Source organism: Nonomuraea sp. CA-143628 (assembly GCF_050942315.1).
In the GTDB taxonomy this organism is placed as follows: Bacteria; Actinomycetota; Actinomycetes; order Streptosporangiales; family Streptosporangiaceae; genus Nonomuraea.
Map to the genome: position 1 here is coordinate 5848557 of NZ_CP192072.1, position 57671 is coordinate 5906227.

42 protein-coding genes (2 of these 42 cut by a window edge) are annotated in these 57671 nt (G+C 68.5%); 20 read left to right on the forward strand and 22 right to left on the reverse strand.

The genetic code is table 11. The features are described from left to right. The 4 genes from ACQP2T_RS26770 to ACQP2T_RS26785 all read right to left on the reverse strand — a co-directional run. Positions 1-1445, reverse strand: the 5' portion of a protein-coding gene (locus ACQP2T_RS26770) for a GMC oxidoreductase (RefSeq protein WP_433518790.1). It extends 208 nt beyond the left edge of the window; only the first 1445 of its 1653 coding nucleotides appear in the window; its start codon is at positions 1443-1445; its stop codon lies beyond the left edge, outside the window. Positions 1446-1488: 43 nt separating this feature from the next. After that, positions 1489-1905 carry a gluconate 2-dehydrogenase subunit 3 family protein gene (locus ACQP2T_RS26775; RefSeq protein WP_433518791.1) on the reverse strand — a complete coding sequence of 139 codons (417 nt, stop codon included), beginning with the start codon at positions 1903-1905 and terminating at the stop codon, positions 1489-1491. 5 nt (positions 1906-1910) lie between these two features. Further along, positions 1911-3002, reverse strand: a complete 1092-nt coding sequence (locus ACQP2T_RS26780; protein ID WP_433518792.1) for a Gfo/Idh/MocA family protein — start codon at positions 3000-3002, stop codon at positions 1911-1913. Between the two features lie 71 nt (positions 3003-3073). Beyond that, entirely contained in the window at positions 3074-4303 is a 1230-nt protein-coding gene (locus ACQP2T_RS26785) for a Gfo/Idh/MocA family protein (RefSeq protein ID WP_433518793.1), read from the reverse strand. Positions 4304-4390: 87 nt separating this feature from the next. On the opposite strand from ACQP2T_RS26785, the gene ACQP2T_RS26790 reads away from it, so the two are divergent. Then, a complete protein-coding gene (locus tag ACQP2T_RS26790) occupies positions 4391-5596 on the forward strand; it encodes an ROK family protein (protein ID WP_433518794.1) in 1206 nt (401 codons plus the stop codon). A gap of 12 nt (positions 5597-5608) precedes the next feature. Here ACQP2T_RS26790 and ACQP2T_RS26795 read toward each other — a convergent pair whose 3' ends face one another. Then, positions 5609-6172: a TetR/AcrR family transcriptional regulator gene (locus ACQP2T_RS26795; protein ID WP_433518795.1), complete on the reverse strand. Its 564-nt coding sequence runs from the start codon at positions 6170-6172 to the stop codon at positions 5609-5611. Between the two features lie 85 nt (positions 6173-6257). Between ACQP2T_RS26795 and ACQP2T_RS26800 the strand changes: the two genes are divergently transcribed. Next, positions 6258-6998, forward strand: coding sequence for an SDR family oxidoreductase (locus ACQP2T_RS26800; protein ID WP_433518796.1), 741 nt, complete (start codon positions 6258-6260; stop codon positions 6996-6998). 6 nt (positions 6999-7004) lie between these two features. On the opposite strand, the gene ACQP2T_RS26805 is transcribed toward ACQP2T_RS26800, so the two are convergent. Then, complete coding sequence (locus ACQP2T_RS26805; protein WP_433518797.1) at positions 7005-7802, reverse strand: aminotransferase class IV family protein; 798 nt, start codon at positions 7800-7802, stop codon at positions 7005-7007. A 91-nt stretch (positions 7803-7893) separates the two neighbouring features. Here ACQP2T_RS26805 and ACQP2T_RS26810 point away from each other — a divergent pair, with 91 nt between their 5' ends. From ACQP2T_RS26810 to ACQP2T_RS26830, 5 genes are all read left to right on the forward strand, one after another. Next, complete coding sequence (locus ACQP2T_RS26810; protein ID WP_433518798.1) at positions 7894-8238, forward strand: MerR family transcriptional regulator; 345 nt, start codon at positions 7894-7896, stop codon at positions 8236-8238. A gap of 177 nt (positions 8239-8415) precedes the next feature. After that, a complete protein-coding gene (locus ACQP2T_RS26815) occupies positions 8416-9567 on the forward strand; it encodes a hypothetical protein (protein WP_433518799.1) in 1152 nt (383 codons plus the stop codon). 144 nt (positions 9568-9711) lie between these two features. Further along, positions 9712-10365 (forward strand): class I SAM-dependent DNA methyltransferase, encoded by a 654-nt coding sequence (locus ACQP2T_RS26820; protein WP_433518800.1) that lies wholly within the window; start codon positions 9712-9714, stop codon positions 10363-10365. A 453-nt stretch (positions 10366-10818) separates the two neighbouring features. Further along, positions 10819-14829 carry a LamG-like jellyroll fold domain-containing protein gene (locus tag ACQP2T_RS26825; RefSeq protein ID WP_433518801.1) on the forward strand — a complete coding sequence of 1337 codons (4011 nt, stop codon included), beginning with the start codon at positions 10819-10821 and terminating at the stop codon, positions 14827-14829. Between the two features lie 21 nt (positions 14830-14850). Then, the gene (locus ACQP2T_RS26830) at positions 14851-20973 is read left to right on the forward strand and encodes an RHS repeat-associated core domain-containing protein (protein ID WP_433518802.1); all 6123 of its coding nucleotides are present in this window, start codon (positions 14851-14853) and stop codon (positions 20971-20973) included. A gap of 512 nt (positions 20974-21485) precedes the next feature. Here ACQP2T_RS26830 and ACQP2T_RS26835 read toward each other — a convergent pair. The 7 genes from ACQP2T_RS26835 to ACQP2T_RS26865 form a co-directional block, all read right to left on the reverse strand. Further along, entirely contained in the window at positions 21486-21863 is a 378-nt protein-coding gene (locus ACQP2T_RS26835) for an effector-associated constant component EACC1 (protein ID WP_433518803.1), read from the reverse strand. 18 nt (positions 21864-21881) lie between these two features. Then, positions 21882-25727 (reverse strand): WD40 repeat domain-containing protein, encoded by a 3846-nt coding sequence (locus ACQP2T_RS26840; protein WP_433518804.1) that lies wholly within the window; start codon positions 25725-25727, stop codon positions 21882-21884. Positions 25728-25851: 124 nt separating this feature from the next. Beyond that, a complete protein-coding gene (locus tag ACQP2T_RS26845; RefSeq protein ID WP_433513225.1) occupies positions 25852-27423 on the reverse strand; it encodes an ISL3 family transposase in 1572 nt (523 codons plus the stop codon). Positions 27424-27516: 93 nt separating this feature from the next. Then, positions 27517-28089 carry a hypothetical protein gene (locus ACQP2T_RS26850; RefSeq protein ID WP_433518805.1) on the reverse strand — a complete coding sequence of 191 codons (573 nt, stop codon included), beginning with the start codon at positions 28087-28089 and terminating at the stop codon, positions 27517-27519. 547 nt (positions 28090-28636) lie between these two features. After that, complete coding sequence (locus tag ACQP2T_RS26855) at positions 28637-29137, reverse strand: TniQ family protein (protein WP_433518806.1); 501 nt, start codon at positions 29135-29137, stop codon at positions 28637-28639. Positions 29138-29219: 82 nt separating this feature from the next. Further along, entirely contained in the window at positions 29220-29963 is a 744-nt protein-coding gene (locus ACQP2T_RS26860; RefSeq protein ID WP_433518807.1) for a hypothetical protein, read from the reverse strand. A gap of 133 nt (positions 29964-30096) precedes the next feature. Further along, positions 30097-30348: a hypothetical protein gene (locus tag ACQP2T_RS26865; RefSeq protein ID WP_433518808.1), complete on the reverse strand. Its 252-nt coding sequence runs from the start codon at positions 30346-30348 to the stop codon at positions 30097-30099. Between the two features lie 769 nt (positions 30349-31117). Between ACQP2T_RS26865 and ACQP2T_RS26870 the strand changes: the two genes are divergently transcribed. Beyond that, positions 31118-31939, forward strand: a complete 822-nt coding sequence (locus ACQP2T_RS26870) for a TetR family transcriptional regulator (protein ID WP_433518809.1) — start codon at positions 31118-31120, stop codon at positions 31937-31939. 10 nt (positions 31940-31949) lie between these two features. After that, on the forward strand, positions 31950-33221 hold the full coding sequence (locus tag ACQP2T_RS26875) for a cytochrome P450 (protein ID WP_433518810.1): 1272 nt from the start codon (positions 31950-31952) through the stop codon (positions 33219-33221). 52 nt (positions 33222-33273) lie between these two features. Here ACQP2T_RS26875 and ACQP2T_RS26880 read toward each other — a convergent pair whose 3' ends face one another. The 3 genes from ACQP2T_RS26880 to ACQP2T_RS26890 form a co-directional block, all read right to left on the reverse strand. Continuing rightward, positions 33274-34788: a tannase/feruloyl esterase family alpha/beta hydrolase gene (locus tag ACQP2T_RS26880; protein WP_433518811.1), complete on the reverse strand. Its 1515-nt coding sequence runs from the start codon at positions 34786-34788 to the stop codon at positions 33274-33276. A gap of 104 nt (positions 34789-34892) precedes the next feature. Then, positions 34893-36422: a CocE/NonD family hydrolase gene (locus ACQP2T_RS26885; RefSeq protein ID WP_433518812.1), complete on the reverse strand. Its 1530-nt coding sequence runs from the start codon at positions 36420-36422 to the stop codon at positions 34893-34895. Positions 36423-36440: 18 nt separating this feature from the next. Further along, the gene (locus ACQP2T_RS26890; protein ID WP_433518813.1) at positions 36441-37763 is read right to left on the reverse strand and encodes a CitMHS family transporter; all 1323 of its coding nucleotides are present in this window, start codon (positions 37761-37763) and stop codon (positions 36441-36443) included. Between the two features lie 103 nt (positions 37764-37866). Between ACQP2T_RS26890 and ACQP2T_RS26895 the strand changes: the two genes are divergently transcribed. The 3 genes from ACQP2T_RS26895 to ACQP2T_RS26905 all read left to right on the forward strand — a co-directional run bounded on the left by ACQP2T_RS26895 (position 37867) and on the right by ACQP2T_RS26905 (position 41021). After that, positions 37867-38784: a LysR substrate-binding domain-containing protein gene (locus tag ACQP2T_RS26895; protein ID WP_433518814.1), complete on the forward strand. Its 918-nt coding sequence runs from the start codon at positions 37867-37869 to the stop codon at positions 38782-38784. 97 nt (positions 38785-38881) lie between these two features. Continuing rightward, positions 38882-40117 (forward strand): CaiB/BaiF CoA transferase family protein, encoded by a 1236-nt coding sequence (locus ACQP2T_RS26900; RefSeq protein ID WP_433518815.1) that lies wholly within the window; start codon positions 38882-38884, stop codon positions 40115-40117. Continuing rightward, complete coding sequence (locus ACQP2T_RS26905) at positions 40107-41021, forward strand: HpcH/HpaI aldolase/citrate lyase family protein (protein ID WP_433518816.1); 915 nt, start codon at positions 40107-40109, stop codon at positions 41019-41021. The genes ACQP2T_RS26900 and ACQP2T_RS26905 overlap by 11 nt, the downstream gene beginning before the upstream one ends. On the opposite strand, the gene ACQP2T_RS26910 is transcribed toward ACQP2T_RS26905, so the two are convergent. Further along, entirely contained in the window at positions 41009-42064 is a 1056-nt protein-coding gene (locus ACQP2T_RS26910; RefSeq protein WP_433518817.1) for a LacI family DNA-binding transcriptional regulator, read from the reverse strand. The two genes, ACQP2T_RS26905 and ACQP2T_RS26910, sit on opposite strands and share 13 nt — an antisense overlap. A 222-nt stretch (positions 42065-42286) precedes the next feature. On the opposite strand from ACQP2T_RS26910, the gene ACQP2T_RS26915 reads away from it, so the two are divergent. The 4 genes from ACQP2T_RS26915 to ACQP2T_RS26930 are packed head-to-tail and all read left to right on the forward strand — an operon-like array spanning position 42287 to position 46960. After that, a complete protein-coding gene (locus ACQP2T_RS26915) occupies positions 42287-43561 on the forward strand; it encodes an ABC transporter substrate-binding protein (RefSeq protein ID WP_433518818.1) in 1275 nt (424 codons plus the stop codon). A 7-nt stretch (positions 43562-43568) separates the two neighbouring features. Further along, positions 43569-44522 carry a carbohydrate ABC transporter permease gene (locus ACQP2T_RS26920; RefSeq protein WP_433518819.1) on the forward strand — a complete coding sequence of 318 codons (954 nt, stop codon included), beginning with the start codon at positions 43569-43571 and terminating at the stop codon, positions 44520-44522. Continuing rightward, positions 44519-45364 carry a carbohydrate ABC transporter permease gene (locus ACQP2T_RS26925; RefSeq protein ID WP_364005886.1) on the forward strand — a complete coding sequence of 282 codons (846 nt, stop codon included), beginning with the start codon at positions 44519-44521 and terminating at the stop codon, positions 45362-45364. Before ACQP2T_RS26920 ends, ACQP2T_RS26925 begins: the two co-directional genes overlap by 4 nt. Positions 45365-45397: 33 nt before the next feature. Next, entirely contained in the window at positions 45398-46960 is a 1563-nt protein-coding gene (locus ACQP2T_RS26930; RefSeq protein ID WP_433519835.1) for a glycoside hydrolase family 43 protein, read from the forward strand. Here ACQP2T_RS26930 and ACQP2T_RS26935 read toward each other — a convergent pair. The 3 genes from ACQP2T_RS26935 to ACQP2T_RS26945 all read right to left on the reverse strand — a co-directional run bounded on the left by ACQP2T_RS26935 (position 46950) and on the right by ACQP2T_RS26945 (position 49885). Then, a complete protein-coding gene (locus ACQP2T_RS26935) occupies positions 46950-48074 on the reverse strand; it encodes a S8 family peptidase (protein WP_433518820.1) in 1125 nt (374 codons plus the stop codon). The genes ACQP2T_RS26930 and ACQP2T_RS26935 overlap by 11 nt on opposite strands. A gap of 225 nt (positions 48075-48299) precedes the next feature. Continuing rightward, entirely contained in the window at positions 48300-49079 is a 780-nt protein-coding gene (locus tag ACQP2T_RS26940) for a pectate lyase (protein WP_433518821.1), read from the reverse strand. 185 nt (positions 49080-49264) lie between these two features. Next, a complete protein-coding gene (locus ACQP2T_RS26945; RefSeq protein ID WP_433518822.1) occupies positions 49265-49885 on the reverse strand; it encodes a TetR/AcrR family transcriptional regulator in 621 nt (206 codons plus the stop codon). Between the two features lie 159 nt (positions 49886-50044). Here ACQP2T_RS26945 and ACQP2T_RS26950 point away from each other — a divergent pair, with 159 nt between their 5' ends. The 4 genes from ACQP2T_RS26950 to uidA all read left to right on the forward strand — a co-directional run bounded on the left by ACQP2T_RS26950 (position 50045) and on the right by uidA (position 55009). Beyond that, positions 50045-51331 (forward strand): sugar ABC transporter substrate-binding protein, encoded by a 1287-nt coding sequence (locus ACQP2T_RS26950; RefSeq protein WP_433518823.1) that lies wholly within the window; start codon positions 50045-50047, stop codon positions 51329-51331. A gap of 62 nt (positions 51332-51393) precedes the next feature. Next, on the forward strand, positions 51394-52272 hold the full coding sequence (locus tag ACQP2T_RS26955) for a carbohydrate ABC transporter permease (RefSeq protein ID WP_433518824.1): 879 nt from the start codon (positions 51394-51396) through the stop codon (positions 52270-52272). A gap of 1 nt (position 52273) precedes the next feature. Then, the gene (locus ACQP2T_RS26960; RefSeq protein WP_433518825.1) at positions 52274-53143 is read left to right on the forward strand and encodes a carbohydrate ABC transporter permease; all 870 of its coding nucleotides are present in this window, start codon (positions 52274-52276) and stop codon (positions 53141-53143) included. 75 nt (positions 53144-53218) lie between these two features. Continuing rightward, complete coding sequence (gene uidA, locus ACQP2T_RS26965) at positions 53219-55009, forward strand: beta-glucuronidase (RefSeq protein WP_433518826.1); 1791 nt, start codon at positions 53219-53221, stop codon at positions 55007-55009. On the opposite strand, the gene ACQP2T_RS26970 is transcribed toward uidA, so the two are convergent. Beyond that, complete coding sequence (locus tag ACQP2T_RS26970) at positions 55006-55395, reverse strand: hypothetical protein (protein ID WP_433518827.1); 390 nt, start codon at positions 55393-55395, stop codon at positions 55006-55008. The genes uidA and ACQP2T_RS26970 overlap by 4 nt on opposite strands. Positions 55396-55418: 23 nt before the next feature. Beyond that, a protein-coding gene (locus tag ACQP2T_RS26975) for a M48 family metalloprotease (protein ID WP_433518828.1) crosses the window boundary here: on the reverse strand, positions 55419-57671 show its 3' portion. 372 nt of this gene lie beyond the right edge of the window; only the last 2253 of its 2625 coding nucleotides appear in the window; the start codon falls outside the window, past its right edge — the gene reads right to left on this strand; it ends in the stop codon at positions 55419-55421.

Genomic DNA, 57671 nt, shown 5'->3' on the forward strand with positions numbered 1-57671 from the left:
AACGCCAGGGGAACCGGCCCGCTCCACGTCCGGCGCGCGCCCGAGGCGACGAGCCATTCGCGGGCCCGTTCGCTGAGGTGGGCGGCGGTCCGCAGGGTCTCGGGATGAGTCGTGCCGGACAGGCGGGCGACCGGGATGCCCCAGCGGTCGCGTACGTGGCGGTCGAGCCGGGTCCGCGCGTGCGGGCTGGGGATCTCCTGGACGGGTCCCCCCACGCGCATGACGCGCCGGTAGTTGTCACGCATGTACCGCTTATTGACGGGTCCCCAGCGGGGCAGGTCCGGCGGCAGGTTCCGCGCCCAGAAGGCGATGGGCAGCACCGTGAACTCGTCCGCGAGCATCGCCCCGCCGATGACGCCGTCGTTGTGATGCGCGAAGTCGAGGGTCGCGACCGAGACCCCCGGGCCGCGTCCGTCGTGCACGGGCTCGTCCATCTCGGCCAGCGCCCACACGTAGGCATGGCCCTGCAGATGCCGTCCCACCTGATCGTGGTTGTTGCCCAGCCCGTACGGCTCGCGCCGGGTCGGTGAGTTCTGCAGCAGCCGGGCGGTCTCGATCGCGCCGGCGGCGCAGACCACCACCTCGGCCTCGACGACGTGACGCGCTCCCGAGCGGTCCACCCAGCGGACGCCGGTGACGCGGCCGGCGGGATCGCAGAGAACGCGTTCGGCGACGGCCTCCGGTCGCAACCGGGCGTGGCCGGAGGCGAGGGCGCGGCGCAGGACGGTGTTGTGCGAGCCGTTCTTGGCGTCCACCGGGCAGGCGAAGCCGACGCAGTGCTGGCAGCGGGTGCAGGCGGCCCGCTCGGCGTACGGCACCGAGTTGATCAGCAGGGGGATCGGCAGCACGTCCCAGCCGAGGGCGGCCGCGCCGCGCCGCAGCGCCTTTGCCTGAAGGCCCTCGGGAAGCGGGGGCATCGGGTACGCCTTCGCGCGCGCCCAGTGACGGCTGCTCGCCACGTGGTCGCCACACACCCCGATCTCCCATTCGGCGCGCTCGTAATAGGGTGCCAGGTCGTCGTAGCCGATGGGCCAGTCGGCGAGGCTGCTGCCCGCTGGGACGCCGTACGTGCCGGCCATCGTGAAGTCGGTGGGCAGGAAGCGCCACGCCTGGGCCCCGTAGAGCCGGGTGCCGCCGCCGACCAGCGTGGCGTTGCCGTGGAAGCCCGGCTCGTGCGCTCGTACCAGACTCTCGCGGCCCGTCATGTCGACGGCGACGCGTGGGCTCCCCTCGAGGTCTGGTCCGGATCGGTGCGGATAGCGGGCGATCCGGTGATTGCGCAGGTGGTCGCGGCCGATCTGCTCGTAGGTGAGGTCGCGACCGCGCTCCAGGACGAGCACCCGCTTGCCCGCCTGAGCGAGGACCGCGGCGGCGACCCCGCCGCCGGCGCCCGACCCGATCACCACCGCGTCCACCCGCTCGCCCCGCCCGGCGTCTTCCCGCATCAGTCGCTCACCTCGAAGCCGATCAGCACCGCGACCGCAGACATCAGTCGCTCACCTCGAACCCGATCATCCGCCATGACACGGCGTCGCGGTTGCCGCCGTTGCCAGGATCGCCGTAGAAGCCCTCCATGACGTGCTCCACCACCGTGCTCACGAACGCCGGCGCGTCGAACGGCCACGGCGTGCGCGTCTCCCCGGCTTCGACGGCGCGCAACAGAGCCTCCCGCCGGTCGGGTTCGAGCAGGCCGAACCGCACGCCGTACGTCTGGTCGGCCTCGGCGTCGAGCGCGTCGAGGCCGGCGCCGTAATACGCGCGCAGACCCGCCAGGTCGCGCCCGAACTGCCCCTCGAGGTAGTCGAGGACACCGGCCTCGACGCCGCCCGGATGCTCATCGGCGGGGACGATCGTGTCGACGACCGCGCTCAGGGTCGCGACCTGTAAAGCGGTCAGGTCCGCCATCACGGTCAGCTCTCGAAGCGGCCCGCCGGACGTTCACACGTGCTCTCCAAGGTGACGACCTGCGCGGCCCCGTCGATCGCGGAGAGCGCCTCGAGCACGTGGAAGGCGAACGCGGCGTTGGCGCGGTGCGGGCCGCCCTCGATCGCGTCGGCCAGATCCCGTACGCCGAGCCCCCGGCGGGCCTGCTCCTTGGTGCCGACCGCGCCGAACAACTCCACGACCGGCGGCAGGACGGTCCAGTCCGCCTCGCCGTGCCGCCGCACCCGGACGTCGCCGTCGAAGTGGTTGGGGTTGGGCACCGAGAGCGTGCCTTCGGTGCCGTAGATCTCGATGGCGGGCAGATCGCTGTCCCAGACGTCGAAGCTCATCAGCGTCGTGCCGATGACCCCGGAATCGAAGACCAGGACGCCTGAGGCGTGGGTGGCCACCTCGACGTCGATGTGGTCGACGGCCCGGTCCGGCGCGGTCACCGTGCGTACCGGGGCGCCGATGCGGGCGGCCCCCGCCACGGACCTGATGGGGCCGAGCAGGTTCACCAGGATCGCGAGGTAGTACGGGCCCATGTCCAGCACCGGGCCGCCACCGGCCTGGAAGAGGAAGCGCGGGTCCGGATGCCAGGTCTCGGCCTTGCTGTGCCGGATGAACGCCGACGCGCCGATGGGCTCGCCGATCAGCCCGTCGTCGAGCGCCTTGCGCGCGGTCTGGCTGGCACTGCCGAGGAAGGTGTCCGGGGCCGAGCCCAGCACGCGCCCGCTGGCCGCGGCCGCCGCCAGCACCGTCTTCGCGTCGGCGACGGTCGTGGCGATCGGCTTCTCCACGTAGACGTGCTTGCCGGCGTCGAGCGCCCGCATGATGGTGCTCGCGTGGTGCGCCGGCGGGGTCAGGTTCACCACGATGTCGATCGAGTCGTCGCCGTAGAGCTCGTCGGCGTCCCCCCACCCCGGGATGCCGTGCTCGGCGGCGGCCCGCTTGGCCCGGTCGACGTCGATGTCGCCGACGCGGACGATCTCGAGCTCCGGGTAGCGGGCCATGCCGGTGACGTACCGGCCGAAGATGTTGCCGCTGCCGAGGATGCCGATGCGGTGGTGTGTCGCCATGTCGTTCTCTGTCCTTCTTTAGGTGGATAAGCCTTAGGTGGAGAAAAGGTGCCTGATCGTGAGGGCCTGCCTCACATGCGCGCTGGGGCCCGCTCGACCACGGTCCAGGCGAGGCTGTCGTTGGCACGCAGCACCGCGTCGATCAGGTGCGCCGAGCGGACACCGTCGGCGGCCGTCGGCAGTCCCTCCACCTGGTGGCCGGCCATGGCCGAGTAGGCGTCGTCGACGAACGCGCGGAAGCAGTCGCCGTACCCCTGGGAGTGTCCCGACGGAAGCGTGGCCAGGCGGCGCTGCTCGGCCGAGCCCCGGCCCGGGTCCCGTACGAGAATTCGGGCGCCGTCGGCGTCGCCGAGCCACACCGACTCGGGGTTCTCCTGGTCGAACACGGCGCTGCCGTCCGCGCCGTCGAGCTCGAACCAGAGGCGGTTCTTGCGTCCGGCGGAGACCTGCGACACCGTCAGCGAGCCCAGGACCCCGTCGGCCGTCCGAAGCAGGACCGCGGCGACGTCCTCGGTCGAGACCGGCCGCAGTTCGTCCGCTGCCACTCCGTTCGTCCCATTCTCCGGACCGTCCGGCCTGCTCGTCTCCCGGATCGTTCCACTGTCCGGACCATTTAGACTGCTCGGGTCGCTCGGACTGAAGGTGTCGCCGCTGCCCGCCGGGCGCTTCGGTATGGTGACGCCGAGCCGGGCCGTCACCTCGTGGAACCGTACCCCGGCCACCCACTCGACCAGGTCGCACCAGTGCGACCCGATGTCGGCGAAGGCGCGGGAGGGCCCGCCCCGCGCGGCGTCGACACGCCAGTTCGTGGCGCCGGTGTCGAGCATCCAGTCCTGCAGGTAGCTGCCGTGCAGGAGCTGCCAGGCGCCGAAGTCGCCGCTCATCCGGCGGGCCCGGATCTCGCGTACCAGCGGGTGGTAGCGGTAGACGTACGGGACGGCGAGCGTGCGGCCGGTCTCGGCGGATACCGCGGCGAGCCGCTCGGCGTCGGCGAGCGACGTCGCGATCGGCTTCTCGCAGATCACGTGCTTGCCGGCCCGCAACGCCGCCTCCGCCTGGTCGGCGTGCAGCGCGTTCGGCGTGCAGATGTGCACCACGTCGACCGCGTCGTCGGCGAGTACGGCCGCCAGGTCCGGGTAACGCGCCGGGACGTTCCACTCGTCGGCGAGCGCGGCCGAACGGCTCGGGGTGGAGCCGACGACGCCGCGCACGGTCGCGCCGACGCCGCGCACGGCCGCCGCGTGTACCGAACCGATGAAGCCGGCGCCGACGATCACGGCTTGGATATGCGGATGCGCCACGTTCAGACCTCCGGACGAGTGTATTGCCGTATAAGAGCATGATTGAGGCCATTGACAGCCACAAGATGCCGTCTTTAGTTTCGTCGCATGCAAAAAGACGACGAGCACGGGCCGACGCCTGTGGCCATCGCGCTGCGCAAGGTGCTCCGTATGATCGCCACCGGCGAGGCGACCAGCCGCGCGGCCATCGCCCGGCTCACCGGCCTGGCCCGATCGACGGTGAGCCAGCAGGTGGACAGGCTGATCGAGCTCGGCATCGTCGAGGAGACCGAGTCGAGCCAGTCCGTACGCGGACGTCCGCCCCGGGCGCTCACCATCAGCCCGCGCGCCGGCACCATCGCCGTGGCCGACGTGGACGTGTCCGCGACCCAACTGGCGATCGCCGACCTCAGCGGCACCGTCATCGCCCGCGACACCGTCGACATGTCCGTCGACGGCGGTCCCGAGAAGCTGCTGGCCGTGGTGGCCGAGCGGCTGCGCTCGATGCTCGACGAGCACGACCACGATCCGGCTCGGGTACGCCACGTCGTCGCCGGCCTGCCGGCACCGGTCGACTTCCAGCGCGGCTGCGCGGTACGCCCGCCGATCATGCCCGGATGGGACGCCTACCCCGTCGGGGACTATCTGCGCGGGCAGTTCGGCGCCGCGGTCACGGTCGACAACGACGTGAACCTGATGGCCCTGGGCGAGGCGACCCAGGAGATGGCCGACACGCCCCTGCTGTTCATCAAGGTCGCCTCAGGCATCGGCGCCGGCATCGTGACGGCCGACGGCACGGTCCATCGCGGCGCCGACGGCGCGGCCGGCGACATCGGGCACATCCGGGCACCCACGCGCCGCGACGTCGTCTGCAGATGCGGCAAGACCGGCTGCCTGGAGGCCGTGGCCAGCCATCGGGCGGTCCTCGCCGACCTCGGCATCACGCCGTCCTCGTTCGACGACCGGCTGCACGCCTCACGCGAACTGGCCCGCCTGGTGGCCGACAGCGACACCAGCGCACTGCACCGCATCCGCCAGGCGGCCACCGACATCGGCGAGGTGGTGGCGATGCTGATCCACACGCTGAATCCGCGCACGCTGGTGCTCGGCGGCCCGTTGAGCGAGCTGCAGGACGAGATCCTGTCGGGGGTACGCGCCGCGGTGTACGAACAGGCGTTGCCGCTGGCCACGCGCAAGCTCATCATCATGCCGAGCCAGCTCGGCGCCGACGCGGGGATCTTCGGTGCGATCGCGCTGGCCGGCCGGGAGGCCTTCAGCCAGGCGGGAGTGGGCCGCCTGCTCGCCGAGGCGTGACCGTTCGCGCGGTCATCGCTGACCACCGTCGCGACGCCGCACCCCGTCGAGAACGATGTGGAGCAGGTGCCGGGGTCGACTGTCCCACTCGGTCTCCTCAAGGCGGGTCAGATAGCCCATGAGGAGGATGACGTCACGCGCGTCGACGTCGGAACGGATGCTTCCGTCCGCCTTGCCGGCGTCGAGGAGGGTGGTCAGCGCGTCACCGATCGGGCCCAGGCTGTGCGCCGCGAGGCCCTGCCACACCGACGCCTCGACGGCGGCGAACACCCCGCGTTTGACCTGCGCGTAGTCGACGACCCGGTCGAACCAGCGCGCCAGCGCCGTGAGCGGCTCGTGCTCGCCGAGCAGCGCCGGCGCCACCGCCACCAACTCGTCGACCTCCTCCCGGTAGACCTCGACGAGTAGCGCCTCCCGGGTGGGAAAGTGGCGATAGAGGGTGCCCTGCCCGACCCCTGCTTGCTTGGCGATCGCGTTGAGCTTGATCTCGTCCGCGTTCGCGATGACCGCTCGTGCGGCCTGGATGATCCGGTCGCGGTTGTCGGCGGCGTCGGCTCGGCGCCCGGTCGGGCTCATCGTTCCCCTACTTTGCTAAGCGGACACGTGTCCGTTAGCTTCGAATTAAGCGGACACGTGTCCACTTTATCGGAGGGGGATTCCTATGACTGCCATCGACGGCAAGGTCGTCGCCATCACCGGGGCGAGCAGTGGCATCGGTGAGGCCACCGCGCGTCTGCTCGCCGAGCGCGGCGCGGCGGTCGTCCTCGGCGCGCGCCGGACAGAACGCCTCGACCACCTCGCACGGGACATCCGCGATCGTGGCGGACGTGCCATCACCTGTGCCACGGACGTCACCCGGCGCGGGGACCTCGAACGGCTTGTCGGCCAGGCCGTGGCGGAGTTCGGCCGGCTTGACGTGCTGGTGGGCAACGCCGGCATCGCCCGGATCGGCCCCGTGAGCGACCTCGACGTCGACGGCTGGGACGCGATGATCGACGTCAACCTGCGGGGAGTGCTGTACGGCATCGCCGCCGCCATGCCGGTGTTCCGCCGGCAGGGCCACGGCCATCTGGTGACCACGGTGTCGACGTCGGGCCTGAAGATCGTGCCTACGCAGGCGGTCTACGCGGCGACGAAGAACGCCGTACGCACTCTGCTGGAAGGACTTCGGCAGGAGTCGACCGACGGCGTGCTGCGGACGACGGCGATCTCGCCGGGCTTCGTCCGTACCGAACTCACCGGCTCGATCGACGACGCGCAGGTCCGTGAGGAGGTCCGCCGCAACATGGAGGGGTTCGGCATCGATCCGGAGGCCGTCGCCCGCGTTGTCGCCTTCGCCATCGAACAGCCGCGGGATGTCGAGATCGGCGAGGTCACCATCCGCCCGACGGTTCAAGGCTAGAAACGCCTACGGGGTAGTGGGCGGTTCGGCCTGGTACGCCCGGTGCAGGGTCGCCTCGAAGGCCGGGGCGTCGGGCAGAGGCACGGAGCCGATTCGACGCACTGGAACGGCCGGTGTCCACGAGTTCATCACCACGGCCCCGGCCATTCCTGGCAGGTCGGCGGGCCGGATCCGCTGAACGCGCTGGGGAACCCCGAAGCGGTCGAGCTGCCGGCGGACGATGCCCATCGTGGTCCCGGTCAACATCTCGGCTTCTGGCCACACCACCGCCGTCCCGTCCCAGAAGGCCAGGTTCCAGATCGACGCTTCGCTGAGCCGACCCCGGCGGTCGATGAAGGCGGCGTCGTCGAAGCCCGCCATTGCGGCCTGGCGGAGATAGTACGTCTTGGCCACCTCCCCGACATGCTTTACCGCCGGAAGCACTCGTTCATGCTCCACCACCGCCAGCGAGAGCGGACCTCGAGGTCCGGATGCCGCGGATCCGGTACGGACGAGCAACTCGGGCTCGGCGTCCGCCGGCGTGTACTCCCCGGCGGGTGAGAACACCGTGGCCGTCAGAGAAAGATCGGCCGGTCCGGCCTGGACGGCTGCCCGCAACAGGGCTCGCACCCGGTCGTCGGGCACCGCGCGCCCGAAGAGCGCTATGGAGGCCGTCCGCAGCCTTTCCAGGTGCAGGTCCAGCCCCCGGACCTGGCCGCCGCGCACCTGCATGGCGGTGAAGTGCGCGTACCCGGCGAAAGCGAGCGGCGCAAGGTCCGTGGCGTCGGCCACCCGGCCGTCACGTTGTGCAACGAAAGAAGACATACCTCGCTCCAGCGGTACGGAATGTGCGTTTCCCGAGCGACGTTAAGGCTTGACATCGATGGCAAGGTCAACCTGGGAGTGGAGCCGGCGCATGCTGATCGGTGAGTTGTCACGGCGCACCGGGGTCAGCACACGGCTGCTGCGGTACTACGAGGCACAGGGAGTGCTGGAGGCCGATCGCGGTGCGAACGGCTATCGCTCCTACGACGAGGACTCCGTGGTCACCGTGCGCCAGGTGCGCGCGCTGCTGAAGGCGGGCCTGTCGACCGAGGTGATCCGCGTGGTGTTGCCGTGCGTGCGCGGCGAGCGTCCGGACTTCGAGTGGTGTGCCGAGCTCTGGGAGATTCTGAACGGCGAGCTCGAGGCCATGGACAAGCGCATCGACGATCTCGAGCGCAGCCGCGGCGCCCTGGCGGGCTTCCTCACCCGGCCTTGACCGGAACTTTCAAAATCCCGGCGCGACGGAGCAAAGTCCTGCACAGTGTGATCATGATAATTCGCCGCTGACCCCGGACCACCACCTGATGCAGAAGCACCGCCTCTGCCGCTGGACGGCACGAGTCGGTAACCGACCGTATCGGAGCACGAGATCAACACATCACATCGCCCTGGCATGGACGACCGGCGCCGCATCCCGTTAGCCCGCTCGCTCGCCCGCAGCTGCCTCTCCGCCGCCCTCGCCCTCGCCTTCCTCGCGGCCGCCCTTTCCACGAGCGTCGTCCCCGGCGACCTGCGTACGAGCGGGGCGGAAGAGACCGTCAGCGCCATCGACGCCCGGCCCAACGACGGCTCCGGCTACTGGCCGGACTTCTCGAACACCGGCTATGCCAACACACCGGCCAACGCCGGAGGGCTGGGCCTGGGCGCGTACCCGGGCAAGCTCACCGACTACGAGTCGGGCATGAGCGCCGACAAGCCGCTGAGGCTCGAGTTTCCGGACAACAGCGTCATCTCCTACAAGCGCTTCCTGGGCTTGAAGGTGATGATCTACGGCGACAACCTGACGTTCGTCGGCTGTCTGTTCGAGGGCACCAACCCCGACGACAACCTCGTCCAGATCTACTCCGACAACAACATCAAGTTTCTCTACTCGACGTTCAAGCCGAACTCCTACGCGATGCCTCCGGGCAACGACGGCACCGTCTCGTCGTCCCACTCCAAGCCCGGCACGCCCTTCGACAAGTCCTGGCAGCTGGCCACGACGATGAAGGAAGCCGTGGCCGTCATGGACCACAACGACATCTGGGGCAACGCGGGCATGATCATGGTGACGGGATTCCCGGGCCGCCCGTCGACCTGGACGAACAACTACATCCACGATATGGCCGACACCTCGCATGACGTCTACCACCACGACGGCATCGGCCCGCAGAGCGAGGGCAACGGCGGTCCGATGATCGTCGACCACAACACCCTGGCCTCCGTGGGGAACACCAACGGCCTGGCCCTGCAGGGCAGCGGCGTGTACGACCACATCTCGGTCACGAACAACTATGTCTCCGGCTGGGGTTATGCCTTGCACATGGGCGACGTCAACAACGCCACCAACATCACCGTCACCGACAACGTCTTCTCGGCGGAGCTCGAGCAGGTGTACGGCTTCCTGTACGGCAACATCTGGGGCGGGTCGGCGCACGGCTCCACCTGGCGCCGCAACCTCATCCAGGCCCGTACGGGAGACGACAGCCGCATCTATACGACGGCCGACCACGGCAAGTATCTGTGGCCGACCGGCCAGACCCAGACCACTGACTACACGGGCTGAGCCTCTTCCCAGGTGATGCCCGCGGGACCACTCGCTGCTCTTCGTGAACCGCACCGCCTCGAAGAGCAGCGAGGCCGCGGCGCTTTCTGGAGCGCCCTTACGGAACGGACGCGCCGACCGGTCGATGAACTACAGTCGTCCGCCATGGCCGAATCCTCCACCTATCTGACCGCGACGGCGGACGCCTACGACGCCGTCGCCGACCTCTACGCTGATCTCGCCCGAGACTCGCTCGACCGCCTGCCCCTGGATCGCGCGATGGTCGCCGCGTTCGCCGAACTCGTACGGGCCGCCGGACCCCGGCCCATCGCCGAGGCCGGCTGCGGTCCCGGGTACATGACGGCACACCTGCGCGACCTCGGACTGGACGCCTTCGGCGTCGACCTGTCTCCCGCACTGATCGACATCGCTCGCGAAGACCATCCTGACCTGCGTTTCGAGATCGGTTCGATGGGCGCCTTCGACGTGGCCGACGGCGAGCTGGGCGGTCTCCTCTCTTGGTACTCCCTCATCCACATCCCACCGCCGGAGCTGCCGCCGTACTTCGCCGAGTTCCGCCGGGTGCTGGCTCCGGGTGGCCACCTCCTGCTCGGTTTCTTCGAATCCGAGGGCGGTCCGGTGCTGGAGTTCGACCACAAGGTCACGCCGGCCTACCGGTGGCCGATCGACGACTTGGCCGACCTGGCCCGCAAGGAGGAGTTCGTCGAGGTGGGGCGGATGCTGCGCGAGCCATTGGAGGATGAACGATTCCGCCGCGGCCACCTGCTGATGCGCAGACAAGCCGCCTGCTCGTCCTGATCGCAGGGATTGATCGACGTCCCCCGGGACCGCCTCGGCCCCGGGGGATCGCTGGTTCGTGCTCGTGGACGGCCAAAGTGCTTCCCTGATCCCCCTCATGAGATGCCGGAAGCGACCGGCGGGGACGAGGACCTCCACGCGAATCTCGTCCTTGTGACCCGGCCGCACGCATCCTGGTGCTCCCCGGCGACATGACACGCCGAGCGCGGCAATTGATCTTCCGCCGTGGACCGCGGCAAATGGCCGGTAAATGTCCGCCTCGTGCCCTGGATCATGAACGCTCCGAGCCGGAAGCTCGATCTCGTCGCGGCACGAAGGCTGCAGTGGCCTGCCTGAGGACTTTCTGGAGGCACAGTGAGGCGTTGGTTGCGTGCGCCGTTAGCGGGGCTAACGGCCATGTTCGCCGGTTTGTTACCAGTCACGGCGCCGGCGGAGGCGGCACGGGACACCACGGTGGCGGCAATCGCGGACGACCCGGCGGGCTCCGCGCCCTGGGCCGTCGCCCAGGCGAAGAAGTCGGGGCAGCGGGTCGCGGTGACCGCGGAGCAGTCGGAGGCCCGGGACATCTACGCCAACCCGAACGGCTCGTTCACGGCCGAGCTGCGGACCGTTCCCGTCCGCGTCCGACGCGGCGCGGGCTGGGTCCCAGTGGACACGACGTTACGCGTGCGGGCCGGCGGCGGCGTGGAGCCGGCCGCGACCACGGTCCCCGTCGTCTTCTCGGGCGGCGGGGACCAGCCGTTGGTACGGCTCGGCGAGGACGCGGCCCGGATCGAGCTGCGCTGGCCGAAGCCGCTGCCGAAGCCGGTGCTGAGCCGTGACTCCGTCACCTACCCCGAGGTGCTGCCCGGGGTTGACCTGCGGATGACCGCGACGGCACAGGGCTTCACCGAGGTCCTGGTGGTCAAGAACCGGGAGGCGGCGCGCAACCCGGAGTTGTCGAAGCTGACGTTCGGCCTGGACGCCAAGGGCGTCTCGGTCCGCGACGACGGCGACGGGAACATCGCCGCCTACGACGCGAAGGGCAAGCAGGTCTTCGGGTCCGGCGCGCCGATGGCGTGGGACTCGACCCCGTCGGCCGCCAAGCGGGCCGTGGGCGCGCTGGAGCTGGGCAAGAAGGCGCTGGTCCTGCGGCCCGATCGCAAGCTGCTGGACGATCCCGCCGCGACGTTCCCGGTGTTCATCGACCCGGACTTCGCGGCCGGCCGGACGGGCTTCGCCCTGGCGTTGTCCGGCCATCCGAGCCAGGCGTACTGGGGCGGTGACGGGGAGAACCTGGCCAAGGTCGGGCTCTGCGACTGGGCGGGCTGCAACGGCATCGGCGTGGCCAGGTCGTACTTCCAGTACGACGCCTCGTTCATGGTCGGCAAGCACGTACTCGGCGCGGAGTTCAACGTCTTCGAGAACTACGCCCCGTCCTGCTCGGCCCGCGCGGTCGAGGCATGGGGCACCAACCCCGTCGGCGGCGGCACGACCTGGAACAACCAGCCCTTCCCCGGCGGCGGCCCGGTCGCGCTGGGCACGGCCAACGTCGCCCACGGCTACAGCGCGAGCTGCCCCGGCGCCTGGGTCGGGTTCAACGCGACCGGGGCGGTCAACGCGGCGGTGACGTACAACAACGGGGTCACGGCGATCATGCTGAAGGCGGCCGACGAGGGCGACAAGTTCGCGTGGAAGAAGTTCAGCACGAACCCGAGCCTGGTCATCACCTACAACAGCTACCCCGGCGCGCCGACCGGCCAGACGGTGGAGAACGCGGCCTGCGCGGTGCAGCCGAACGAGCCGTACGCGAACCCGTACATCGACAACGACCCGAGCAAGGGCCCGCGCGGGCCGAAGTTGTCGGCGGTGGTCGCCGATCCGGACGGCGGGCTGGTGCAGGCGCAGTTCGAGTGGTACACGAGGTTCGGGGCGCAGCTCGGCGGCTCGGCCACGGAGTTCAAGTCCTCCGGCTCCACCTTCACCGTGGACGTGCCTGCGGCGCACGCCGGCGACGGGGCGAAGCTGGCCTACCGGGTACGCGGCGCGGACGGCGTGGACTTCGGCCCGTGGGGCCCGTGGTGTGACGTCACCATCGACAGGAAGGCCCCGGACAAGACACCGAAGGTCAGCTCGGTGACCTACCCCGAGTGCCCACCGCCGGACTACGACCCCTGCGGCAGAGGCGGCGGGGTCGGCCGCACGGGCGGCTTCACGCTGGGCGCCAACGGCGTGGAGGACGTCGCGGGCTTCGAGTACTACCTGTACGGCCAGGAAGGCTTCTCCAGCGTCAAGACGAGCTCGGGCTCGGCGAACATGCTGGTCACGCCGCCTGAGGACGGCCCGATGGACCTGTACGTCCGCAGCGTCGACAAGGCCGGCAACGTGGGCCCGGAGTACCGCTACCACTTCTGGGTCGGCCCAGGAACGCCGCCCAACGGTCACTGGAAGCTCGACGGCTATGCCGAGCCGGCCGTGGTCGACGACTCCAGGAACGCCCACCACGGCACCTTCACCAAGGGCCCGGCGAAGTGGGCGCCCGGCCGGCACGGTGACGCGCTCTGGTTGGACGGCGCCACCGGTTACGTGAGCACGGAAGGCGGCTCCACCGTGGACACGAGCAAGTCGTTCTCCGTCTCCGCTTGGGTGAAGCTCGACCGGCTCGACACCGACTGGCGGACCGCGGTGAGCCAGAGCGGCAGCACGATCAGCGGGTTCTTCCTGCAGTACAACCCGAACGTCAAGAAGTGGCACTTCGTGATGCCGGCGACGAACGCCGACGCCGCCGTACGCGACGTCGCCGAGTCGGCGGGCCCAGCGGTCGCGGGCCGCTGGACGCACCTCGTCGGCACGTACGACGCCGCCGCCAAGAAGATCAGGATCTACGTGGACGGCGTGCCCGGCACGACGGCCGACCATCTCACGCCGTGGAACGCGACCGGCTCCGTGCAGCTCGGCCGCGCCCAGGTGGGCGGGCAGGCGGTGAACTACTGGCCCGGCTCGCTGGACGAGGTCCGCGTCTACGACCGCGCACTCACCCTGGACGAGATCCACGACCTGGCCGGCTCCCCGGCGACGGAGGAGGTGTTCCTGCCGCTGGACGAGGGGACGGGCACGACGGCGCAGGACGTGTCCGGCAACTACCGCCTCGGCACGCTCGGCGCCGCCGCCTCCTGGACCACCGGCAAGGTGGGCGCGGGGGCGGTGACGTTCGGCGGCGGCACCGAGACCCTCTCCACGACCGGCCCCGCACTCCGTACGGACGCCGGCTTCACCGTCACGGCGTGGGTCAAGCTGGACGCGGACGACGGCCAGATCCGCACGGTGCTCAGCCAGGACGCCGGGCAGGGCAGCGGCTTCCAGCTCCGCTACGACGGCGGGAAGCGCAAGTGGTCGTTCGCGCTGCCGCAGTCGGCGACCGACACCCAGCTCGCCCTCAGCGTCGAACCCGGAGACAGCGCGCAGGCGGGCGTGTGGACCCATCTGGCAGGCGTCTATGACCCGGCGGCCCAGGAGATCCAGCTCTACGTGGACGGGGTCAAGGCCGGCTGGAAGAAGGTCACGGCCACGGTGAACGCCACGGGCGCACTCCAGGTGGGGCGGGGCAGGCAGGCCGGGGCGCCGGCCACGCCGTTCGCCGGGGCGATCGACGACGTGCACGCGTGGACCGGGGTGCGGACCGCCGACCAGATCAAGGCGGAGTACCAGAAGCCGGTCACCAGGCGGAACGTGCCCTACGGCGCCCAGCTCAGCCGCTACAACAACCTGGCCACCGGCCGGCACATCGTGACGAACGGGCCGGTGCCACCGTCGGCGCATCTGGAGGGCTCCTTCGGCCTGCTCGCCGGCGCGGACGAGCCCAACACACGCATGGTGTACTCCTGCCGCAACGGGGAGGTCGACTACTTCCTCGCCCACGACTGCGGCACTTACACCAACCTCGGCAGCGTGGGCCGGCTCTACATCTCGCGGCCCGCCGGGGTGCCCGCGCAGCTGGTCTACCGGTGCCTGATCCCCGGCTTCGGGCACTTCGCCTCGCTCGATCCCGGGTGCGAGGGCCAGACGACGGAGTTCGAGCTCGGTTACACCCGCGGCTATCTCCGTCTGGTCAGGCACATCACCACCGGATATCCCTACGACCACGCCAGCTCCACCGGCCGGATCGCGGCGAACTACCGCCCCGAGGGCTCCCCCGGGACGTTGTCGATCGCGCAGCTCCCCGGTACCACGGCGCTGATGAGCTGTCAGGACGGCACCGACACCTTCAGCTCGACCGACGCGGCCTGCGAGGGCAAGACCGTCGTGGGCAGGATCGGCTTCATCTGGACCAGCCCGCCGCAGGGCTTGCCGGGAGCGCCGGGCGCGACCGGCAAGGAGCTGTTCCGCTGCCGGGCCAGCTGGAACGAGCTGTTCGACTCGGGCGACCCCGCCTGCGAGGGCCAGACCCTCGACCGTTCACTCGGCTTCGTCGCCTCCGGGCTCTGACCAGGAAAGGGATCTCGACTCATGCGCCGTAACCGATGGCGGCTGTGGCTGATCACAGCCCTGAGCTGCTTACTCATCGTGGCCCTCACGGGCGCTCCCGCGGGGGCGGCCGGTCTCGGGCCCGTGCGGCCCAGCGAACCCGACGTAGTGGAGCCGGTCCCCGGCAAGGACTTCACGCCCCCCGCCGCCCGGCGCGACCCCGAGGCCGCGACCGCCGAGCGGGCCGCGCCCAAGAAGGACTGGCCCGCCGCCGGCGCCGCGGAGGTGGCGGTGCCGGCCGCCGCCGCGCGTGGCGCCGTGTCGGGCCGGAGCCGGGCCGGCGACCTTCCCGTGTGGGTGACTCCCGCCGGCGCGCCGGGACCGGCGCGGGTGAAGGTCGAGGTGCTGGACCGGGCCGCCGCCGCACGGGCAGGAGTGGAGGGCCTGCTGCTGTCGGTACGGCGGGCGGACGGCGAGAGCGAGCGCCGCCCGGTCACGGTGGCCGTCGACTACTCGGCCTTCCGCGACGTCTACGGCGGCGACTGGGCGTCCCGGCTACGGCTCGTCCCGCAAGGAGGCGATGCCGGGCCCGTCAGCGCCGTACGCAACGACCTCAAGGCCGCGACGGTGTCGGCCGAGGTGGCGGTCGGCGGCACGGCGAGCACGTTCGCGCTGACGGCCGGTGCCGACGGGCCGGGCGGCGACTACAAGGCCACGTCGCTGGCGCCGTCCGGCACCTGGCAGGTCTCCACGCAGGGTGGCGAGTTCTCCTGGTCGTACCCGCTGAGCACGCCGCCCGTGCCCGGAGCGCTGGCCCCGGAACTGGCGTTCTCCTACTCCTCGCGGGCCGTGGACGGGCGGACCGTGTCCACGAACAACCAGCCGTCATGGGTGGGTGAGGGCTGGAACCTCGTACCCGGCTTCATCGAACGCTCCTACAAGGGCTGCGCGGACGATCTCGGCGGCAACAACGGCCAGACCAAGACCGGCGACCTGTGCTGGGAGACCGACAACGCCACCCTGTCCTTCGGCGAGCACTCCGGGCGGATGGTCTTCGAGAACAACGCGTGGCGGCTGGAGAAGGACGACGGCAGCCGGATCGAGCGCCTGTCGGGCGCGGTCAACGGCGACGACGACGGCGAGTACTGGAAGGTCACCACGACCGACGGCACCCAGTACTTCTTCGGTCTGAACCGGCTGCCCGGCTGGACGCAGGACAAGGCCACCACGCAGTCCGCGTGGACGGTGCCGGTGTACGGCAACGACGCGAACGAGCCGTGCACCAAGGCCACCTTCGCCGCTTCGGCCTGCCAGCAGGCCTACCGCTGGAACCTCGACTACGTCGTCGAGCCGCACGGCAACTCGATGAGCTACTTCTACGACCAGGAGACCAACCGGTACGCCCAGAACCGCGGCGCCGCCACCGCGACCTACGTCCGCGGCGGCACGCTGCGCCGGATCGAGTACGGCACCCGTACCGGCGCCGAGTACACCACCCAGGCGCCCGCCCGGGTGCTGTTCGAGACCGCCGACCGCTGCGTAGCCGACCAGAACTGCGCGGTCCACACCAGCGCCGCCTGGCCCGACGTCCCGTGGGACACCGACTGCGCGTCCATCCCGTGCGCGGACCGGTACTCGCCGACGTTCTGGTCCACCAAGCGCCTGACCAAGGTGACCACCCAGGTCTCCACGGGCGGCGGGAACTACCGCGGCGTGGACCAGTGGGAGCTGGCCCACACCTACCCGGCGCCCGGCGACGGCACCACGGCGGGGCTGTGGCTGAACGGCATCACCCACTCGGGCGTGGCCGGTACCGCGATCGCGCTGCCGGACGTGACGTTCGACGGCACGATGAAGGCCAACCGGGTCAACTTCGCCACGGACGGCCTGCCCGCGCTGAACAAGCCGCGCCTCACGACCATCACCACCGAGTCCGGCGGAGCGGTCAACGTCCGTTACGCCGACCCTGACTGCGCCCCGGGCGCCCTGCCCGCCGCGGCGGAGAGCAACACCAAACGCTGCTTCCCGGTCAGGTGGGCGATGCCGCCCGCGGTCACGCCGGTCAACGACTGGTTCCACAAGTACGTGGTGGCCAAGGTGGTCGAGGACGACCTGGTGACCGACGCCAAGGACATGGTGACCACGTACGAGTACGACGCCAAGGGCGGCGCCTGGGCGTACAACGACGACCCGCTGGTCGCCCAGGACAAGCGCACCTGGTCGGAGTGGCGCGGGTACGAGAAGGTCGTGGTCCGCAGGGGCGATCCGGCCAACGACGAGAACAAGCCCGTCTCCAGGACCGACTACCTGTACTTCCGCGGCATGAACGGCGACCGGCTCAACGCGGGCGGCGGCACCAAGCCGGTGCAGATCACCGATTCCGCGGGCGTCAAACTGGACGACGACGCGCCGCTGTCGGGCTTCCTGCGCGAGCAGGTCACCTACGACGGCGCCACCCCCCTGACCACCGAGGTCAACGACCCTTGGACGCGCCTCGTCGCCACCCAGGGCGGCCTGCGGGCGTACCAGGTGGAGACCGCGCGGACCGAGACCCGGCAGTGGCGCTCCGGCGGCGGCACGCGAGTCCTGCGGGTGGAGACCACCTACGACGAGTACGGCAACGCCACCCAGATCAACGACCTCGGCAACGTCGAGTCGGCCGGTGACGACCGGTGCACCACCGTCGCCTACGCCAAGAACACCGGCCTCATGCTGGTCAGCCTGCCGAAACAGACCACCACCGTGGGTGTGGCCTGCGGCGCTGCCCCGGCGTACCCCGCCGACGCCGTCTCCGACACCCGCACCTCCTACGACGGCCAGGACTTCGGCGTGCCGCCGACGCGAGGGGACGCCACCAAGGTCGAGGTCGCCAAGTCCTACCAGGCCGGCAGCCCGGCCTACATGGTGAGCGGCACCGCCGCCTTCGACGACTACGGCCGCCCCAAGCAGTCGGGCGACCCGCTCAACCGGATCACCACCACCTCCTACACCGAGGCCAACGGGCTGACCGTCGAGCGAAAGGTGACCAACCCGCTCGGCCACGAGACGACCGCCACCCTGGACCCGGCATGGGGCAAGCCGCTCAAGGAGGTGGACGCCAACGGGCGGACGACGTCGCTCACGTACGACGCGCTCGGCCGGCTGGTCAAGGTCTACAAGCCCGGCCGCACCGAGGCGGACGGCGACAGCCCCCACGTCCGCTACGAGTACGGCGTGCGCCGCACCGGCGGCCCCAGCTACCTGCGCACCAGCACGCTGAAGGCCAACGGCAACCACGTCGCCACGTACACGCTGTACGACGGCTTCCTGCGGCCCCGTCAGACCCAGGAACCCAGCCCCGCCGAGGGCCGCGTGCTCACCGACACCCTGTACGACTCCCGCGGCCTGGTCAGCGTCAACCGGGCGGCCTACCACGACACCGGCGCACCCGGCACCACGCTGTTCCAGCCGCAGGCCGGCAAGGTGCCGTCGGCCACCGTCACCACCTACGACGGGGCGGAACGCAAGACCGCGGAGATCCTCCTGAAGCTCAATGTCGAGCAGTGGCGCACCACGACGTCCTACAGCGCCGACTGGGTCAGCACGATCCCGCCTCAGGGCTCGACCGTGACCACCCGGTGGATCGACGCCAGGGATCGGACGACCGCGCTGGTGCAGTGGCAGGGCAGGACTCTGTCCGGCCCGTCCGCGGCCACCCGCTACGGCTACAGCAAGCGGGGCGAGCTGACGAGCATCACCGACCCGGCGGGCAACGTCTGGCGGTACACCTATGACGTCCTCGGACGCAAGCTCACCTCCGACGACCCGGACAAGGGCGTCTCGACCATGACCTACGACGGCGCCGGCCAGTTGCTGACCGTCACCGACGCCCGCGGCAGGACCGTCGCCTCGGTGCCCGACAAGCTCGGGCGCGTCATCGAGACCAGGCAGGACTCGCCCACCGGGCCGCTGCTCACCAAGACGACGTACGACACCCTGGCCAAGGGCGCCCTGACCTCCTCGGCCCGCTACGCCGGCGGCCAGGTGTACGTGAAGGAGATCACCGGCTACGACGAGGCGGGACGGCCTGAGGGAACGTCGGTGACCATCCCCGCGAACGAGGGGAAGCTCGCCGGGACCTACCTGACGAGCACGACGTACGCCGAGGACGGCAGCCTCGCGACCAGGACGTTGCCCGCTCTGGGTGACCTTCCGCGCGAGACGCTGACCTTCACGTACGACGACCTGGGCCGCCGGGACACGGTGACCGGCGCCCTGACCTACGTCACCGACAGCGAGTACAACGCCCTGGGCGAGACCGCCCAGCTCGAACTGGGCGCCGACGGCAAGCGGTTGTGGCGCACCACCTACTACGAGGAGGGCACCCGCCGGGTCACCGAGACTCTCACCGAGCGCGAGCAGGCCAGCGGCGTCATGGTGCACGACTCCACCTACGGCTACGACCCGGCGGGGAACGTCACCCGCGTCACCGACCGCAACGCCGGTCTGGGGCAGGACACCCAGTGCTTCCTCTCCGACCATCTGCGCCGGCTCACCACCGCCTGGACCCAGGGCACCGACACCTGCGCGGCCACGCCGTCCGCGTCCGTGATCGGCGGCCCCGCGCCCTACTGGCACGAGTACGGCTACGACCTGACCGGCAACCGGCTCACCAGGACCGTCAAGGGGCTGGGCGGGGCGGCCGACACCGCCACCACCTACACCTACCCCGCTCCAGGCGACGGCGTCGACCTGCCGCACGCGGTGACCACCGTGACCACGGGTCAGGCCGGCGCGCAGTACGGTTATGACGCGGCCGGCAACACGATCAAGCGGCCGGGACCCGCCGGCACCCAGACCCTGACCTGGGACGCCGAGGGCCTGCTCGCCGCGATCGCGGCGGGTGGCACGTCCACCTCGTACGTCTACGACACGGACGGCAATCAGCTCATCCGCCGCGACACCGGGGCGGTGACGCTGTTCGTCGGCGACGGCGAGATCCGGCTGAACACCGCGACGGGCGCGACGGCGGGGACGCGTCAGTACGAAGGACTCGGCACCCGCACCGGCGCCGGCTTCACCTGGACGATCTCCGACCACCACGGCACCTCCGTGGCCGCCGTGGACGCCGGCACGCTGGCGGGAACCGCGCGGCGGCTGGACCCGTTCGGCGACGCCAGGGGATCGACGGCCGGTTGGCCCGCCGGCGACCGGGGTTTCGTCGGCGGCACCGCGAACCCCGAGACCGGGCTGACCCGGCTGGGCGTCCGCGAGTACGACCCCGTGACGGGCAGGTTCGTCTCGGTCGATCCCGTCGTCGATCCGATGGATCCGCAGCAGCTCAACGCCTACGCCTACGGCAACAACAACCCCGCCACCATGTCGGACCCCGACGGGCTCAGGTACATCGTGGACGCCGGAGGGTATGTGAGCGTTCCGGGGGCCCAGGCCGCCAAGTACCTGACTCCCTACAAGTACCAGATGATGATCTACCGTGCCGCGCTGCGGGCCTTCAACTGGTACAAGCCTCGCACGTGCTTCCTCTGTTCGGCGTTCAAACCGAAGCCGCCGAACATCTTCGACCCGAAGATCTACAACCCCAAGGCCGTCGCACCCAAGCCCAAAGCCAAGGCCGACAAGCCGGTGTCCAGTCCGAGCAAGCCCGTGAACTGGGACCGGCCGATCGTCACCGCCCTCCCGAACAGCAACGACGCCGAAGGTTCGACGTCCTTGTGCGCATCCGCCGCGGCGGCCGTCGCCTACGGCGGCGGGGCGACGGCCTGCTTCTCGGCCGACTCCAACGGTCTGACGTTCAACGCCGGGCTGAAGCAGTTCCTCACCGACGGGGGCTTCATGTCCGCGGACCTCGGCATCCTGGCGAACAGCGACAACGCCACCCAGATCAACGGGGGGAACGGGTCGTACGCCCAGGCGTCCGTCAACGGGCATGCCCTGCTCGGCGGCACCATGGCGGCCGGCGTCGAGCGCAGCCTCGACGACGGGCACATCTCCAGGTACTCGCAGTTCGGCGTGGGCGTGGGCATCGGCGCGGCGATCGGGGAGATCGGCCTGACCCGCGGCTGGAACTCCGGCTACCTGCTGCAGTGGTCGGACGAGAAGCAGTACATCGTCGACCTCCCGGACCAGCGGCCGTTCACACAGAAACCACGCGACCCGATGGTGTAGGCGCTCACCCTTCTCAGTAGTCGCCGGGGCACGATCTCGTCCGGGAAGCATGATCCCGGACGAGATCGTGGAACCGGTAGCGGCTGCTCACATACGGCCCCACTGAGAAGCGCGCCGCATCGCAATGGAGCCGAGCCAGGGAGGCGACGCCCGACAAACCTGTCTGGACACAACGAAGATGACAGTGAGTCCTGCCTCTACCTGGGGACTGTCAGTTCGACGGATATCGAAACGCCAGCGGCTGCGTCATCGAAGTTGACAGTACGGAGCCGAAGATCAACTGTTATGCGCGTACTCGCTTCAGGGATGTTCGGACGGCTGCGGATCCTTATCCTCGATGAACGTCAGCTGGCTCGCGTGCTTCAGCGAATACCACCGCGCCGCTCAACCACAGATCAGGACACGTAACTCAATATTCGAGCGGCACGGGATTGACATTTCCGGCATCGGACACGCCTCGCCACCGTAGGGCGCGTCGGCCTTGAGGCCGAACGTCGCGCGTAGGGGCGAGGCTACAACTCAGTTGTTCTGTCGTCGAGCGCGCGGATGAGCTGTTCGGTGAGCTCCTTGGTATCCTGGGCATTGAGATTCTTCACCCCTGTGGCGGACACCTTCAGGCTGGGCTTGTCGCCGCGAGACAGTTTGATCGTGATCGACCCGCGCTGCGCTCGCAGCCAGGCGATGATCACGGTCGCAGCTGTCGCCAGCGCTCCGCCGCTGCCCAGTGCTAGCTGCAGGGCGTCCACGACGGGGCCCAGAGCACCCGGTTCGGGGGCCCGCTCCCGCAGGTGTACCGTGCCGCGAAGATCCGGTTCGTCCAACAGCCAGATGCGCAGGTCCCGCAACAGGTCGGCTGGACTTCCATCGTCAAGGGTCAGATTAACCGGCATTGCGGATCCCTCTCCTCGTCAGTCTGTGGCGCTTGTGGGCTTGCCGTTCTTGCACGGTGGGCTGTAGGACAGACCGATAACGTAACGTTGCCATTCCTCCTTCGAAATGGGGGTGAAGCTGAGTGCGCAGATCCGCCTGGCAACCCGCTCTTCGTTGAGATCCCACAACCGCACGGTGTTGTCCTCACTCACGCTGGCGAGGATTTCGTCGGCAGGACTGAAGGTGATTCCCCGCACGGGCCCTTCGTGGGCCTGCAGCGTCATGACCAGACGACGGTCGCCGGTCAGATCGAAGATGCGGATCGATCTGTCCTCGCCAATCACCGCGAGGAACTGACCACTTCGGTCGAAGGCCAGTTTCAATGCGCGGCCAGGATTGCTCGGCAAGGCACCCATGGACACCGGGAGCGCGGGATTCGATACGTTCCACAGGCGCACTGGCTGGTCGTCTGCAGCCACGGCGAGCATCTTGTCGCTGGGGTCGATCGCCAGGCCGTTCAGAGAGTGCTGGCTGACAGCAAGGCGGGAGATGTTCCTCGGTCGTGCAGGGTTGGAGATATCCCAGATTCGGATCGAGCCGTCATCGATTCCGCCGATCAGGGTATGTCCCGTTGAGGTCATGGCCAGAGAGACGGGTGCCGACGGGCTGTCACCCTGGCCAAGATTGATAGTAGAAAGCCTACGATCCAGTCGACCGCGCGCGTTCAACGACCAAAGATGAAGAGGAATCGATTCGGGCAGTGTACTTCCTGTGCCGCCGAACGGCTGGGCGCCCAGAGCGAGGAGCTTGCCGTTTCTGGCTATGGCGAGTCCAGCCGCGTCAGCGAAGTCGACCGATACTCCCTGTCCGATCGCTGATATCTTTTTCTTGTTCGAGGTGTCATACAGCGTGCGACCGATGTCTGCGGAGGAGTACAGGCGATCGCCGTTCTTGTTGAACGCCAGTACGGACCAAATGCTGTTCGTTGTCGCGACGTCCAGCGTTGCCGTACTACGAAGCCCGTGGTCCTGCGTGACCTCCCAAACCCTCACTCCGTCCCTCCCTGACGATGCCAAAGTCCTGCCGTCCGATGAGAAGGTGATTGTATTCGGTAAGTCGGAATGGGAGCCGATTGGCCATTTCTGCAGGGTCCATATGCGGACTATGCCGTCGTCCCCTGCTGTTGCGACGGTGTCTCCGAGGGGCGAGAAGTCTACTGATTGACTCTGTCCGACCTGTGGTAGCGTATAGACAACGTGCTTGGCGGCCACGTCCCAGATCCGTACTACGTCCTCGTTAGTATAAGCAGCGGCCAGCAATGATCCGTCAGGCGCGAATGAGAGGCTTGCGGGTTGATCCGAGGTCTTCTGATCGAGCTTCAGATTGGTCACTTTCTTCGGTTCGGCAGGATTCCTCACGTCGAAGATGGTCAGCGAATCGAGTAGGTTTCCTACGGCGAGTTTGGTGCCGTCGCTTGAGAAGGCGCCGGAAACGGCTCCGGCCGAATCCCGTAGGGGCGTGTAGGATACGGGATGATGAGGATCGCGGACGTCCCATAGCTCTGCATACCATGATGTCTGCGTTACCAATAAGGTCTGACCATTGGGTGAAAAGGCCATGTACCATGATCCACCTGTCGAGATTCCGCCGAGTTTGGCGGCGGCCTTGCCCGGTGTCCGATCGTCGAACAAGAATGTTGGCCCCGACGGCCCTCCGGTGGCGAGCACCCGACCGTCATGACGTACCGCGGTGGTCCAAGCGCCCGTAGTTTGCGCTAACGCTCCGATGTACTTGGGCGCCGTCAGGTTGTTGACGTTCCACACTTGCGACGGTGCGTCACCACGGTAGTGAATGAGAACGAAGCGGCCGTCACCGGACCAGGCGACCTCGTAAATCGAACCGTGCAGCAGCTGAGGCTCTTTCAATCTGGCCACTTCACGCTGGCCAGCCACGTCCCAGAACCGCACGGTGTTGTCGGCGCCCGCGCTGGCGATGAACCGCCCATCGGGCCGGAACGACACACTCAGCACCGGACCGGCGTGTCCGCGCAGGCGGATGGCCGTGGGCGTGCCGGACGCCGAGAGCAGGCTGTTCCTAGCCTCTTCGGTGGGGGAAATGCGATAGGACACCAAGCTCAGTTGCGCGGCCAGAGCGGGGTCGCGCGGTCGCACGGCATCAGCTCGGAACGCCACCTGACGGGAGAGGGTCATGATCTGCTCCCGTTGCGTGTCGGCCTGAAGTTTCAGGGCGATTCCGCCGCCCGCCGACGCCAACACGGCAAGTAGGGCCAAGCCTGCGATCGCCCAGCGCCGCAGGACCACCCGCTTACGATCCAGACGCCGTTCGGCATCCCGGCTTTTCACACTGGCATCGAGGAAGACCTGAGTCCTCGGATCGAGATCGCCTGTCCTCGCTTCCGCCCACGCCAGAGCATTATCGAGGCGAGGCCCGCGATCGAGAAGACTCGGGTGCCTGCCCCCTTCAAACCACGTTTCCGCGGCGTCCTGCAAACGCTGACGGATCAGTTCGCCGGCCCGATCGTTGTCGATCCAGGAGCGTAGTGTCGGCCAATATCGCAGTAGTGCTTCGTGCGCGATGCTCGCGATGTCCCCGTCCACCGTTATCAATCGGGCGGACACGAACTCGCGCAACACGAGTTCTGCTTCGCCCCGGATGCCCGGCTCCATGTGGGGAAGGAGTTCGTCGAGCACTACCGACCTGCGTGTGTCCTCTGTTCCTTCACCTAAGCGGACGAGGCGGAGCATCATGCGTCGAATCAGCAGGTCTCTGGAGGCACCTAGCTGCGCTACCACCTCGTCGGCGGTATTGGCGATAGCCTTGGCGATTCCTCCGGTCGCACGATAGCCCGCAAGAGTCAGGACATCCCCCGCACGATGTTGCCAGGTGACCAGCAGGGCATGTGAGAGTAGCGGCAGGTTGCTGTGGACACCCGGCGCTTGCCCGTGTGGGCCAAGGTCCTCCAGCAGCAACTGCATCAGACCAGGTTCCAGCGCCAGACCTTTTGCCTTTGCAGGCTTCTCGATCACGTCGCGCAACTCGGCGGTATCCATCGCGCCCACGATGAATGGACTGGCCATGGTGGCTCGTAGTTCCGGGTGGTCCGCACAGTGGCTGAAGAAGTCGGAGCGTAAGGCGATGATCACTACGCACTCTGTGATCGCCGCCACTGCTGCGATGAAGCGCCGTCGTTGATGCTCGTCCATGCAGTCGGTGAATGTTTCCTCGAACTGATCGACGATCACGTAGAGCCGGTTGACGTATGGGTTGGCTGCCACTGCTTCGCGGAGGAGCCGATCCACTGCGGCCGGATCGTCCTCTGTCTGAGTCACCAGTTGCGCTATCGACTCCTCCGGCATCGCCGGTCCCCGGCCGAGTGCTGCGATGCGCCTGAGGAGATTGGTGAGCGGGTCGGATCCGGGGGTGAGGATCAAGGCTCTCGCCCGTGGGTCGGCGGCCCTCAGCGCCGGAACGAGCCCGGCACGCAGAAGCGATGACTTACCGGAGCCCGAGGAGCCAGTAACGAGGACGGGCCCGTCATCCGAGGTTGTCGTGCTGATTCGTTCGGCCAGTTCCCGGGTCAGGCTGTCACGGCCGAAGAAGAACCGAGCGTCCTGCACGCCGTACGAGGCCAGACCACGGTATGGGCTACCGTCGCTATCGGGAATACGCGAGGGGACAGGGGGCACCTTAGGCGCTTGGTACGCCAAGTTCGAAGCGATCGGCTCAGTGCCGCCAAGGTCGAACATCTGCCGCCGCGGGAGCGGCAACCCCTTTTCGGGGAGTCTTCTAGCAAGATGTTGGTAGATGTGCTCCAGTGTGAGTACGGGAGGCCCGGCAGGGTCACCGGCGTCGAGCAGATCCATCAGCGTGCCGGTGAAGGCTGTATAGGGCTCACCGGGTAGGGTCCAGGCTTGTTGATGGCCGCCAGAGGCGCTCAGTAGAGGTTCTGAGCCACTTCTTGTGATCCGTGACGGGACGTAACCATGCTCAGTCGGCGTGGAGGATCTGAAGGCGGAGAAGGTCGAAGCTGGCACGCCCGTAGCCGTCCCTTTTGATCCGCTTAATTCGATTCACATTGCCTTCCACACGGCCGGAGTTCCACTCCAGGGTGAGCCCGGCGGTGACGGCGTCGAAGTCTTGGCGCAGGCCACGGGCCAGGCTGCGCAACGGCTGCAGGCCGGTGGCCTCGGCCTGGTCGAGCCAGTCCGGTAGCAGGTGACCGTGGCGGTTGGTCATCATCACGGCGAAGGCGGTCACACAGTCGGCGACAGCATCCAGCTCGGGACACCGAGCCCGCAGCTTCTCCAGCCGCAAGATCCCGACCTCATCCAGATGGTCCGGGTGGCTGGTGAGCAGGCGCGCGGCGCGGCGGACAGTGAGTTCCTCGCCCGCCTTCGGCGCAGGCTTGCCACTGGCGCGAAGATCTTGAAAGTGGCGGCGCAGGGTGCGTTTGCTGCCCTGGTAGCCCTGCTGCTGAATCTCGGCGAACAGTCGAGCGGTATCGGTGCAGCCCTCGTTCCAGCGCTGGTGCAGGTAGGGCAGGAACGCATCCACGCGAGTGCCCCGCAGTACGGGCCCGCTGACCAAGTCTTGCGGGCAGGCGGCCTGGGCGTAGCGGCGTACGGTCTTGCGGTCCAACTGCAACGCCTCGGCGATGGCGGAGATCCCGACCCCCTTGTCCAGCAGGGCATGTACGGCGGCATGGCGTTCGCGTCGGGTGGCAGCGCGTCGCCCTTCGGCTTGTGCCGGAACCGCTGTGGGATCGTCTGAGAGGTGCCCTGCCGCATCAGGTTCGCCGCGGCCGGAGTCACTCTCGGCCGCCTCGATCAGGCATCCGCGATGAGCCTGGACGCACTTTTCGACCGCGTCGCACAGGTTCTTCCAGATGTGGTACCTGTCGGCTACCTGCGTCGCCTCGGGGGCGGCGGTGCGTACAGCCTCGGCATAGGCACCTCCACGATCTCGGCACACGACCTGCACGCCGGGGTGAGCCCGCAGCCAGGCGGCGAACGTCTCGGCCGTGCGGTCGGGGAGCACATCGACACGCTCGCCAGTCTCCATGTCCAACAAGATCGTGGCATAGACGTGTCCCTTCCTGGTAGCCCAATCGTCGACTCCCAGCACGCGAGGCGCCGGTCCGATCACCTTGTCGGGCAGCTTGCGGATCAGCCGCAGCAGCGTATTCGCGCTCGCGCTCATCGCCAGGTGCCCGAGCAACCGGGCCGCCGGTCTGCCGCCCGTGGCCAGCACGATCCGCTCCAGCGCCCGGCGTAGCGCCGGTGTTCGACGCGCGAACGGCTCGGTCAGCCCGTCCACCTGCTCCACGAACGTCTTGCGCGCGCACTGCGGTGTCCGGCAGGCGAACCGGCTGACCAGCAGGCTGATCACCGTCCGACAGCCCGCCGCCCCCAGATCGGCCAGGCGGCGTCGATACCTACCATGCCGCCGGTCCGACACGATTCCGCAGGTAGGACACGCTGCGCTCGTCGTCACGGTTTGCGCGCAAATGGCCACCGTTCGATCGTCAACGACGACATCCTCCACGGCCACGGCATCCACGTGACCCCATAGGGCAGAGAGCAATCCACAGTCACACGAACCTTGATCATTCCTGAACGCGTGACACGGTGTGATCACTTCACAAGAAGTGGCTCAGAACCTCAGTAGATACGCCCCCGGCCACGGCGTGTCCAGGAGTTCCGCACGGGGTGGAGAACCGAGGGGGTTGGCGCGGCCCGCGAAGCAGCAATCGAGCATGACCACGACGAGTTCGGCGTTGGACTGCGTGAGCGCGTGCTGAATCGCTGAGAAGGGAAGCGCCTGGTATTCAGGCGCGCCCTTGCTCAGATCTGTGGTGGCCTGTGTCGCTAGGTAAAGCCGTCGGTCTGGGCCGATGAGGCCGTGGCCGACGTAGCAGAACAGCATCACTGTGGATGCCTCTGACGACATGTGGTTCACAGCGGTGATTAGCTGGCTGGGGTCTTTGGGGTCGATGAGTAACCGCAACCGATCTTTGGTGAGGCCCGTGTGCTCAGTCAGGCATGTGCCGAGCCGCGTCACCGTGGGAACTGCGGTGGGAACCGAAGAGATCAGTGCATCTGCGCGGTGTGTGCCGCTGCCAACGAGTAAGGCCCTGGCGCCCGAGGATTCGAACAACAGGCTAGGGCTTCTGTTGGTGAGAGACGTCTCAGTCAACTGCAGCCCCTTGCGGTCGACGGTGTCCATGCGAGGCGGGTACTGCCAAATAGGACGCTTCGGTGGCGGCGGCGGATACGTGGCCCGAATCACGATTCCGCATCGAATTGAGTTCGGCGGGCTTTTCGCGAACGCTGTCCTTGGTGACAACGCTATTCATGGAAGTCAACCTTGTTATCTGACTGTTCTCCTCATGTCAGCTCTGGGATTGGTCAGCCAGCTCCTGATAGCCCTGTTCTCCTAGATCGGGCGTTTGTTCCAGACGAGGCAGTGGTCAAGGAGCTCGTGGTGGCAGGACTGCACCCATCACTCCATGATGGAATTCATCCGCGGCATCCGAATGCCGGTGAGCACCGTCTGGATGCCTGCCTCGGCGAGGATCTCGTTCATGAGAGCCGGGAACTTCCCATTCCGATCTCGGAGCAGAAGCGTGCATGGCACCCCACAAGGCGCGTCTGCGTGCTCGGCATCCGGGAGCGAGACGGACACGCAGGCCGGCCGGGCCTCGTCGTACGGCAACGCGGCATCTCGGGCAGTGATCCACCAGCAGCATCCGATGCGCGGGACAAACCGCAGCTCAACCCAGCTTCCACCAGACCAACCACGCTCCGCCCGAAGCCGCCAGGCACGTCGGACATACCCGGCTGCCGAAGAACTGCACCCACTCACGACCCTCAACCTGGCGGACTGACTCCTTTTCGCCTACGCGAACGCCTGCCAGATCCAGGACCGAGCCGTCGAACACCTCCAGGTGCATCACACGGATGATCTCGGAGCTCATGCCTGTAGCAGCCTCGATCGCTCTGTACGTCTCCGGCGTCGCAACGATGCCGTACGCCAGTGAATGGACATCACCTGACGCACGTACATCGAGTCCTGACGCATCAACCATCGCCCACGGCGGACATCCGTTCCGCGGGGCCATCCGATCAACCCACGACGCGAACGACTCGCCGTGTCTGGAGCCACTGAACATGACAGTGGGGCCTGTGGCTGACCTGGGCAGTGTCATTTCGACGGGGTGTCGAAATACCGGCATTCGCGTCATCGAAGTTGACAGTACCCAGCCGAAGATCATGCGTGCGTGGGTTGAGGGCTATAGCTCCAGGCTGCGAAGTATCTGGCCGAAAGTTGCCGGCGCAGCCTCCAGACGGGTGTCTCTATCTGATCTCCTCACCGCGAGCGGGAGCGTAGGAAAGTTCGGATGCGGCAGACCCGTCGAGCCATCGGATGAGCGCGGTTGCGGCCTCGGTGATGTCGTCGGCGCCCATCCTCCAGTGCAGTGCGGTTCCTCCCTGCTGTCGGAAGGCAGCGCAGTTGTCCTCTCGGTCATCAATGAGCAGCGCGTCTTGGAAGGACATGCCGTGTCGGCTCAGCCAAGGCCCGAAGAATCCGACGGGACCTTCGCTCTTGAGTACTGCAACGTCGCTGGAACAGATCATGTCGTCGCAGACGAAGGCCCAATCGGCCAACGTTGCCGCCGGACGGTGGCCTGCCGGGCGCTGGGTCTTGCGTACCCGCCTGAACGTGTCGGCGAAGCAGTCCGCGTTGTCGGTGGACACGACGATCGAGGCACTCGTCTTGAGCTCGCGGAGCATCTCGAACAACGGAACGTTGACCCGCATCCGGGCGCAGTCGGCCAGTAGCCGGCGCCGGAGGAAGTCGTCGCGGAACCGGCGGTCCAGCTTGATGCCCATGCCTGCGATCACCTGAGTGGAGGACAGCTGGCCCTTCATCCAGGCGTGGGCCCCATCGCCGGTGAAGATCGGGGCAAGGCTTTCCGCCAGTTGTGAGTGAAGCGGATGCCGGGGATTGTCTCGGATGGATGCCCAGAAGGGATCGCAGGAGAGCACGCCATGCCAGTCAACGAATACCACTCGGTCGGGGTGCGGCACCTGCTTCATCCCTTGGTTCCTCCTGTTGGTGAGCATGCTGCGGCGACCTCAGCGTGTCTGAACGCCGTGCGCTCGAAGCCGCGAGAAGATCAGCTCTCGGAGTTCGCGTTCTTGAGCGGCCGTGTCGTGATGTCCCACCCGGTCACCGGTCGCAGCCCAGCGCTCGAGAACGTCGACGCCTGGCTGCCTCTGTGACCAGCGCACCCTGACTATCCGGAGGCACGTTCAACAGGGCGAGAACCTCCGGCATCCCCAGCCTGACGAGCATCACCGTCGCTTTCAAGGCCGCGAACCACTGACCGGCACTCACCACCTGACCGGCGATCAGCGCGGGCCGGCGGCGCGTCGCCACCTCAAGCACGAGTTGTTGCTGATCAGCAAGCTTGTTACTCACCGCGCTCGTGCTGATCTGCGGGATCGGCTGGTCGCATACAGCCCCGCCGAGGAGCGCCGCGCACCGCAACGGAGCCGGCATCCGCGAGCGAGACAGACGTGCAGGCTGGCCGGCCGGGCCCCGTCGCACGGAAACGCGGCATCTCGGGCAGAGATCCACCAGCAGCGTCCGATGCTCGGGACAAACCGCGGCCCAGCCCAGCTTCCACCAGCCCAGCCACACTCCGCCCGAAGCCGCCAGGCACATGGGGCATACCCGGCTGCCGAAGAACCGCCCACTCACGGCCCTCTGCCCGGCGGACTGACTCCTTGTCGCCCACGCGGACACCTGCCAGATCCAAGACCGAGCCGTCGAACATCTCCAGGTGCATCCCACGGACAATCTCGGAGCTCAGGCCTGTAGCCTCCGGCGTCGTGACGACGCCGTACGCCAGTGAACGAACGTCACTCGACGCGCGCACATCCAGCCCTAACGCCTCGGCGATCGTCCAGGGCGGGGATCCGTTCCGCAGGGCCATCCGATCGACCCACGACGCGAAGGACTCGCCGTACGCCGGTGCCACGACCAACGCCAGCCGCCGGGGCCAGAGCGTCATCATCTCCCGGGCCGAACCTCCTGCGATACACGTGCCTACTGACATCTCCAATGGCCTACTGCCAGATCTACTGACATCCCTGGTGCCGTACTGACATCTGCAAGCGCCTCAGACAAACCACGCAGAAATGAAGCCGCCCTTGACGAATCAAATGAACAGTCTTTTAATTTGATCATGGGGCGTATCGCGGGCGTCACCGCCGCCGAGACGCGTGAACGCTTGCTGCGAGCGGCCGCCGAGGTGTTCGCCGAGCGTGGGTACGAAGGCACGCGCGTGGCGGACATCGCCACGGCCGCCGGAGTGAGCAACGGCGCGTTGTACGCGCACTTCGGGTCCAAGGCCCAGTTGCTCGTGGCCGCGCTGCGCGCGCACGGGCCGCGCTTGCTGGCCGATCTGCTGGCCGCCGATCCGAACCGGTCGATCGCGGAGCTGCTCGTCGTGGTCGGCCGGCGGCTGCCGTACAAGCGTGATGCCGGCGGCTATCTCATCGTCGAGGCGCTGGTCGCGGCCCGTCGTGATGAGGAGGTCGCGCAGCCGATGCGCGACTACATCGGCGAACGCGCCGACTGGCTGGCCGGGCTCGCCGGCATCGCCGAGAGTGATGGCGAGCTCGACCCCGCGCTGTCGGGGAACGCGCTCGCCCACTTCTGCCTCCTGCTCGCGATGGGCAGCGCGCTCATCACCCCGGACCTGCACGCGGTGGACGACGAGGAATGGACCGCGTTGCTCACCCGCGTCGTCGCCGCCCTGGCCCCCGCCGACACCACACACCATCGAGACCACGGCTCAGAGAGGAGCACCCCAGTGAAAGTGCGGATCGACTCCGAGCGCTGTCAGGGGCATGGTCGCTGCTACGACCTCGCCCCCGACCTGTTCGGCGAGGACGACGAGGGCTACGGGCAGGTGATCGGCGAGGGGATCGTGCCGCCGGACAAGGAGCGCGCGGCGCGCCTGGCGGTGTCCAACTGTCCCGAACGAGCGATCGAGATCCTCTAGGAGGATGGATATGACCGTGGACGACCGCTTCAACGAGGATTACCGGGGGACTCTGGAAGAGCCGCCCCTGGGGTCTCGTAACGAGGTCATCACCGGGCCCGTCTCGGACTGGGCGACCGATTTCTCCCATGCCGAGCCGGAGTGGGCGGCCGACCCGTACCCCATCCAGGACGAGCTGCGGCAGCGCTGCCCGATCGCGCACACCGAGCGGTTCGGCGGCGGGTGGCTGCCGACCCGCTACGAGGACGTCGCGGCCATCGCCTACGACACCGAGCACTTCTCGTCGCGGGCGATCATCATGAGCAACTTCCGGCCGCCCGTCGAGCTGGCCCCCGTGGGCACCGCGCCGCCGATCTCCTCCGACCCGCCCTTCCACCACCACGCGCGCAAGTTGCTGCTGCCGGCGTTCACCAAGTCCGCGGTGGCCAAGCGGGAGGCGGGGACCAGGGCGTACTGCCACGCGCTCATCGACGCGATGGAGGGGCAGGACGTCGTCGACGCCGCCGCCGACTACGCCCAGCACATCCCGATCCGGGTCATCGCCGAGATGCTCGGCTTCCCGCCCGAGGACGGGGCGCAGTTCCGGGTGTTCGTCGAGAACGCGCTCGAAGGCATCAACCTGCCGCCGGAGGAACGTTTCGCCCGTTCGCAGCAGCTGTTCGACTACCTGCTCGTGCAGATCCGTGAGCATGTCGAGCACCCGCGCGACGACCTCACCAGCTACCTGATCGACGCCGAGCTCGACGGCAACAAGCTCGACCCGTCCCATGTGGCGGGCACGATGGCGCTGCTGCTCATCGCCGGCATCGACACGACCTGGAGCGCGATCGGCGCGTCGCTGTGGCACCTGGCGAAGACGCCCGCCGACCGCGAGCGGCTGGTCGCCGAGCCGGCGTTACTGCCGACCGCGATGGAGGAGTTCCTGCGGGCGTACGCGCCGGTCACGATGGCCCGGCTGGTCAAGCAGGACATGCACTGGCGCGGCGGCGACATGAAGGCCGACGACTGGATCCTGCTGTCGTTCCCGGCGGCCAACCGCGATCCGGCGCAGTTCGACCGGGCCGACGAGGTCGTCATCGACCGTGAGGTCAACCGGCACGTCGCGTTCGGCCTGGGCATTCACCGCTGTGTGGGCTCGCACCTGGCGCGCATGGAGCTGCGGGTCGCGCTCGAGGTGTGGCTGGAGCGGTTCCGGGACTTCAGCCTGGCCGACCCGGACGCCGTGACCTGGGCCGCCGGTCAGGTCCGCGGGCCGCGCACCCTCCCGATTCGCGTCAGCTGACCGACGCGCATCGGCTGGCCAATGCGCGTCAGTCGGCCTCCGTCCGGTACGGCTAACACGTGAAGGGCGTAAGGGGACGCGTCATCGCGACGCCGTCCGCCGGGTTGTCGTGTACGTACTTCGTCGCGACGATCTCGGCGGGCGCCGCTCCGCGCTCGACCCAGCTCACGATCGGGGTCAGCGTGTCGAAGACGTTCGGGCCGGGGCCGCCGCCGCAGTGGGCCATGCCGGGGACCATGAACAGCCGGGCGAACTCCCGCGTCCGCGCGACCGCCGCGCTGCCCGGCTGACGCTCACCGGAGGTGGCGCGGACCACCTGACCGTAGTAGTCGATGGTGTCGCGGGCGGAGACGACCGGATCGGCCCAGCCCGTGTACATGATGAGCTTGCCGCCGCTCCGCCGGAACGGCCTCAGGTCCGGGTCGGTGGCGTTGATGATCGGGCCGAGCTTCTTCTCGGCCAGGCGCAGGTCACGGTGGAAGTCGAAGGTCCACCAGTTCCAGTTCGGATCGTTGAAGACCCAGTAGCGCCAGAAGTTCGCCCGCGCCGGCTCGGTGGCGCCCCAGTACGAGCTCCAGCCCACCCGCACGGTGCCCGACGCGTCCACCACGGGTGCTTCGCTGCCCACCGGCCAGCCGGGGTAGATCTGCTCGCCGGTACGCGGGTCGCGGGCGCCCGCGTACATCTCCCGCAACGCCCGCACCTGGCGCTGCGTCAGACAGGTGGGAGCGTCACCGGCGGGACAGCGGAGCGAGGCGGGATCGAAGGAGCAGCGCCGCGGATCGGTGAGGAAGTCGTCGGTCGCCAGACCGCCGTCTTTGCCCCGGCACCGCTTGACGGCCGCGTTCGTCAGCAGCGGCAGCTTGGCCGCCGGGACGATCGGGTCAGGGGCGCCTTCGGGGGTGTGATTGCGGAGGAACTGCCAGAGGAAGCCGGCGTTGAGCGCGACGCGGTTGTTGCCCGGGGCGCCGGCCACGATGCCGTCGAAGTCGTCCGGGTAGCGCTGGGCCTCCATCAGCGCCTGGTGGCCGCCGGTGGAGCAGCCGATGAAGTAGGAGTAGCGCGGCTTGGCGCCGGTGTACGCCTCGACGATCGGTTTGGCGTTGACGATCGTCTCGTGGACCGCGCGGTGGCCCCAGTCGACGATGATCTCCGGATTGGCGGCGCCCTGGACGAACACGTCAGGGTCGTCACCGGTGTGCCCGGTGTCGGTGCCGACGGTGGCGTACCCGGCCGCCAGCGCGGGCCCGCCCATGGACGGGAAGTCGATGGCCGAGCTGTATCCGCCGTTGCCGAACATCAGCAGGCGCTGGTTCCATCCCTGCTGGGGGATCCACACCTCGAAGCCGATGCTGGAGTTCGGCACGGGCTTGGCGACGCCGTGGACACGGCAGAAGGCGGGTACGGACGGCAGGACCCGGCCGTCGGGAGCGGTGTGCCTGCCCGCCGGGATCGATTCGGCGAGGGTGACGGTCGTGTGGGGGAGCGTCATGGCGGTCAGGCCCTCGCACGTGCCGCTTTCCGCCACCGCAGCGGCGGACGGCTGCGCGTTCAGGGGGATCGCCATCGACAGTACGGTCGCGATCGCGGCCAAGAGCCTCCCGAGGCGGGGCATCTTCCCGGCGGGCGTCCTGAGGCGGGTCAAGCGTACGTCCTCTGTCCTGAGCCGGATCATTGGCCGTCCTTCCCCAGGAGCGTGCCGAGCCGGATCTCGGTGCCGCCGGATCCCACACGCAGGTGGACCCGGCCCGCCGGAGCGTCGGAGTCGATCTCGGGATAGTCGTCGCTGGACACGGTCACGCGGAGGCTGTGGCCGGCGCTCAGCCGATAGTGGGTCGGCCAGGTGCGGATCTCCAGGTCATACGCCTTGCCCGGCCGGACGGGGACGGCCCGCTCGTGTCCGAACCGGTGGCTCGCCTTCAGCCAGCCCTGGGTGATGCGGACGGCCGTACCGTCGGGGGCGACGTCCTCGACCACGACCGCGATATTGCCGTCGGTGGCGCTGAAGGCGGCGCGCACCTTCGCGGCTACGTCGCCGGCCAGGACGGTGTCGCGCTGATAGGGCCGTGTCTGGAAGGTGAGTCGCTCGTCCGGGGTCGCGGGGGTCGTCTCGGTGTTGACGGTGAAGGCGAGAGTGGACGGTTTGGTCGATCCGGTCGTGAGTGTGCCGTCGGCGCCCAGGCCGAGCCGGGTCTGCCGGGTGCCGGGAGGGGGCCAGGTGGCGAACTGCTGCCAGCCGGTGCCCGGCACCTGATAGGAGGTCACCTTGGCGGCGGGCAGCGGAGCGTCGGCGCGGCCGGCCAGCCAGTGGTCCCACCAGGCGAGGTAGGCGCCGTTGCCGATGTCGGCCTGCTGGCCCGACGGCCAGCCGTGCTGCCAGGGGCCGGCGACCAGCCAGACGTTCTTCGGGCGGGCCTGGAAGTTCGCCACCATGGCGGCCCGGTATCTGTCGTACCAGCCGGCGATCTCCAGGACCGGGACGTCCAGGTTCTTCCAGCGGGCCTTGACGCTGCGCTCTCGCCAGTAGTCGTCATAGAGCGGGTGCTCGGCGTAGGTCACCAGGGTGTCGGGCGCGACGGCGCGCTGCCAGTCCCGGATCCTGGCCGAGTAGATGCCGCCCCGGTAGATGGTGTTCTCGTACCAGTCGCTGATTCCGTCGACGGGGATGATCGCGGCCAGATGGGGCGGCTTGTTCACCGCGACCAGGAGGGAGGAGTGGCCGCCGTAGCTGACGCCGGTCTGCCCGACCTTGCCGGTGGACCAGGGCTGGGCCGCCAGCCACTCGATGAGGTCGTAGTTGTCGCGTTGTTCCTGCGCGCTGAACGGGTCGAGGCGCCCGGGGGAGGCGCCCGTGCCGCGGGCGTTGCACACGGCGGCCGTGTAGCCACGGGTGACGAAGAAGGCCGCCGCCTGACCCTGTGGCTGCAGTTGGTCATAGGAGTTGTAGTCGTAGACGATGCCGGGGAAGCGGCCGTCGGTGGGCTTGCCGTCGGCGCCGGCGGGGCGGTGCAGGTCGCAGGCCAGGTGGCTGCCGTCGCGCAGAGGCACCGAGACCCGCTCGGTGTGCACGCCGTACGCGGCGGCCCGATCGTAGGAGAAGAAGCGATCCGGGGGCAGCACCGTGTCGGCGTGCGCGGGGGTGGGTGCTGCCAAGAGGGCGGACAGGGTGGACAGGGCTGCGGCGATCCTGCCGTACTTCATGGGGGGTTCCTCGCGCGGTCAGAGGGAGATGGCGCCGGTCAGGAGCGCGGCCACGGTCATGACCAGGGTGGTGGCGAACGCCCAGCCGAAGATGAAGCGCTGGTGCTGGCCGAGTTGTACGCCGCTCATGCCGACGAGGATGAACGTCGCGGCGGTGAGCGGGCTGAGGGGGAAGCCGGTGGTCATCTGGCCGAGGATGGCGGCCCTGGCGACCTCGGCGGACTCGATGCCGAAGCCGCCGGCGGTCTGGGCGAGCACGGGCAGTACGCCGAAGTAGTAAGCGTCGGGGGTGAAGACCAGGCTGAGCGGCATGCCGGTGATCGCGACCAGCACCGGCAGGTGGCCGCCGAAGGAGTCGGGGATGATGTTGACGAACGCGGTCGCCATCTCGTTGATCATCTTGGTTCCGGTGAGGATTCCGGTGAAGACCCCCGCGGCGAAGATCATCGTGGTGACCAGGACGACGCTCTTGGCGTGCCTGTCGAGCAGTTCCTGCTGCTTCTCCCAGGAGGGGTGGTTGACCAGCGCGGCGATGGCGAACCCGACCACGAACAGCACCGGAAGCGGCATGACCTGCAGGATCAGCCCGACGAGCAGCGCGACGGTCAGCGCCAGATTGAAGATGGTCAGGGCCGGGTGCGTGCGCGACGGGGCGAGGGGCGTCCCCGGCCCGTCTCCGGCGACGAACTCGGGCGTGGGTTCCGGCGCGGGCTCGGGCAGGGACACCGTGCCGAGACGACGGCGTTCGCGCAGGCCGATCAGGTACGACGCCACCAGCACCCAGACGATGCCGATGACCATCGCGGGCAGCACCGGGGTGAACACCTGCGAGCTGTCCAGCTTCAGCACCGCCATCGCCCGCGCGGTGGGGCCGCCCCAGGGAATCATGTTCATCACACCGGCGCCCAGGCAGACGACGCCGGTGAGCACCAGCGGGCTCATCCGCAGCCGCTTGTAGACGGGCAGCAGGGCCGAGACGGTGATGAGGAAGGTCGAGGCGCCGTCGCCGTCCAGGGCGACGCACATCGTGATCACGGCCGTGCCGACGGCGATCCGCAGCGGGTCGTCCTTGGCCAGGCGCAGGATGCCACGGATCAGCGGGTCGAACAGCCCTGTGTCGATCATCAGGCTGAAGTACAGGACCGCGAAAGCGATCATGATGCCGGTGGGCGCCACCTTGCCCAGCCCGGCGAGGATCATCGGGCCCATCTCGGCGCCGAAACCGCCGGCGAGCGCCGTCAACACCGGGACCAGCACCAACGCGGTGAGGACCGACACGCGCCTGGTCATGGTGAGCACCAGGAACAGGCCGATGGTGAGAAAGCCGAGGAGCGCGATCATCGAGGTCCTTTCGGAGGGTTACGGAGAAGTTTCCGAGCGCTGACCTTTCACGTCCACCATCAAAAGTGGATTTATCCATGCGGTATGTGCATAGGTTGGCCTCATGGACGCTACTCTCCGGCAACTCGCCGCCTATGTCGCCGTGGCCAGGGCGGCGAGCTTCACCGCCGCGGCGGCGCACCTGCACGTCTCGCAGTCGACGTTGAGCCGCGCGGTCGCCGACCTGGAGCGGGTGCTCGACGCCCGCCTGCTGGAACGCGACACCCGCAACGTCCAGCTCACCGCGGCGGGCCTGGAGACCCTGCGGGTGGCCGAGCAGATCGTCGGCGCCCACGAGTCGGGGATGAAGGAGCTGCGACGCTACCTGCTCGGCGAGTCGGGCGTGGTGGCCGTGGCCACGCTGCCCTCGGTCGCGGCGGTGCTGCTGCCACGCATGATCTCCGCCTTCCGGCGGCAGCGGCCGCAGGTGGCGGTGCGCATCATGGACGGGCTCGAAGGGGCGGTGCTCGGCAGGGTGCTGTCGGGTGACGCCGACTTCGCGATCACCACGGTGGGCGCGTCGCCGGATCGGCTCGACCACCGTCCGCTGATCCGCGACCAGTTCCACGCCGTACTGCCCGAGGGGCACCCGCTCGCCGAGGGTGACGAGGTCACCTGGGAGGAGCTGGCCGCCGAGCCGTTCCTGGCCGTCGGGCCGCAGTCCAGCGTCCGCAGGCTCACCGACGCGGCGTTCGCCCAGGCGGGCGCCGCCGTGACGCCCGCGGCGGAGGCGAGCAACGTGGCGACGGTGGGCGGCCTGGTCGCCGCCGGTCTCGGCGTGTCGGCGATGCCCGCCCTGGTCCTGCCCCTCCTGGGTCCGGGGCACATCGTGCACCGCCGCTTGACCGGGCCCGTGGTGGAGCGGCGCCTGGACGTCGTGGTCCGGGCGCGGCGAACCTTGCCGCTCGCGGCGGCCGCGTTCCTGGACGTGCTCGAAGAGTTCCGTACGGAGCTGCCGCCGGGAGTCTCCTGGATGGGTTAATGCGTAAATAGCATGAATTTATCGACTTCTTGTGCTGGACCCGCATTTCTCGCCTTGGGCAGGATGACAGCACCGGACAGTGCGAAGGAGCTCATGCGTGGCGACCGAAGAGGCGACGGAACAGGCGACCGAACAGCAGCACGGCCAGGGGCAGTTGCGTGGTCTGAAAGTGGTGGAGTTCGCCCATGTGGTCGCCGGGCCGCTGGCCGGGTCCATGCTCGCCGACCAGGGCGCCGACGTGATCCACGTCGAACCCCCAGGCGTCGGTGACGCCGCCCGCGCCATGGGCCCCACGCGCGACGGCGTACCGCTGTGGTTCAAGGTCGCGGGCCGGAACAAGCGCTCGGTGACCCTGGACCTGCACGACCCCGACGGCCGGCAGGTGGCGCACCGGCTCGTGGCCTGGGCCGACGTCGTGATCGTCACGCTGCGCCCCGGCCGGCTGCGGGCCTGGGAGCTGGACTGGGAGGCCGTGCACCGGATCAACCCCAAGGCCGTCCTGCTGCAGATCTCCGGGTTCGGCGCGACGTCCTCGCGGGCCGACGCGCCGGGCTTCGGCAAGGTCGGCGAGGCCAGGAGCGGTGTGGTGCACCTGACCGGCTTCCCCGACGGGCCGCCCGTGCACACCGGGTTCTCCCACGGCGACGCCGTGACCGGGCTGATGGGCGCGTACGCCGTGCTCGCCGCCCTGCATCGGCGGGCCAACGACCCCGCCTTCGACGGCGAGTGGATCGACCTGGCCCTGTTCGAGCCGCTGTTCCGGCTGGTCGAATGGCAGGTCATCACGCATGACCAGCTCGGCGTCGTGCCCGGCAGGTCCGGCAACCAGCTGGCCGTCGCACCGGCCGCGGTCATCAACACCTACCTGTCCGGCGACGGCGAGTGGATCACCGTGACCTCCGCGACCCTCCGCTCGGTCCTGAACGTCGTCCGTCTCCTGGGCCTGCCCGAGGAGGAGTACGACACGACGCAGCGGCAACTCGCCGGCCGGGAACGGCTGGACCAGGGACTGCGCGAATGGGTGGCCGCGCGGGGGACCGCCGAGTGCCTGGAGGCGTTCGCGGATGCCGAGGTGGTCGCCTCCCGCGTCTTCACCGCCGAGGACATCGCCGGTGATCCCGTGTACGCCGAACGCGGCGACATCATCACCGTCGACGACCCCGACCTCGGGCCGGTCCGCATGCAGGCCGCCCTCCCGCACTTCCACCAGCGACCCGGGCACGTCTGGCGAACCGGACCCGCGCTCGGGCAGGACAACGCCCTCGTCTACCGGCAGTGGCTCGGGCTCGGCGCCGACCAGCTCGCGGATCTGGAGAAGCGCGGTGTCATCTGACCGGCCGCCGCTGCGCTCCCTGCTCTTCGTCCCCGGCACCCGTACCGAATGGCTGGCCAAGGCGGCGGCCGCCGGAGCCGACGCGGCCATCCTCGACCTGGAGGACGCCGTCCCGCAGGCCGGCAAGGGCGCCGCTCGCGCGCGCGTGGCCGAGGCCGTCGCCCGCGCGACGGGCGACATGGCGCTGTTCGTCCGGATCAATCCCCTCGACGGCTGGGCGTCCGCCGAGGACCTGCGCGCCATCACGCACGCCCGTCTGGCCGGGGTGGTCCTGCCCAAGGTCGCGGGTGAAGGGGACGTACGCCTGGCCGACCGGCTGCTGAGCTGGTGCGAGCGCGAACACGGCCTGCCCGAGGGCCACATCACCCTTGTGCCGCTGCTGGAGAGCGCCGCCGCGCTGCGTGCGGCGTACGACATCGGCCGGGCCGCGCCCCGCGTCGCCTACCTGGGCGCGGTCACCGGCAAGGGGGGCGACGTCGAGCGGGCGGTCGGCTACCGCTGGAGCCCTGAGGGCACCGAGACACTGGCGCTGCGCGCCCGTGTCCTGCTGGACGTGCGGGCGGCGGGCGCGCCCTGCCCGGTCGCGGGCCTCTGGACGAACATCGCCGACCTCGACGGACTGCGGGCGTTCGCCGAGCAGAACCGCTCCCTGGGGTACGAGGGCATGATGGCGATCCACCCCTCCCACGTCCCCGTGATCAACGAGGTCTTCTCACCCACCCCGGAGGAGCTCGCCCGCTACGCGCGGATGATCGCCGCCATGGAGGAGGCGCAGGGGCACGGCGCCGGGGCGATCACCTTCGAGGGGGAGATGGTGGACGAGGCCATGGCCACCCGGGCACGAGTTGCCATTGATACATACGGAAAGAATCCAGAAACTTTCGGAACTTCTCAGCGACCGTAGGGGGCAGTGCTCCCTCGCACCACGAGTTCGGTGGCGAGCTCGATCCGGTTCTGCGGCACGGGCTCGCCGTGCGTGAGCGCCACCAGCATCCTGGTGGCCGCGGCGGCCATCTCGGTGAGCGGCTGGCGGATCGTGGTCAGCGGCGGGATGGCCCACCGCATCGGCGGGAGGTCGTCGAAGCCGATCACGCTCAGGTCGTCGGGGATGCGTAGCCCCCGCTCGTAGGCCGCCCCGTAGACGCCCGTGGCCTGCCCGTCGTTACAGGCGAAGATCGCGGTGGGCGGGTCGGGCAGCCGCAGCAGCCGATGGGCCATGGCCAGGCCGCCTTCGACCAGGAAGTCTCCCGCGCAGATCAGGTCCGGGTCGACGGGCACGCCGGCCATGTCCAGCGCCGCGCGGTAGCCGTCGAGGCGGGCCCGGCTGGACAGCGCGTAGTCGGGGCCGGTGATGATGCCGATCCGCCGGTGGCCGAGCCGCAGCAGGTGGCGGGTCGCCGACAGGCCGCCGGTCCAGTTGCCGGCGCCCACCGAGGGCACCTGGTGGCCGGGCTCGCCGCTCGGATCCAGCAGGACCAGCGGGATGTCGCGGCTGGCCAGCTGGTGGCACTGCGCGTCGGTCAGGCTGCTGAACACCGCGATGACGCCGCTGGGCCGGCGCCTCAGCACGCCCTCGATCCAGCTCCGGCCCGGTGTGTGGTGGTGCTGCAGCTGGGAGAGCACCAGCGCCAGGTCGTGCTCCTGCGCGACCCGCTCTACGCCCTTGATGATCTCTATCGGGTAGTCGCCCTCCAGCGCGTGGAAGACCAGCTCCACCAGGGCGGCGGGGCTGTCGCGCCGCCTCTGCCGACGGTAGCCGTGCTCGCGGATGAGCCTCTCGACCAGGGCCCGGGTCTCCGGCGCGACCTCGGAACGGCCGTTCACCACTTTGGAGACCGTGGCCGTGGACACTCCGGCCAGCTCGGCGAGCTGCGCGATGGTCAGCGGCTGGCTGGGCGCGGTGCCGGCTGCGGGGCCGGATGCGGGCGGCTCCTGGGTCGCGGTCATGGGCGCAGTCTAACGCCACGCTTTCAGGCTTCTGTCCGACTGTTTCGGCAATCTTGCGACCAGATTATTGACGGGTTTCGCGTGAAGTGCCTAAAGTCCCCGATTAACGATCGGCCCTAGTTACGAAAATTTTAGGCGCAGCGACGAACTCCACTCCCATGGGCGCGCCGCCGTCAGTCCGTACCAGCTCTTCAGCACCGACCCCCAGGGGAAGAGATCGCCGTGAAGCTCCGCAACGCAATCCCGGCCGCGCTCGCCGCGGCCCTCGCCCTGACCACGGCCGCCTGCGGCGGCGGAACCTCCACTCAGGCGACCGAGAGCGGCGGCAAGTCGTTCGACTTCTGGTCCTTCAGCGGGATCAACCAGAAGGCCGCCGTCGAGGACTACCAGAAGAAGAACCCCGGCACGCAGATCAAGCTGACCGAGGTCGGCAGCTCCGTGGAGACGGCGCAGGCGCTGACGACGGCGCTGGCCGGTGGCAAGGTGCCCGACCTCGTCCTCATCCAGGGCGACGACCTGCCCAAGTTCGTCCAGCAGCCGCAGAACTTCAACGACCTGCGGCCGATGGGCGCCGACAAGATCAAGGGCGACTACCTCGACTGGGTGATGAGCCAGAGCACCGCCAAGGGCGGTGAGATCATCGGCATCCCGACGGACGTGGGCGGCATGGCCGTCGCCTACCGGACGGACCTGTTCAAGAAGGCCGGGCTGCCGACCGACCGCGAGGAGGTGGGCAAGCTCTGGCCCACCTGGGACGCCTTCATCGAGACCGGCAAGAAGTACACCGCCAAGACCGGCAAGGCGTTCGTGGACAACGCGGCCACCAGCGTGTTCTACCAGGCGGTCAACCAGGGGCCGCAGAAGTACTACGACCCCTCGGGCAACGTCGTCTACAGCACCAGCCCGCAGGTCAAGACGGCCTTCGACCTGGCGATCAAGACCGCGCAGGCCGGGATCACGGCCAAGCAGAGCTCCTTCTCCGAGGGCTGGAGCGCGGGCATGGGCAAGGACCAGTTCGCGGTGATCTCCGCGCCGTCGTGGATGCTGGGCGCGATCCGGCGGAACGCCCCGGACACCAAGGGCAAGTGGGACGTCGCCACGATCCCCGGCGGGGCGGGCAACTGGGGCGGCAGCTACCTGGCGATCCCCAAGGGCGCCAAGAACCCCAAGGCGGCCTGGGCGTACATCACCGCGACCCAGTCGCCGCAGGGCCAGCTGGGGCACTTCGTGGACTCCGGCTCGCTGCCCACCACCCCGTCGGTCTACAAGGACCCCAAGCTCACCGGGCTGAAGGACGAGTTCTTCTCCGGCGCGCCGATCGGGACGATCTACACGGACTCGCTGCTCGGCCTCAAGCCGTTCCTCATCGGCCCGGACAGCTCGGCCATCGGTCAGGAGCTGCAGAACGCGATCACGAACGTCGAGCAGGGCAAGGGCGACCCCGCCAAGGCGTGGGACACGGCCCTGGCCAACGTCAAGACGGCCATCGGCAAGTAGGACGAGCGTGACGACAAGCCTCAGCACGGCGCGGGCGGCCGAGGCGCCGCCCGCGCTCGCGACCCGGGTGCGGCAGGGCATCGGCGAGCGCATCGCCCCATATGCCTACATCGCCCCGTTCTTCCTGATCTTCGCGATCTTCGGGCTGTTCCCGCTGCTGTTCACCTTCTATGTGGCGCTGTTCGACTGGAACCCCATCGGCGAGCACGTCTTCATCGGCTTCGGCAACTTCAGCCGGCTGTTCGACGACGCCCGGTTCTGGAACGCGGCCGGGAACACGATCAGCATCTGGCTGCTGTCCACCGTGCCGCAACTGGTGCTGGCGCTGGGCCTGGCCCACCTGCTCAACCACGCCCGGCTCCGGCTGGCGGTGTTCTTCCGGATGTCGATGCTGGTGCCGTACATCACCTCGGTGGCGGCCACCACGATCGTCTTCGCCCAGATGTTCGACCGCGACTACGGCCTGCTGAACTGGCTGCTGGGCTTCGCCGGCGTCGAGCCGATCGACTTCAAGCAGTCGGTGTGGGGCAGCCACGTGCTGATCGCGGTCATGGTGACCTGGCGCTGGTTCGGCTACACCACGCTGCTCTACCTGGCCTCCCTGCAGGCCATCCCGCGCGCGATCTACGAGGCGGCGGCCGTGGACGGCGCGGGCGGGTGGAAGCAGTTCCGCCACATCTCGGTCCCGTCGCTGCGGCCGGTCATCGTGTTCACGATCGTCACCTCGACGATCGGGGGGCTGCAGATCTTCACCGAGCCGCTGCTGGTCTCCCGCAGCGCGCCGCTCACCTGCGGACCGATCCGGCAGTGCCAGACGCTGACGCTGTTCCTGTACGAGCAGGGCTTCGGCCAGTTCCAGTTCGGGTACGGCGCGGCCATCGGCGTGGCCCTGTTCGTGCTGGTGGTCGCCGTCGCGACGCTCAACTACGTCCTGTCCACCCGTATCCGGCCGGAGCGATGATGACCAAGACGATCCGGCGCTCGGGCGAGCGCGTCCGCTGGTGGACCTACCTCCTGCTGGGACTGGCCGTCTTCGGCTGCCTGTTCCCGCTGTACTGGATGTTCGTGGTGGCCACGACCGACACGGCGACCGCCACGCAGCTGCCGCCCGAGATCGCGCCCGGTGGCAACTTCTTCCACCTGGCCGGCCTGGTGTTCACGACGGTGCCCTTCGTCCAGTCGATCGTCAACAGCCTCATCGTGGCCGGGACGATCGGCGTCGGGCACGCCCTGCTCTGCTCACTGGCCGGATTCGCCTTCGCCAAGCTGCGCTTCCCCGGCCGCAACGCGCTGTTCCTGATCGTCGTGCTCACCATGACGGTGCCGACCCAGCTCGCCGTCATCCCGCAGTACATGATCATCTCTGCGCTGGGCTGGGTGGACACCCTCCAGGCGCTCATCGTGCCGGGCCTGGCCAGCGCGTTCGGCATCTTCTGGATGCGCCAGCACCTGTCCACCACGATCAGCGACGAGATCCTCCAGGCGGCCCGCATCGACGGCGCGACCAGCTGGCAGATCTTCTGGCGCATCGCCTTCCCGCTGGTGCGGCCGGCCGCGTTCGTGCTCGGCCTGCTCGGGTTCGTCACCGCCTGGAACGACTTCCTGTGGCCGTTCATCGTGCTGAAGTCGCCGGAGATGTACACCGCGCAGATCGCCATCAAAGCCCTGCAGAACAGCCTCGACGTCGACCTCGGGCTCGCCATGTCGGGCTCGTTCCTGGCCACCGTCCCGCTGCTGGTGCTGTTCGTCTTCGTGGGCCGGCGCATGGTGGCCGGAATCATGGACGGCGCCTTCAAGGGCTGACCCTCTCGCTGAAAGGAACCGCTCAACGTGCGGATGTACGACAACCCGGTGATCGGCGGGTTCCACCCGGATCCCAGCGTGTGCCGGGTCGGCGAGGACTACTACCTGGTTTGCTCCAGCTTCGAGTACGTCCCCGGCGTCCCGATCTTCCACAGCCGCGACCTGGTGCACTGGCGGCAGCTGGGCAACGTGCTCGACCGGTCGTCACAGCTGGAGCTGCCCCCGGACGTGCCCGCCTCGGGCGGGATCTACGCGCCGACGATCCGCCACCACGACGGCCGGTTCTACCTGATCACGACGAACGTGAGCGGCCGGGGCAACTTCATCGTCACCGCCGAGCGCCCCGAAGGCCCGTGGTCGGACCCCGTCTGGATCGACCTGCCGGGCATCGATCCCGACCTGGCCTGGGACGAGGACGGCTCCTGCTGGTGCGCCTTCTCTGGTACGCAGGTCGCGCGCATCGATCCGGCGGCGGGCAAAGTCCTGGAGGGCCCCTATCACGCCTGGTCAGGCGTCGGCATGAAATATCCGGAAGGGCCGCACCTCTACCAGGTGGGCGACTGGTGGTACCTGCTGATGTCCGAGGGCGGCACCGAGCGCGCCCACAGCGTCTCGATCGCCCGCGCTCGTTCGCCGCGCGGCCCGTTCGAGGCGGGCCCGGCCAACCCGATCCTGTCGCACCGAGGCACCGACCGGCCGATCCAGAGCACCGGCCACGCCGACCTGGTGGAGGCGGCCGACGGCAGCTGGTGGATGGTCCTGCTCGGCACCCGCCCGCGCGGCTACACGCCGGAGTTCCAGGTCCTCGGTCGGGAGACGTTCCTCACGCCGGTGGAATGGGCGGACGGCTGGCCCGTCGTCGGCCCGGTCCTCGAACGCCATCCGGCGCCCGCCGCCTGGCATCCTCTGCCTGAACCGGCGTCGCGAGACGACTTCGACGCCGACGCGCTGGCGCCGTACTGGATCTCGCCGCGTAGTCGCCCGGACGGCTCCTGGTCGCTGGCCGAGCGCCCCGGCCGGCTCACCCTGCACGCCACCGGTGCCACGACGGACCGTCCGGGATGCACCTTCGTCGGCCGCCGCCAGCAGCACCACGACTGCCGGGTCGCCGCCCTCCTGGAGCCGGGATCGGCCACGGCCGGGCTGTCCGTGCGTTTGGACGAGGCCCACCACTACGACCTGGAGGTACACGAAGGGCGGGCGCGCCTGATCGCGCGGATCGGGCCGGTGCGTCAGTGCGTGGCGGACCAGCCCGTGCCTCCGGGGCCGGTCACCCTCGCCATCGACTTCCGTACACGCGACCTCCTGCCGCCGTCCGTGACCACGCCCGCGTCTGCATCCGCGTCCGCGCCTGCGTCCGCTTCGGTGGCCGCGTCCGTCGGCGAGCCGGTCGGCGTCGGTGCTCGTGGCCCGGACACCATCGCCTTCTCCGCCGGCGGTGTTCCGCTGGCCGAGCTGGACGGCCGCTACCTGTCCACGGAGGTGGCGACCGGCTTCACGGGGCGGGTCATCGGCATGTACGTCACGGACGGCAGCGCGAGCTTCGACTGGTTCGACTACCAGGCCGGCTATCACCAGGGGCGGATCAAGGCTTGAACAGCAGGCGGTTCGGCGTGGAGAGCGGGTTGCCGTTGATCGCGAACTGGGTGGCCCACTGGATGATCAAGGCGTTGAGCACGCTGGACGACATCTCGCCGTACCGGTCCTTGATGAGGGCGGCCACCCCGGCCACCGTGGGGGCCGCCATCGACGTGCCGCTCAGCACGCTCGGGTAGATCCCGGCCAGCGGGACGGATGGGATGCCCACCCCTGGTGCGTAGAGATCGACGCAGGGTCCGAAGTTGCTGAACCAGGCCTTGGTGTCGCTGATGTCCGAGGCGGCCACGGTCAGCGTGTTCGGGGCGCTGGCCGGTGATCTGGTGCACGCGTCGACGTTCTCGTTGCCGGCGGCGACCGAGACGAAGACGCCGGAGTTGGCGAGGCTGGTCACCGCCGTATTGAGCGCCACGGACTGGGGGCCGCCCAGCGAGAGGTTGGCCACCGCCGGGTGGATGGCGTGGGCCGTCACCCAGTCGATGCCGGCGATGATCGCCGAGGTGGACGTGTCGCCGCTGCACTCGGGGAACACCTTGACCCCGCGCAGCCGCACCAGCTTCGCCACCCCCCAGGACTCGCTGCCCACCGTGCCGGACACGTGCGTGCCGTGGCCCTGGCAGTCGACACCGTCGCCACCGAAAGCGTCGAACACGTTGATGGCGCGGTCGCCGAACTCGCCCTGGTCGGTCTGGATGCCGGTGTCGATCACATAGGCGCGAACCGACGCGCCGGTGTATCGGAATATGTAGCGATTATTCAAGCCAAATCGCTGGTCGATGCGGTCGAGATTCCACGGCGGGCTGAACTGCTGGTACCAAGGGAGTTCGGCCTCGGTGCTCGGCGCGGGGTCCAGCTTGATGGGTTTGTCCGCCTCGATCGCTATGACGTCCGGGTGGCCGCGGAGCAGGGCGACCTCTTCCGGGGTCAACGTTGCGGAGAAGCCGTTGACGGCGTGGTGATAGATATGATTTGGCGAGATATACGCCGGTATTTCGGCGCCTTCTTTCAGCGTTACGATGTAGTTGGCGGACGACGGGTGAGTGGCCCCGATGACGTCGCCGTCGGTGGCCCGCGCCGGCTGGAAGGCGACCGCCGGCGCGAGGGCCAGCAGCATGCCTGATATGCCCGATGCTAGATACTTTCTCACCAAGGTGCCCTTTCGAGTGCATGGGCGATGATCTCCTTAGTGCCATTTCTCCAGTCGTGCATATAGCGATTCGCTCGCTTGAGTACGCGGAGTGAAAAGTGATTTATCGGCGGGGCTTTTTGCAGGGGATTGGGCTGGTGCTGAGCGCGGTCTCCCGTCTCGACGGGGAACCGCGCTCAGGCTCCTTATTGCTTACCTGTAGGTGATGTCCGAGCTGGAGTAGAGGCAGTTGACGCCGTCGGCGCCGCTGCCGATCTTGGTGGGTTCGCCGCTGGTCACGCCCTTGTACTTCTCGCAGATCACGATCTTCTTGCCGGAGTCGCCGACGATCGTGATGCCGGAGAACCTGGCGGTGTCGCCGTAGTTGGTGTTGATGCCGGCCAGCGTCTTGCCCGAGTACGTGGCGGTGACGTTGGAGATGACGACGTGGCGCGCGTACTGCTTGGAGCAGTTTCCGCAGGAGCGGTAGAGCTTGCCGAAGTTCGTCACCTGGAAGTTCCTGATGTACATGGTGCCGGGGCCGTTGTGCTGGAAGACCTTGTCGCTGGCCGCCTTGGCGCCGCCGCCGTCGATCGTCATCGTCTGGGACGACGAGGTGCCCTTGAAGGTGGCGGCGTCCTCGCCGACGTCCTCCCACCAGACGTTCTGGAGGGTGCAGGTGCCCGTGCAGTGAATGCCGTCGGCCGCGGGGGAGCCGAGGATGACGTTCTTCAGCACCGCGCCGTTGGCGAGTTTGAAGATCGGGTCCTGGCCCTCGTCCTGCCCGCCGCTGCCCAGGTCCCCGGTGCCGTAGTAGCGGATCATCTTGCCGTCGACCGTGCCGGACACGTTGATCGTCGCACCGACGGCCTGCTGGCCGCTCGGCGTCGGCCAGGCCGCGGCGGATGCCGGCGGCCCGCTGGCGATGCCGCCGGCCAAGGCCAGCGCGGCGGCCGCTATCGCCACTATCCGGGCCCGGATTGTCTTTCTCACGGTTGCCTCCCTGCTGATGCCTTCGCCTGTCGTACACGTATGTGAACGAAAGACAGGTGAGTGAATGACCATCAATGTAGGAAAGCGCTTTCCAGTCGTCAATGGAGACGTGATCTCCGGCATCCGGTGAGAAGGCGTCGTGGCTGGCCAGGGCATGACAAGACTGTTTGCTGGGGGTGAAACTTTCAGTTCTGTCGCTGTGGTTCCAGGAGGTCCGCCAACGAGGACCTCATCGCCGCGACCAGATCCCGCCGCGGGTTGATGAGCCACTGGAGTTGAAGCCCGTCCCACAGGGCCACCAGGGACTCGGCGATGCCCTCGGGGGCCCGGCTGTTGGAAACGCGGCCCGCGTCCTGGTCTCGGCGGATGGCGGCCGCCAGCGTCTCGATCAATCTGTCGTACCTGTCGCGAAACCACTCATGCGCCGGATGGTCCGCGGCCGACGACTCCGCGGCCATGAGGGCGAGCAGCCTCAGCATCTCGGGGCGTTCGAGGTTGCGGTGAACGTACTGCAGCACGGCGTACGCCACACCCTGCTCCCGGCAGTCCGCGGTGAAGGAGTCGGTGTGCGCGGAATCGGCGTTCTCGAGTACGGCCACGAGCAGTGCGCTCTTGCTGGGGAAGTGGTGGACGACGCTGGTCAGGCTGAGGTCCAGCTGCTTCGCGATCTCCCGCAGCGACCCGCCCCGGTAGCCGCGGGCCGAGAAGACGGACGTCGCGGAGGCGACGATCTCGGCCTGGCGGCGCGCGCTCTTGGCATAGGGCCCCCGCCGCGTGCCGGGTCGGCTCGCCGTCTCTTCGGTCATGCGATCAACCCTATGGGCCCCGCGCCCGTCGCAGGGGGAATTCGCCCAACGAAATTATGGCAACTGTTCGGTTTTTGGGATAACGTCTCGCTCACCCACACCACGACTTGCGGAGGAAGCGGTGGAGCTTCCCTCGGGTGGAGAGGACCGGGACCACAAATGCGCAGCTCAACCATGGTGAAGTCACTCGTCGGCGGCCTGGCCGTCGCACTGTTCCTGACCGGCTGTGGCCGGTCCGACCCCGGCCCGGCGCAGTCCGCGGCGGCCGCCCCGATTGACGCCAAACCTGCCGACGGCGCCATCACCGTATGGGCGATGGGAACGGAGGGCGAACTCCTGCCCAAGCTCGCCGCCGAGTTCAGCAAGGCCAGCCCCGGCGCGAAAGTGCAGGTGACAGCGGTTCCCTGGCAGGACTACGCCAAGAAGGTGCAGACCGCCATCGCCTCAGGAGACACTCCGGACGCCACCATGGTGGGGGCGGTGGACCTCGCGGCGTTCGCGTCCACGGGCGGGCTGGAAAAGGTCCCGTCCAAGCTCGTCGACTACGACTCCTTCTACCGCGGCGCCGTCCAGAGCACCCTCTTCGAGGGCGCCGAGTACGGCGTCCCCTGGTACGTGGAAACGCGCTCCTTGTTCTACCGCAAGGACATGGCCAAGGCCGCCGGGGTCTCCGCGCCCAAGACCTGGGAGGAGTACGGCCCGTTCCTCCAGGCCCTTCAGAAGCAAGGCGCCAAGTGGGGGCTGTCCCTGCCCACCGGCGCCACGGCGACCTGGCAGGGCGTCGTGCCGTTCATGTGGCAGGCCGGAGCGCAGATCATGAGCGAGGACGGCACCAAGTTCGCCTTCGACACGCCGGAGGCGCTCAAGGGGCTGGAGTTCTACCGGTCGTTCATCACCTCGAAGATCACCAGCCCGAACGGCCCGGTGAGCCTGGGCGAGATCGAGCCGCAGTTCGTCGCCGGGTCCACTGCCGCGCTCATCGCCGGCCCCTGGGAAGGGAGCCTGCTGAAATCCGCCGGAGGCGCGTCCTTCGTCGACGACAAGGTCGGCATCACCCCGCTCCCCTCCGGGCCGAAGTCCAACGCCGGCTACATCGGCGGCGGACAGTGGGCGGTGTTCAAGGACGCCAAGAACCGGGAGGGCGCCTGGAAGTTCATCCGGTGGATGGCCGGTCCTGACGCCCAGAAGACCTGGTACGACCTGTCCGGAGACCTGCCCGCCGTCGAGTCGGCCTGGAACGAGGGCAAGCTCGCGACCGATGCGACGTTGGCCGTGTTCCGTACGCAGCTGAAGACGGCACAGCCCGGACCGACCACCACGACGTGGCGACAGGTCACCGCGGTGCTGGACGCCGAGTTCGAAAAGGTGGCCAAGGGCGTCTCCTCGCCGCAGGCGGCCTTGCGGGAGATCCAGAAGAAGGCGTCGGCGATCGGAACCGGGGCGTAGCGATGGCCTCTCTTGCCACCATGCCCTCCTCGTCAGGCCGGGCTGCCAAGCCACCGCAGGCTATGTCTGGACATTCCCGGCGCACCCTGGTCGCGTGGGCCTTCTGCGCGCCCTTCATCGCACTCTTCGCCACCTTCGGCGTATGGCCGGTGCTCTCCTCGTTGTCGATGAGTGTCACGGACATCACGAACCGGGACGTACGGGCGCCCTTCAGCGTCAACTTCGTGGGCATCGAGAACTACACCAGCCTCTTCGGGGATCCGACCTTTCTCCGGGCGGCCCTCAACACGGTCTACTTCGTCGTCGCGGGAATCCCGCTGACGATGGTCATCGCCTTGGGTCTCGCCGTCGCGCTCAATTACGGGATCCGGCGGGCGAAGGGACTCTTCAGAGTCGCGTATTTCGCGCCTGTGGTGACCAGCATCGTGGCGGTGGCGGTGGTGTGGAGATACCTCTACCAGGAGGACGGAATGATCAACTCCGCCCTCGCCGTCGTGGGAATCCACGGCCCGGACTGGTTGAACGACCCGAACTGGGCCATGCCCGCGCTCATCCTCATGGCGGTCTGGCGCCACTTCGGCATCCCCATGGTGATCTTCCTGGCCGGGCTGCAGTCCATTCCCGAGGAACTGCGGGAGGCGGCCCACATTGACGGCGCCACTCGCTGGCGAACTTTCCGCAGTGTCACGCTGCCGCTGCTCAGACCGGTCACGCTGGTGGTCGCGGTGTTGCTGAGCATCGGTTACCTGCAGTTCTTCGAGGAGCCGTTCGTGATGACGAGTGGTGGCCCGCTGGACAGCACCACCTCGATCAGTTACTACGCCTTCGAGCAATTCGGCTTCGGCAACTACGGCACGGCCGCCGCCGCCTCGTACGTGCTGGTGGCCGCGATCGCGCTGCTCAGCCTCCTGCAGTTCCGTATCTTCCGAGCGAAGGCGTGATATGACCACTGCGAGCGCGAGCACCGGTGCGGCCGCCTCCGGCATCGGCGTACGCATCCGACCTGCCCGCATCCTGCTCTACGGCGCCCTCGTCATCGGCCTGATCGCGACGCTGGCACCGTTCGCGTGGATGTTTCTGGGATCGGTCAAACCGACCGGGGAGATCGTCGCCTATCCGAGCTCCTGGCTTCCCCGTTCTCCGACGCTGGACAACTTCACACTGCTGCTGTCGAAGCAGAGTTTCGGCCGGTACTTCTTCAACAGCGCGCTGGTCGCCGCGGTGTGTGTCATGGGCAATCTGCTCTTCTGCTCCATGGCGGGGTACGCCTTCGCGAAGATGGAGTTCGCCGGAAAGCGGCTGCTGTTCGGCCTCGTCCTCACGATGCTGATCATCCCCGGAACCACGACTTTCGTGCCGCTCTTCGTCCTTGTCAGCAACATGGGACTGAGTAATTCCTACCTGGGATTGATTCTGCCCTTCCTGGTGACACCGCTCGGTGTTTTTCTCATGCGCCAGTTCATCCAGGACATTCCAGATTCGCTGGTCGAAGCGGCCCGGCTCGACGGTGCCGGGGAAACCCGCATCTTTCTCCGGGTGATCGTCCCGCTCTGTCGTCCGCCTCTGGCGACACTGGCGATCCTGACCTTCCTCGCCCAGTGGAACAACTTCCTATGGCCACTGGTGATCGCGCAGACCGAGGATCATTACACGCTGCCCGTAGCGCTCGCCCTGTTCTCGGTGGGCGCCAACGGCACCAACTACGGTCTGCTGCTCGCCGGCGCGGTCACCGTCGTCACTCCGATCCTGGTGCTCTTTCTGTTCCTCCAACGACAGTTCGTTCAGGGCATCGCCAACACCGGCATCAAATAACCACCGGCATCAAATAACCACCGGCATCAAATAACCACCGCGTGAATCACCGCGCGGAGAAAAGGAGCACCGACCATGCTTCGCCCGCAGGACGGCCCCACCCGCGAACGCCGCTCCCTGGCCGGCTTGTGGAGGTTCCGGCTGGACGCAGAGGGAGCGGGCCGCGCCGAAGGCTGGTGGCGCTCGCCCCTCGCGGAAGCCGTGGACATCCCGGTACCGGCCAGCTACAACGACATCTATCCCGACGTGACAGTCCGGGACCACGTCGGCGACGCCTGGTACCAGACGAACGTATGGATACCGGTCCAGTGGACAGGACAGCGCATAGTCCTGCGGTTCGACGCCGCCACCCACCGCGCGACCGCCTGGGTCAATGACACCGAGGTCGTCACCCACGAAGGCGGCTACACCCCGTTCGAAGCGGATGTGACCGCACACCTGCGACCGGGAGCCGAGAACCGCGTCACCGTCGTGATCAACAACGAACTGAGCTGGGCGACGATCCCGCCGGGCACCATCGAGGAACGTCCCAACGGCCGCCGGGTGCAGCGATACTTCCACGACTTCTTCAATTACGCGGGCCTGCACCGGCCGGTCTGGCTCTACACCACGCCCCCGGAGCACATCAGCGACATCACCGTCACCACGGCCTTCGACGACACCACCGGCGTCATCGGCTACCGGGCGGACAGCACCGGGGAGACGGACTCGGTCCGCGTCTCGCTGCGCGACGCCTCAGGTACCGAGGTGGCCGCCGCCACGGGTGCGGCCGGCACCCTGCGCGTGCCCGACGTACATCCCTGGGCACCCGGCGACGGCTACCTGTACGAGCTCGAGGCCACTCTGCTCAGCGCATCAGGGGAGGTCACCGACAGCTACCGCCAGCCGGTGGGCGTGCGCACGGTGGAGGTGCGCGGGAAGCGGTTCCTGATCAACGGAACCCCCTTCTACTTCAAGGGATTCGGCAAGCACGAGGACGCGGCGGTGCGCGGCAAGGGGCACGACGACGTGCTGATGGTGCATGACTTCGCGCTGATGGAGTGGATCGGCGCGAACTCCTTCCGCACCACGCACTACCCGTACGCGGAGGAGGTTCTCGACTACGCCGACCGGCACGGCGTCGTCGTCATCAGCGAGACGGCGGCCGTCGGACTCAACCGCAACATCGGCGGAGGCGTCTTCAGCTCCGGCAAGCGGGTGCCCACCTTCTCCCCGGACACGGTCAGTGACGAGACCCAGCGTGCCCACCTGCGGGCGATCCAGGAGCTGGTGGCGCGCGACAAGAACCGTCCCAGCGTCGTGTTGTGGTCCGTGGCCAACGAACCCGACAACGTCCAACCCGAGGCGCGCGACTACTTCGCCCCACTCGCCGCGGAATCCCGTCGCCTCGACCCAACCCGGCCCGTGGCCTACGCCAACGCGCTGCTCGCGCCGCCGGACCAGTGCGTGGTCACCGACCTGTTCGACGTCGTTCTGCTCAACCGTTACTACGGCTGGTATTTCGGTCCCGGCGATCTGGAAGCGGCCGAGACCGCGCTGGAGACCGAACTGCGGCAGTGGGCGGCGCTGCATGACAAGCCCATCGTCATCTCCGAGTATGGCGCTGACACCTACCCCGGCCTGCGCAGCATCGTGCCCAACCCGTGGACCGAGGAGTATCAGGCGGAGCTGCTCGACGTCTATCACCGGGTCTTCGACCGGGTCGACGCGGTGGTGGGCGAACAGGTGTGGAACTTCGCCGACTTCGCCACCACGCCGGGCGTCTTCCGCGTCGACGGCAACAAGAAGGGCGTTTTCACGCGCGACCGCCGCCCCAAGACGGCCGCCTTCCACCTGCGCGCCCGCTGGCGCAAAGACGCGCCCTAATAGTCGACGGCCTCGGGTGCCGGGCCGATTCGGCGTGCCAATTCCTCTTCGTCGTAGCGCACATCTATGCCGTGCTGTTTCATCACCGAGACGAGTTTCTTCAGCGGAATGTGAATATCGGTGTGGCCGACCTCCTGCCACCCCAGGTTCGACCCGTTGTCCGAATCCGCGGACATGACCATGAAGGGAACCTTGGCCCATCCTATTTCCGAGCACATGATCGCACCTCCGTCCGAGGTGGTGCCGCACTTGTAGATACGTACCTCTTGAATGAAGTCGCCAGGCATGCTGAGCCTCCGAAGTGTGCCGACGTCGCGAAGCGCCATGTTGGTGGCAGGCTCCGGCGTACCCGGACGCCGACCTCGGAATACGATCACCGCGGTCAAGATAGCCAAGATCACAGAGTCCGTCAGGGTGGGCAGAGGGCCGTGAGGCGGCGCAGGTGGAAGGCGTACGCCTGGGGGTCGCCGTCGGTGATCGCATGACGCATCGCCAGTGCCTCGTCCGTCATCACCGGGTGGGTCGAGCGGTCGGCCGCGTCCAGGAGCGCGAGAAGAGTGGCCCGCAAGTCTTCCTGGCTCGGCAGACGGTGGAGGAGGTCGCAGGCTTCCAGGGCCGCCGGATCGAGGCCGAGGGTGGCGGGCGGTGGTTCGGGAGGAATCCGTACGGTTTCTGGGATCCACAGCACGGTCAGCGCGGCGACGGCGATGGCCATGGGCACGATGGGTGCGATGCCCGTGGCGGGAGCGGCGGGGGAGGGGCGCCTGGATACGACGGAAGTGGCTCTGGCCGACCAGACGGACGTGGATCTGGCCAACCAATGGACGACCAGGGCGGCGACCAGGGCCGCGAGGGAGCCGACGACCGTCACCTGTCCGAGCGGGAGGCGTACCGCGGACAGTGACACGTCCCACGCGCAGGGACCGGGTCTGAGGCTGAAGGCGTCCAGGCAGCCGCCGAGTACGCCGGCCGATGGCATGACGAGCGCACCGATGGCGCCCGTGAGGAACGCCGCCATCATGCCCAGGACGACGGCGAAGCGCTGCCGCCTGAGAGTGATCACGCAGGCCACGATGGTGGCCGCCACCGCCTGTAGGAGTATGGCGAGCGACACCTGCCAATGGTTGAACAGCAACGCGAAGCCGGGCAGGGCGCGCTGCGCCGGTGTGTACGCCTGGTGAGCCAGGAAACGGATGGCGAGCAGCGACGCCGCGTACGCCACCGCCGCCCCCACGCCCGTCAGCACCGCCAGCCGGACGGCGGCGGCCGGCCGGGTGAGCACCAGCGGCGGGCGTGTCAGGCGAGTCAGCCAGCTTGGGCACCCGTGGGCAGGCGGCCTGACCAGCCACGCGGCCAGCGGGACAGCCCAGACCCCGACCAGCGCGGCCGCGATCACCACCTGCCGAGAGAAGTACTGGCTGAGCGGATGGTTCAGCGCCAGCCACAGCCACCAAGGCCCGGCCCGATCCACCGTGGCGGTGCCGTTCAGCCCGCTCGCCTGGAGATAGTCGCCCGCCGGCAGCTGGGAGAGATCCGGCACCTCGAGCGTCAGGAGCTGGACGCCGAACCAGCACGCGAACAGGCAACTGGCCGCCACGACGATCGGCACCACGGCGACACCGATCGGCGCCCTGCCGATGACGGGCAGCCACGCGGCCGCCGTGGTGGCGATCCACCGCACGATGAGGCAGGCGCACGCGACAGTGACCGCCGCCGAGACCAGCCAGAGCAGGGGGGTGACGTCGCCCGTCCCACTCCAAGATCCGGTGATGGCGCTCGCCGCCGACAGGGGCTGCCCCAGCACCAAGCCGAGCCCCAGCCCGAGCCCCACGTACGCCAGCCGGGAACGCGCACGCCCCCTGACCGCCCGGTACGCCGACCAGCGCCAGACGGCGACGGCCACCACGCCCATCGCGAGCGGCGCGAACAGCAGCGCCGACAGCCACCGGTTGACCAGCGCGTCGAGCCGGGGTGCCGCCAGCCAGAGCAGGGTGGCGAGATTGCCGTACACGATGGTCGTCGCGAGCCCGGCGCCGAAGGACTCCCAGAAGCCCGGCGCGAAAACAGCCTCCGGGTCCCGCAGCAGCCGCAGCCGGACCTGCGGCTCGAAGTGCCGCCGAACCAGCCCACCCCACAAAAACGGCTTGTGCCTCGAACCGCCGCTCGGGGGATCGTCATGCTGCCGACCGCTCAGGACGGCCTCAAGGCCACCCGCCCCGCCCTCCCACATGGCGGCGCGCACATCGGCGTACGTCTCGCGCGATCGCAGGACGGCGTTCCGGGTGAGGTAGACCACGGCGAGCAGGAACAACAGCCGCCAGACCACCCCCAGCGACGCCCCGTCCGGCTCGTCGGCCAGGCTCACCGTCACCGGCACCAGCGCGACGATGACGAAGGCCCGCCAGAACGCCACCGTCAGGTACGTCCTGTCGACGTCGGCGTTGCGCAGGTGAGCGAGTTCGTGCAGGACGATCGCGCGGAAGGCGGCCCTGTCGGTGACCAGCTTCGTGACCAGGCCGGCGTCCAGGCCCAGGTAGCGGCGGCCGTAACGGCCGAAGGCGACCCCGCCGACGGAGCCGGTCAGCCGCCACAGGTACGTGGGGGGCCGCGCGAGGCCCGCGACGGCCACGAGACCGTCCAGTTCGCGTACGTGGTCCGGAGC

Bases quoted from the DNA above. Each gene is read 5' to 3' on its own strand.
- ACQP2T_RS26875 (WP_433518810.1), top strand. From the start codon at position 31,950: ATGACCGTGGACGACCGCTTCAACGAGGATTACCGGGGGACTCTGGAA.
- ACQP2T_RS26890 (WP_433518813.1), bottom strand. From the start codon at position 37,763: ATGATCGCGCTCCTCGGCTTTCTCACCATCGGCCTGTTCCTGGTGCTC.
- ACQP2T_RS26925 (WP_364005886.1), top strand. From the start codon at position 44,519: ATGATGACCAAGACGATCCGGCGCTCGGGCGAGCGCGTCCGCTGGTGG.
- ACQP2T_RS26930 (WP_433519835.1), top strand. From the start codon at position 45,398: ATGTACGACAACCCGGTGATCGGCGGGTTCCACCCGGATCCCAGCGTG.
- ACQP2T_RS26885 (WP_433518812.1), bottom strand. From the start codon at position 36,422: ATGAAGTACGGCAGGATCGCCGCAGCCCTGTCCACCCTGTCCGCCCTC.
- ACQP2T_RS26815 (WP_433518799.1), top strand. From the start codon at position 8,416: ATGGACGACCGGCGCCGCATCCCGTTAGCCCGCTCGCTCGCCCGCAGC.
- ACQP2T_RS26810 (WP_433518798.1), top strand. From the start codon at position 7,894: ATGCTGATCGGTGAGTTGTCACGGCGCACCGGGGTCAGCACACGGCTG.
- ACQP2T_RS26960 (WP_433518825.1), top strand. From the start codon at position 52,274: ATGACCACTGCGAGCGCGAGCACCGGTGCGGCCGCCTCCGGCATCGGC.
- ACQP2T_RS26945 (WP_433518822.1), bottom strand. From the start codon at position 49,885: ATGACCGAAGAGACGGCGAGCCGACCCGGCACGCGGCGGGGGCCCTAT.
- ACQP2T_RS26850 (WP_433518805.1), bottom strand. From the start codon at position 28,089: ATGGACACCGTCGACCGCAAGGGGCTGCAGTTGACTGAGACGTCTCTC.
- ACQP2T_RS26950 (WP_433518823.1), top strand. From the start codon at position 50,045: ATGCGCAGCTCAACCATGGTGAAGTCACTCGTCGGCGGCCTGGCCGTC.
- ACQP2T_RS26800 (WP_433518796.1), top strand. From the start codon at position 6,258: ATGACTGCCATCGACGGCAAGGTCGTCGCCATCACCGGGGCGAGCAGT.
- ACQP2T_RS26955 (WP_433518824.1), top strand. From the start codon at position 51,394: ATGTCTGGACATTCCCGGCGCACCCTGGTCGCGTGGGCCTTCTGCGCG.
- ACQP2T_RS26835 (WP_433518803.1), bottom strand. From the start codon at position 21,863: ATGCCGGTTAATCTGACCCTTGACGATGGAAGTCCAGCCGACCTGTTG.
- ACQP2T_RS26860 (WP_433518807.1), bottom strand. From the start codon at position 29,963: ATGAAGCAGGTGCCGCACCCCGACCGAGTGGTATTCGTTGACTGGCAT.
- ACQP2T_RS26795 (WP_433518795.1), bottom strand. From the start codon at position 6,172: ATGAGCCCGACCGGGCGCCGAGCCGACGCCGCCGACAACCGCGACCGG.
- ACQP2T_RS26895 (WP_433518814.1), top strand. From the start codon at position 37,867: ATGGACGCTACTCTCCGGCAACTCGCCGCCTATGTCGCCGTGGCCAGG.
- ACQP2T_RS26820 (WP_433518800.1), top strand. From the start codon at position 9,712: ATGGCCGAATCCTCCACCTATCTGACCGCGACGGCGGACGCCTACGAC.
- ACQP2T_RS26780 (WP_433518792.1), bottom strand. From the start codon at position 3,002: ATGGCGACACACCACCGCATCGGCATCCTCGGCAGCGGCAACATCTTC.
- ACQP2T_RS26935 (WP_433518820.1), bottom strand. From the start codon at position 48,074: ATGCTGCTGGCCCTCGCGCCGGCGGTCGCCTTCCAGCCGGCGCGGGCC.
- ACQP2T_RS26880 (WP_433518811.1), bottom strand. From the start codon at position 34,788: ATGGCGATCCCCCTGAACGCGCAGCCGTCCGCCGCTGCGGTGGCGGAA.
- ACQP2T_RS26870 (WP_433518809.1), top strand. From the start codon at position 31,118: ATGGGGCGTATCGCGGGCGTCACCGCCGCCGAGACGCGTGAACGCTTG.
- ACQP2T_RS26830 (WP_433518802.1), top strand. From the start codon at position 14,851: ATGCGCCGTAACCGATGGCGGCTGTGGCTGATCACAGCCCTGAGCTGC.
- ACQP2T_RS26855 (WP_433518806.1), bottom strand. From the start codon at position 29,137: ATGATCTTCGGCTGGGTACTGTCAACTTCGATGACGCGAATGCCGGTA.
- ACQP2T_RS26790 (WP_433518794.1), top strand. From the start codon at position 4,391: ATGCAAAAAGACGACGAGCACGGGCCGACGCCTGTGGCCATCGCGCTG.
- ACQP2T_RS26775 (WP_433518791.1), bottom strand. From the start codon at position 1,905: ATGGCGGACCTGACCGCTTTACAGGTCGCGACCCTGAGCGCGGTCGTC.
- ACQP2T_RS26910 (WP_433518817.1), bottom strand. From the start codon at position 42,064: ATGACCGCGACCCAGGAGCCGCCCGCATCCGGCCCCGCAGCCGGCACC.
- ACQP2T_RS26840 (WP_433518804.1), bottom strand. From the start codon at position 25,727: ATGGATCTGCTCGACGCCGGTGACCCTGCCGGGCCTCCCGTACTCACA.
- ACQP2T_RS26805 (WP_433518797.1), bottom strand. From the start codon at position 7,802: ATGTCTTCTTTCGTTGCACAACGTGACGGCCGGGTGGCCGACGCCACG.
- uidA (WP_433518826.1), top strand. From the start codon at position 53,219: ATGCTTCGCCCGCAGGACGGCCCCACCCGCGAACGCCGCTCCCTGGCC.